Here is a 44,771-nt window from a genome sequence, read left to right on the forward strand (position 1 = left end):
TAGTACTCTGTAGTTTTAGGTATAAGTGATTCTGTAACTGATGTAGCACATCATCATAGCTGTTTTAGTACTCTGTAATTTTTAAGTAGCTCCGGCTGCTTTATTTAGTTCATTTACGAATATTCCGCAAAGTTTGTTTAGTTACTGTAAATAGGGTTTTTAAAGAAGGCAAGTTTGGTTACGTTAAAGATGAGTAAACTAGATAAACTTAGGAGGCCTATAATGAGAAAAATCGGTATCTTTTTAACAACGTTAGTTGCGGTAGCATTAATTTTTACTGGAATTGAAGACATTGTGAAAGGTGCAGAAGCTCAAGCAGCTAAAGCAGTTACGGGTGAAGTAGTTTCTGATGAATTGGATCCAGACGGTGACGGATGGGCAAATATCGGATTTGAAAATATCAAATTAGATGAACCTTACCAAACTAAGTTAGTTCAATTAACACATCTGAAAGATACAGGTAAAATGTCTACGACTGAATATAATGAAAAAGTTGCTGCATTAATTTCAGAAGCAAGATCAATTGATGCATCTCAATCACAAGAATTACCAGCAGCCGGTGAAGCTGAAATAAATCTTGTATTAGTAATCTTTGGCTTGTGTATTTCATTAATAGGTATGGTAACTGTTATGGCTAGTAGAAAACGTAAAAGTGAATAGTTCAGTACTCTGTAATTTTTAAGCAGCTTCGGCTGCTTTTTTCTATTTTCTGTCATTGACATACTTTAATGATAGGCATACAATAATTCTGAAAATTACGAAAACATCAGGTCTTTTGCATCACGAGAGGAGTCTTTTTATGGAACACACAGCGATGGATCATACTTCACCCACACATCCAGGGACTAAGATAGGTCCCAAATATTTTCTTTTTAACTTATTAAATGGGGTTGCGATTGGTATCGTAGCAGGTTTAATCCCGAATGCGATTTTAGGAGAAATCTTAAAAGCGCTTGTCCCATTTAATCCAGTCTTTACACAATTACTACACATTACGACTGCTATTCAATTTGCGGTGCCTTGTTTAATCTGTGCGTTAGTTGCGTATCGTTTTAAATTTACACCTTTAGGTATCGCGGTAGTTTCAGCGGCTTCCTTTATCGGTAGTGGCGCTGTCGTCTTTAAACATAATGCATGGGTTATCACAGGTATTGGTGACTTAATCAACACTATGTTCGCAGCTGCAATCGCTTCGCTTATGATTTTATTTATTGGTGAACGTTTTGGCAGCTTGAACTTGATTATATTACCAACATTTGTGGCAGTAAGTACAGGTTTCATCGCATTGCATACACTACCTTATGTCAAACTCGTCACAACAGCCATCGGTAATATGGTTAATAGCTTTACTGAATTACAACCGATACCGATGTGTATTTTGATTTCATTAGTTTATGCATCAATTGTTATTTCGCCAATTTCAACCGCCGCATTATCCATGGCAATCGGTATTGAAGGATTAGCTGCAGGTTCAGCTTCTATCGGTATAGCGGCAGTAGAAGCAGTATTAACGATTGGAACATTGCGCGTTAATCGTTTAGGTGTACCGATGACAATCTTTTTAGGTGGCGTTAAAATGATGTTGCCGAACTTAGTACGTCATCCGATTATTTTCTTACCGATTACTACGACTGCTGCAGTAACAGGCTTTGTGGCAAGTTTAATCGGTATTGGAGGAACGAAAGAATCAGCTGGTTTCGGTATCATCGGTTTAGTTGGACCAATCAATGCGTTCAGATTTTTAGATTACGGGGACTTCTGGCTTAAAGCGATACTTTGTGCAGTCGCATTCTTTATCGTTCCATTTATTACTGCGTTTATCGCGCACTTTGTTTATAGTAAAATATTTAAAATTTATGATGAAGAAATCTTTAAATTTATCGATTAATACATTAATGAGACAGTAATCATATGTGTGGTTTCTGTCTCTTTTTTATTGTGATACAAAAGATAGCTTATTTAGAAAGGGTTATAAGATAATTCATTCTACCATTTTAGTGGTTTCTTACTATTATATGTTCTTAAAACCATTATTAAATTCGAGCAGATATTGACTTTAAGTATTTTAAATATTAGGATTATCAGAATATTACAAACATAATTAACAACACAGAAAACGGAGGAGAATATATGGGAGGAACTATGACAAGACCAGGTACCAAGGTGTCGGTGGGTACATTTTTTTATAACGTATTAAACGGGGTCGCATTCGCAATTATCGCAGGACTCGTACCGCATGCGGTATTAGGGGAAATTTTAAAAGCATTATCACCGTACTCTAAATCAGCAGGTGTTCTATTACAAGTAGCAACAGCCATTCAATTTACGGTGCCGATGTTGGTTGGTGCATTAGTCGCACATCGCTTTAAATTCACACCGCTTGGCATTGCGGTTGTTGCGGCAGCTTCATTTATCGGAAGTGGGGCAGCGCAATTTAAAAATGGTGCATGGGTAATCACAGGTATTGGTGACTTGATCAATACGATGTTAGCAGCTTCAATCGCCTCACTTTTAATTTTATTCATAGGTGAACGCTTCGGAAGCTTGAATTTAATCATTTTACCTACCTTTGTAGCAGTTATTACTGGGTTTATTACATTACATACTTTGCCATACGTAAAATTAGTCACTACAGGTATTGGACATATCATTAATACCTTTACAGAGATGCAGCCAGTGTTAATGTGTATGCTGATTGCGATTGCTTATAGTATGATCATTATTTCACCGATTTCCACAGTAGCAACATCTATGGCTATCGGTATCAGCGGTCTAGCAGCTGGTGCAGCATCAATCGGTATTACAGCAGCAGAAGCAACATTAGTCTTTGGGACAATCACTGTAAACCGTCTCGGTGTTCCTGCCACAATTTTACTAGGCGGTGTTAAGATGATGCTTCCAAATATGGTTAAATATCCTGTGATGTTAGTACCGATTACAGTTACCGCAGCTATTTCAGGTTTTGTGGCAAGTTTCATCGGTATTGGCGGAACAAAAGAGTCTGCAGGTTTCGGTATTATCGGTATGGTCGGACCGATTAATGCCTTTAGATTTATGCATGTTGATGAAGTTTGGTTGAAATTAGTCTTGATTATCACCGCATTCTTTGTCGTTCCATTTACGGTTGCTTATATAGCGCACTTTATTTTCATCAAAATCTTTAAACTTTATGATAAAGAAATCTTTAGATTCCTAGGATAATCGTATTTCTGACAAATAAAATCAGAAATTTAATAGGATTGTAATATCGTCTAAACCCTGTTGTACCATTGGATATTAAATTAAACACAATTCGAAGTGTAAAATTATAGCAAAAAAAGTCTTTTACTTAGGCAACAAATGTATTATATTAAAACAATACGCATGAAAAGGTTTTCATCTAAATTGTCAGAAAACTTATGAAAATGGCGATAAAAGGCACGATTTCATATTATTAAAATTTCTTATAGAATTTGAGTTGTGATTTTAATACCCAAGTTAATCGATACGGATGGGGCATAAATGTTATAATTAAATTTGTTGGCCGTTTTTAAAACGGTTACAATTTTCAAAAGTATCTTAACAACTGAAGAGATAACAGTGTTAAACATATAAAGACTGCCCGAGCTGAAGCTAAGTTTCAGTTTGTGCAGTCACATTCTTAAACAAAGGAAAGAACGTCTGGATAGATGTTCAGTATTACCTAACACAAAGGGGAGGCAAAACAATGGATTACCAAATTATCAGTGAACAAGCTATCTTAGTTCGCTTTGAACCACAGATTGCACCTGAGACATTCAAGAAAGTCCAACAACTTGTGGTTTATTTGGAACGCCAAGATCATGAAGCGATTAAAGAGATTGTACCGTCTTATCGTGCAGTGATGATTCACTTCGATGATCATAAGATTCATGCGAAAGCATTAATCGAAGACTTGAAGCTTGATACGCTCGATGTAAGTGATATTGAGACGTCAGAAAGCTCCAAAGTGGTACGTATTCCAGTCATCTATGGAGGGAAATACGGACCTGATATTGAAGAAGTCGCTAAGCTTAATGATTTAACAGTTGAAGATGTGATTCAATTACATACAGAACCAACTTATTTAATTTATATGCTAGGATTTATGCCTGGTTTCCCATATCTTGGTGGATTAGATGAGCGTCTGTATACACCAAGAAGGGATGAACCAAGAGTACGTATTGATGCTGGCTCTGTCGGCATTGCGAAAAACCAAACTGGTTTGTATCCGCAAGATTCGCCAGGCGGTTGGCAAATTATCGGACGTACACCTTTAGATGTGTTCGACTTGGACCGTGAACCAATGACACTTTATGAAGCGGGAGATCGTATTGAATTCTATCAAATCTCACAAGATACGTATGATGAGATTATCGCACAGAAAAACGATCCTGATTTTGATATAGAAAGATGGGTGACTGTTCAAGATGAGCATTAGAATTATTAAACCAGGACTATTCTCAACAATTCAAGATATCGGACGTTATGGTTACCAAAAAGAAGGTTTCTCTAGTGCAGGTGCATTAGATAGATATAGTTACCGTTTAGGTACACAATTAATTGGTAATGAAGGTCCAGCAATCGAAGCAACTATTATCGGACCGACATTACAATTCTTAGAAGATAATACTGTAGTTATTACAGGCGCAGAATTTAAAGCAACATTGAATGGTGAGCCGATTTCCCACCAAACGGTTGTACAAGTATATAAAGGTGATGTACTCGCATTAAACGCCGCAATTAAAGGCGCAAGAGGTTATTTACACTTCGGTCATCCGATTGACGTACCTGAAGTTGCAGGAAGTTATGCGACGCATACACGTACTAAAATGGGCGGTTTCCATGGCCGTGCATTAAGAAAAGATGATATGATTCCGGTTCATTATAATAATGATTACCGTCGTCATGTCGGTTATACGAGCGATTTAGATTTAATCCATGAAGGGACAGATGCAATCAGAGTTGTGGAAGGTCCGCAATATGACAGCTTCTCTGATGCTAGCCATGAAGGGTTAGTGTCAGAACCTTTTGAGATTTCTGAACAATCGGATCGTATGGGCTTTCGTTTGAAGGGTGCTTCTATTCCGCCGACTGACAGTGCAGATATTATTTCTGAACCTGTTGCACTCGGCAGTGTACAAGTACCGAATGACGGTAACCCGATTGTATTGATGAATGATAAACAAACAGTCGGCGGTTACACTAAGATTGCGACAGTCTGCCAGTCAGACTTAAGTGTCTTAGCACAAAAACAACCCGGTCAAAAAGTAAACTTTGAGTGGGTAACTGTGGAAGAAGCCATTCAACATTTAGATGATTATAATAAAGGTTTTGAAGCTTCATTAGAAGCAATAGAAAAAGAACCGTTGTTTGACATGAGGGAAATGAGAACAACATCAAAACGTATTAGCGAATTACTAGAGGGGGATGAATAGAAATGAAATTAGAAGAAATCAAAGATTTAATTAACTTAGTTAAAGAGAACAAGGTGAACAAGTTCAAATATAAAGATGAGGCACATGAAATTGAATTAGATTTTTCATCACCGCAACAAACACAACCAGCAACACAAATTCAAAATCAAGCAACATCTAATCCAGCACCAGAAGCGGCTCAAGAACCACAAGCTGATAACCAAGCATCTGGTGAAACAGTGAATGCGCCAATGGTCGGCACATTCTTCTTGCAAGATACAAAAGAATTAACTGAACCGATTGTGAAAGTCGGAGACAAAATTAAAAAAGGCGATGTTATCGGTTATATCGAAGCAATGAAAGTCATGAATGAAGTAACTAGTGAAGTAGAAGGCGAAGTTACAGATATCTTAGTTGATCATGGCACAAATGTAGAATATGACCAAGCACTGATTGAAGTTAAGTAAAGGGGTGAGAAATTATCATGTATCGTTGTTTAATTGCGAATAGAGGAGAAATCGCTGTACGTATTATTCGTGCCTGCCGTGAAGTGGGCGTTGAAACAGTAGCCGTATATGCGAAAGGAGACGAAAAGAGTCTGCATGTCAGTTTAGCAGACCAAGCTATTTGTATTGGCGAAGCGAATCCGCTTGATAGCTATTTAAATATTAATCGTATTATTGCAGCAGCAGAAATTACAGGTGCCAATGCAATCCATCCAGGTTATGGTTTCTTATCAGAAAGCCCTAACTTTGCGCAAAAAGTAGAAGAAAATGATATCTACTTTATTGGACCGACAAAACGTACGATGGAAATGATGGGTGATAAAATCACTGCACGTCAAACAGTTGAATCTGCCGATGTGCCGATTATCCCAGGTTCTATCGGTGCGGTACATTCTGTTGATGAAATAAAAGAAATTGCTAAAGATATCGGTTATCCAGTCGTATTAAAAGCCGCAAGCGGCGGTGGCGGTAAAGGTATCCGTATCGTTAAAGAACCAGAACATTTAGAGAAAGCTTTTAAAGAAGCGCAAAGTGAAGGTAAAAAATACTTCGATGATGATCGTATTTACGTTGAAGCATTTATTCCAGTTGCGAAACACGTAGAAGTACAAGTTATCGGTGACGGTAAAGAAAATTATGTACACTTAGGTGAACGTGATTGTTCAGTACAACGTAAAAACCAAAAATTAATCGAAGAATCACCATGTGCAGCACTATCTGAAGAAAAGCGTCAAAAGATTTGTGAAGACGCGGTTAAAGTTGCGCAAGCATCTAATTACCGTAGTGCGGGTACAATCGAGTTCTTAGTGACTGATGATGCATATTACTTCATCGAAATGAACGCACGTATCCAAGTAGAACATACTGTCACAGAAATGCGTGCTGACAGAGACTTATTACAAGCACAACTTTACTTAATGAAACATGGAGAACTGCCATTCAGCCAAGATGATATTCACTTCACTGGCCACGTGATTGAAGCACGTATCAACGCAGAAAATCCAGAACGTAAATTCCAACCTTCACCAGGTAAAGTCAAAGCATTACATTTACCACAAGGTTTCAATGTACGTGTCGATTCATTATTGTATCCAGGTTATGTCGTGTCACCTTACTATGATTCACTTGTCGCAAAAGTGATTGTCAAAGGTGCAAACCGTACGCATGCGATTGAGAAATTAAAAGCAACACTTGATGAAATGGTCATTGACGGTTTCTCAACAACGGCTGATTTCTTGTATGCGGTATTATCATATCCAGCATACGCTGATGGTGATGCTAAAGATGTCGATATTAAATTCTTAGACCGTCATCAAATTACTAAGGGGGCTGCTTTAACATGAAAATAGATTTGAATTGTGATTTAGGCGAAGCATTCGGTAATTATTCATTCGGTGGAGATCATCAAATTATTCCTTTGATTACCTCCGCAAACATTGCCTGCGGATTCCACGCAGGTGATGAAAATGTAATGTATGAAACTGTGAAACTTGCGAAAGAAAACGGTGTGGGCATCGGTGCACACCCAGGCTTCCATGATATTCAAGGTTTCGGACGCCGTAATATGGATTTATCACCTGATGAGATTTATACCTTGGTTGCATACCAAATTGGTGCTTTATCAGCGTTTTGCCGTATTCACGATGTTAAAATCAATCATGTTAAACCTCATGGTGCCTTATATAACATGGGTGCGCGTGACAAAGATATTGCACACGCAATTGCACAAGCAGTATATGACGTGGACCCATCACTAATTTTAGTGGGCTTATCTAATACATTATTAGTATCAGAAGCCGAAGCAGTCGGTTTGAAAGCCGCAAATGAAGTATTCGCAGACAGACGTTATGAAGAAAACGGTCAACTAGTAAGCCGTAAAGAAGCTGACGCTGTGTTAACGGATACGGATGAAGCGATTGAACAGGTTGTGAAGATGGTTAAAGAAAACAAAGTCATTGCGAAAACAGGAAAAGAAATTGAGCTTAAAGCAGATACAATTTGTGTGCATGGCGATGGCGCGCATGCATTGGAATTCGTATCGAAAATACGAGAAAGACTAACGAAAGAAGGTATTTCGATTACGAAATTAGGGGGTTAATCTATGGGAGAAAACAAACAAAACAAACCGGAGTTCCAGTTCACTAAGGAACATAAGAGACTGTTATTAGGGTCAGTCTTCTTAATGGCGACATCAGCCATCGGTCCAGCGTTCTTAACACAAACAGCGGTTTTCACACAACAATTCGCCGCAAGTTTCGCGTTTGCGATCTTATTATCTATCATTATTGATATCGGAGCGCAAATCAATATTTGGCGTATCTTGGTTGTGACAGGCTTACGTGGACAAGAAATCGCGAACAAAATGGTTAAAGGGTTAGGGACCTTCATTTCCATTTTAGTTGCGATCGGTGGTCTGGCCTTCAATATCGGTAACGTCGCAGGAGCCGGTTTAGGTTTAAATGCGATTTTCGGTATTGATGTAAAATGGGGTGCCGCAATTACAGCCATTTTAGCAATTGGCGTATTCATTAGTAAGAGCGGCCAAAAAGTGATGGACTTCGTAACGATGATCTTAGGGGTAATGATGATTGGTATTACAGCATATGTAATGGTGAAATCAAATCCACCATACTTAGAAGCTGCAGAGAAAATGGTTATGCCTGAACATCCAGGTGCTTTAGTATTACCGATTATCACATTAATTGGTGGTACTGTAGGTGGTTATATCACATTCGCAGGTGCACACAGAATCTTGGATTCAGGAATCAAAGGGAAAGACTATCTTCCGTTTGTTAACCATTCAGCGATTGCTGGTATCTTAACAACAGGTGTCATGCGTGGTTTATTATTCTTAGCTGTATTAGGTGTGGTTGTTACAGGTGTGACATTAAACCCTGAAAACCCGCCAGCATCAGTATTCGAACATGCACTTGGACCAATTGGTAAGAATATCTTCGGTATCGTATTATTCGCAGCTGCCTTATCATCAGTAATCGGCTCAGCGTACACAAGTGCAACATTCTTGAAAACGTTAAGCAAATCATTGATGAAACGCAGTAATATCATTGTGATTGTGTTCATCGTTGTTTCAACGATTACATTCTTATTAATCGGTAAACCAGTTAAATTATTAATCATCGCAGGTGCGTTGAACGGTTTAATCTTACCGATTACATTAGGTGTTATCTTAATCGCAAGTAAGAAAAAGTCAATTGTCGGCGATTACAAACATCCAACATGGATGTTAATGTTCGGTGTACTTGCTGTACTCGTAACAATCGTAACAGGATTCTTATCATTCCAAGGTTTAGCGGATTTATGGAATTCTTAATAACATCAATCAAAGACACACGAGCAAACGTTGCTCGTGTGCTTTTTTGAGTAATAAGGTATGTGAGGTTTCTAGCATACCGATGTATACATAATAAAGATAAATTTAGTATAAAGGATATATATTTATATAAATGAAAACGCTATACTATAACTAATGAGATAAAAAGTAATATTTGATTCATCAAAATACTCGTATTCAATCGTTTGGAAAGGATGATTTACATGACAACAGAAGCGGTAATCGGCATCGATTTAGGAACGAGCGCAATTAAACTGATTGCGGTCGATCGCTTAGGCAATGTACTCGGCACACAAAGTGAACCGCTCAAACTTTATCACGACTATCCAGGTTATTCAGAACAAGCACCAGAAGAATGGGTGGCAGCTGCAGTAAATGGGCTCCATCATTTATTAGCACAACCAGTATTATCAGATGTTTCGATTGAAGGTCTTTCATTTTCAGGTCAAATGCATGGACTTGTTATTGTAGATCAGGCAGGTCAACCATTAAGACGTGCAATTTTATGGAACGATACACGTACGACTCCTCAATGTGAACAAATCAAAGCGAAGTATGGTGATCAAGTTCTTGGTAATCCTGTGGTCGAAGGATTTACACTGACTAAACTCTTATGGGTACAACAACATGAACCGGATTTATTTAAACAAATTGATACGTTTATGTTGCCGAAAGACTATTTACGCTTTGCGTTAACAGGTGTATTGCACACAGAGTATTCAGATGCGGCTGCAACGATGTTATTAAATCCACAAACTAAGGCATGGGATAAAGCGTTAGGTGCTTCGTTTGATATTCCAGACCATATTTATCCAGACTTAGTTGAATCACACGCACAAGTTGGTGTATTGAAAGCTGAGTTACAACAACAATTGTCTCTTAATAAACCTGTACCTGTTTTTGCGGGCGGAGCAGACAATGCATGTGCAGCGTTAGGCTCAGGCGTGATTCATCCTGATGATGCGATTTGTAGTATCGGTACATCAGGTGTGTTATTAATTTGCGAACCTGTCGGAGAATCAGAAGGCTATGGTCATAAAATTCATTTGATGAATCATGCGGTATCGGATGTTAACTATTTAATGGGTGTGACGTTAAGTGCAGGCTATAGTTTGAGTTGGTTTAAACGTGAATTTTATCCTGAAGATGATTTCACCACTTTAATGAAAGATGCTGAAGCGTCTCAAATTGGTGCACACGGTTTAATCTTTACACCTTATCTAGTTGGAGAGCGTACACCGCATGGTGATGCGTCAATTCGAGGCAGCTTTATTGGTATTACAGGTAATCATACACGTGGTGATTTTGGACGTGCAGTGGTAGAGGGTATTACGTATTCTTTATATGATTCATTAGTGTACTTACGTAGTATTGGACGCAATGTGACTAAGATTGTCTCAACAGGTGGCGGTGCTAAGAGTGATTTCTGGCTCCAACTTCAAGCAGATGTCTTCAACACTGAAATCTATAAGTTGAAACATGAAGAAGGACCAAGTATGGGTGCAGCAATGTTAGCAGCATATAGCTTAGGTTGGTATGATTCATTGAAAGATTGTGCAGAAGCCTTTATTCATTATTCAAAAGTGTTCCAACCTGATTTAAAACGTCATCAGACGTATGAAGCATACTTTGAAATTTACCAACAAGCCTATCAAGCTACACGTCATCTCACAAGTGACTTGTTAGCACTTCAAAAATAAATAAAAATCCCTTGAGTACTTTAATAAAGTGTCTCAAGGGATTTCTTTACATAGCGTCTATCAAAATTATTTACCGTTTTTCTCTAAATAGTAACCAATCCAAGCGCCTAATGGAAGACCGATAATTGGTGTTGTGATCGCACTTAACACAATGGCAGAAACAATCATGATAATACCGTTTTTAGAACCAAAGCGCATATGTTTGATTGTTTCTACAACATCTTCTACATATTCCTTGAATGACATAGGATGACCTCCTTTTAGAATTATTATTTAGTTAATTTCAATTTAAATATAACATTTTTGAATGAAAAAGCGTAAGAATGTGAATAATCCAGATTAGAAGAGAGGAGGGAAGAGATGCAGTTTGAATACTTAACAGAAACAACAGAACGGTTAGAAGTCAAACCAATGAATGCAGAAGATTATGAGCAATGGGTAAAAGGTTATGCAGGTCGAGCCATGCCTCAAAGTCCTTTTGATGAAGGTTGTTTAGAGTTATCTCGTTACTCTAAATCGTGGTTTCAGCGTTTGATTGCACAACAACAAGCACTTATTCAATCTGACGATACTTATGTCTTTGGTGTATTTCGCAAAGCTGATGGTGTACATATCGGCAACTTCAATTTAGTAACGTTAGCACGTCAACATTTTCAATGGGCAGAATGCGGTTATGCGATTCATAATCAATTTTGGCGTCAAGGTTATGCGTATGAAGCTTTTACAGCCATATTTAAAATCGCTAAGCGTTTAAAATATCATCGACTAGAAGCCCATGTACATCCAGGTAATCATGCCTCTATCGCCTTATTGAAGAAGTGCGACTTTGAGTATGAATGTACCAGAACACAATTTATTTTTGAGAACGGGGAATGGACAGATCGTCTGGTTTATTATATCAACTTGAATGATACACCACCGCTTCACCCAACCTCTTTCTAACTTTACAAAAATTTAAAAAACAATTCGGCAGTTTTTCGCTATACTAAAAACAAGCAAACAAAATAGAGAGAACACGATAAAGGAGGCATGCATCATCATGAAAGGCAGATTACTCGTCTCATCAGATATTCATGGACATAAAGAAGCACTCGCAACCTTACTTGCTTATGTAGATTATAATCCTAAACGTGATCAGCTGGTTTTGTTAGGGGATTATGTCAATCATGGACCTGATTCTGATGGGACCCTTAAAATGGTACAACAGTTACATCGTGAAGGTGCGATTGTTTTATTAGGCAATCATGATGTACGCTGGATGAAGTCAAAAGAAAAAGAGAAACGCAAATGGAAAGCTGTTTTAAAACAATTCGACAGTATGGCACATATTGGGGATTACTTATTTGTTCATGCAGGAGTTAACCCTAAGAAGTGTTTATCCAAACAAAAATTAAAAGAAGTATCTGGGTTTGAACCGCCCGCAAAATTATCGCGAAAAATTAAAGGAAAATGTGTCGTACATGGTCATGTACCGACAAAACGATTAGGGGTTAAACAACATCGCATTCACGTCGCAGACCATACGATTGATATCGATACAGGCGCAGGACACGGTAAACGTTTATCACTCGTAGATTTAACACATCAACACGTCTGTGCGGTAGAAGTCGGTCGACTCAAGAAAATTTATGAATATAGCTATGCATAAAAAATAAACCTAAAGGTTGTCGGCCTTTAGGTTTTATTTATATTAGTAAATTTATGATGAATGATGTTGTTGATGTTTTTTCATTTCTTTAGGCATTGAATGACCACAACCTTTGTTGATGTCGCAAGCTGCGCATTTGCCTTGTTTTGATTTTTTGAAGAAGCGGACGATTGTAAAGGCCGCATATCCAAATATCAATAAAAAGATGACGAGATTAATGAGTAGTGTCATAAATAATTCCTCCTAGAAAAAGAGTTGGCTAGATTGGTAGAACACAAATGCTAGGAGATAGGCAATCGCAATCGGATAAAGCGTTGCGATAATCGTCCATTTCCAAGACACTGTTTCTTTTCTGATGGCTGCGACAGTGGACAAACATGGAATGTACAATAAGATAAATAACATAAACGCATACGCTGATGCGGGTGTGAAATGACTCGCAATCATATTTGTTAAACCTTGGCTGTCTACGGCGTAAATAATCGCCATTGCGCTGACAACGACTTCTTTAGCTAAGAAGCCAGGGATTAATGTAGCACCGGCTTGCCATGAACTGAATCCTAATGGAATCAATAATGGCGCAATCGCTGCACCGATTAAGTGTAAGAAACTATGGTCAACATCAACGCCAAAGCCAGTTGGACCTGCATAGTTTAATAACCAAATAACGACTGATCCACCGAAGATAAATGTACCTGCTTTTTTCACAAAGCCTTTTGCTTTTTCCCATGTACTACGCCATAGTGTTTTTGCTGATGGTAAACGATAAGGTGGTAATTCAATCACAAAAACTGAGTTTTCCTTTTTCAAAATTGTTTTTGTCATCACAAAGCTGACAATTAATGCGACGACAATACCAATCACGTATAAACTTAACACGATGAGTGCTTGGTGTGTTTGGAAGAAAACACCTACAAATAATGCGTATACAGGTAAACGCGCTGAACATGACATGAATGGTGTAATTAAGATCGTTGTTAAACGCTCTTTCTCTTGTTCAATAGAACGCGTTGCCATGACACCTGGTACATTACAACCAAAACCAATAATCATTGGGATAAATGATTTACCATTAAGACCTAAGCCTTCCATGACTTTATCCATAATCAAGGCAATACGTGCCATATAACCTGAATCTTCTAATACTGAAATAAAGAAGAATAGAATTAAGATTTGCGGTACGAAAACTAAGACAGCACCTACACCTGCGATAATCCCATCTGTAATCAAATCTTTCATGAATGGGAAGAGTCCAATCGCATCCATTCCTTGGTTGACCCAATCTGTAAAGGTACCGCCGATAAATTCATCTAATTTATCTGACAGCGGGGTACCGATCCATGAGAAGGTCGCTTGGAAAATCAGCCACATGATACCTAAAAAGATAGGGATACCTAAAATCTTATTTGTTAAAATTTTGTCGATACGGTCAGTCAAATATTGTTTTTTCTTATCTTGATGCGTAATGACATCTTCAATAAGTGTATCGATAAACTCAGTACGTGAACGGCGCATACTATCCACGATTGAAATATCTAATTGTTCAGCAAGATGATTACGGATTTGACGTAAATCTTCATGATGATGTGCACTGATATAGTGTTCAATGGCTGGATTGCCCAGTAAATATTGAACAGCGATAAAACGATGGCGTTTCTCAGGCAATTCTAAATGATGTTTTAAATAATGTTGTATTTCAGATAAGGCGTGTTCGACTTTATGCTCGTATGGAATTTTCAATGGTTGTGATGTAGATAAAGTTTCTTCTTTCAAGAGTTCTAAGATGCTATCGATACCTTGGCCGCTTCTCGCCACAATCGGCAAAATCGGCAACTTCAAACGACGCATCAATAAATTACGATTGATTTGGATGCCGCGTTTCTCTGCGACATCGCCCATATTTAAACAAAGTAATAAAGGCGCCCCGAATTCCATCAATTGTGTCGTTAATAATAAATTACGTTTTAATTGTACTGCGTCGACAATATTGATGATTTTTGAAAACTCATCGTGCAGTAAATAATCTGTCACGACTGTTTCATCTTTCGAAATCGGTAATAAGTCATAGATACCAGGTAAATCGACCAGATCTCCTTGCTTATCTGATAAAATACCGACTTTCTTTTCAACGGTCACACCGCTCCAGTTGCCGACATATTCATATGAACCTGTCAGGGCATTGAACAGTGTGGTTTTGCCGACATTCGGATTGCCGACAATACAATAGGTATTAGACATGCGCTTGCTCCAATGTGATTTTACATGCATCACAATGTCTGATGCCGATACATTGTCCGTCCATTTCTAATGTGCATGGACCTTTCATCAAGAATTTCTGACGTACTTTAATTTTGCTTCCGACTGTAAAACCAAGTGCGCTTAAGCGATGTGCTAGCATTGTATTATCGAAGTTCATGTTGATGATTTTATAAGTTAAACCTTTTTTGGCGTTTGCTGCGTCTACCATACGGGACACCTCTCTCGTTTATTACTAATTGATAACTATTATCATTGATATTTTACACTAAAAAGAAGATGACTACAATATAAAGTTTAAAAGTTATTTCGAACATTATTTGAACAGTGTTACATTTTTTGTTTGTTTCAAACAAACTGAGTATGTGTATGAACCTTTACAAAATTTTGAAAATGGATTGTCAAGCCTATTGCCTTTTAAGTTTGTTGTATATTATAACCAATCTTGTTAACAAACATTTTGTCATCATAATAATGGTAGAAATGATTTTTTTGTTTTAGGCACAAATTTTAGTGCGATTATTTATTCCTCATCTTAGAACATCTCCAACTCGCAACGAAAAAGCTAGGCTGTTTATGTAAGAATAGACAGTTGCTTAAACTTCATGACCACGCATGTAGACGTGCGTTATTTTCAAATGATGCATTTTTTTATTCCATTAACCTAAAATTAATTTAACACTTGATCATGCACGCTTATGCATATCTTAGTTGTTTTTGTGACTTCAATGTTTAATGCATTTAATGTTAAGCAAGTATGAAGCTATTTTTGCGTTTCTTTAGGTTTATTGTATACTTTGTTGTTTCTGTCGTTAATTGCGATTTAAGAATGTTAATTACATGTAAAACTTATGCAACAATTCAATTAATGTGAATTAATTTATTTTGTTTTCCTTTATAATGGTTATCAAACGGTCGGAATTTGTTGTGTAAGTTAAAATAACTTTAACGTTTCTGACATGTATCATTCAATTTCCGCATTACGGAGGTAACGAAGCAATATGGAAGAAAATAATAGTTTTGATTTTTCAAATGTATGGAGGATAATCAAGCGTTACTTAAAGTGGTTGATTATTTTTCCTATTGCAGGTCTGATTTTAAGCGTGCTGTTAACAGCACTTATAGCGCAACCGAAATATGAAGCAACTTCACAAGTATTGATTGAAAAAAGTGATAAAGGCGATTTGACGATGGCTGAGAAATACCAAGCTGATTCTCAAATTGTGGCTACATATACAGATATTGCGAAAAGCCCACGTGTCTTAGGCAAAGTGGCAGAAGAGATTGGAAAAGATGAAGATGCGAAATCCATCACTGAGAAGGTAGAAGTGAACAACCAACCGAATTCTCAAGTATTGAACTTTACCGCAACGGCTAATAGTGAGAAAGATGCGGTGAAAATCGCAGATACTGCTGCTGAAGTACTTAAAGAAGAGGTCAATGCAATATCACCAGATGGCGGTATTGAAATTCTTTCTAAATCCAAAGATGATGTGAAAGAAATTTCATCAAGCATTGCTAAAAATGCATTTATAGGGTTGGTCGCAGGCTTTATTATCGCAGTTATTTTAATCTTAATCCGAGAGTTCTTAAATCAATCAAAAAGTTCTTCAAAACCAAATACACATCAGACACAACATACACAACAACGTAGACGTACAAAACGAGAAGATTTAACACAAGATGACTTTGAACGCTAAGAGAAGCGCAAGTCTTGCAGCAAGAATCTGAGAGGAACAGCGGGTTGGGACAGGTAAGCTTCCCAACCTTTTCCATTTCATTTAGAAATAACATAAACATTACACCGAGAGTAAACAGAGATCAATTAATTGAGGTGAAATAAAGTGTCAAAAATTTCCGCAAGACAGCAGCGACTGATATTACTATTGTTTATTGATTCAATCATTGTTGCTTTTTCTGTCTTTTTGAGTTATTTAATTCTTGAACCGTATTTCCGCGGTTATTCTTTATCATTGTTAATTTTATCATCACTGGTATTGCTGTTTTCTCATCACATCTTTGCCAGTGTATTCAACTTATACCACCGGGCTTGGGAATATGCGAGTGTCAATGAAATGATTGTCATAGTTAAAGCGGTCACATGTTCGATGGCCATGACCGTTTTAATCGTACCGTTCTTTACACATGAAGGTCCGTTTTTGAGATTATACTTCATCACATGGATGATGCATGTGTTATTAATCGGGGGCTCTCGTTTATCATGGCGTTTATTTAGAAGAACACTGGTACGTAAAGGCGTTAAACGTAAGAATACATTAGTTATCGGTGCTGGTGAAGGCGGTTCAATGTTGATTAACCAAATGTTGAAACGTCCGACTATGGGCATGGAACCTGTTGTAGTCGTGGATGATGATCCAAAGAAACAAAAGTTGACGATTACAGAAGGGGTTAAAGTTCAAGGTACTATTGAAGATATCCCAGATCTAGTTAATAAATATCGTATTAAAAATATCATTATTGCGATACCAACGTTAACACAACAGCGCTTAAGAGAAATCAATAGTATTTGTGAAAACACACAAGCGACTGTATTGAAAATGCCGAACATTGAAGAAGTTATGTCAGGTAAATTAGAAGTCAGCCAATTAAAGAAAGTAGAAGTTGAAGATTTACTTGGACGTGATCCTGTAGAGTTGGACATGGAAATGATTTCAAAAGAATTAACACATCAAACGATTATGGTTACAGGTGCCGGCGGTTCAATCGGTTCTGAAATTTGTCGACAAGTGTGTCGTTTTGCGCCCGCACGTATTATTTTGTTAGGACATGGTGAAAACAGTATTTACTTAATTCACCAAGAACTTCAAAAACAATACGGCGATCAAATTGATATCGTACCTGTTATCGCTGATATTCAAGACCGTTCACGCTTATTTAAAATCGTCAGTCATTACCAACCATATGTGGTTTACCATGCAGCTGCACATAAACATGTGCCGATGATGGAATATAACCCAAGTGAAGCGATTAAAAATAACGTAATAGGAACGAAAAATGTGGCTGAAGCAGCGCGAGAAGCGAGAGTATCTAAGTTCGTTATGATTTCTACAGATAAAGCAGTGAATCCGCCGAATGTGATGGGTGCGTCTAAACGTGCCGCTGAAATGATTGTACAAAGTATGAATGAAGAAAACAGTCATACGAACTTTGTGGCAGTAAGATTCGGTAATGTATTAGGTTCACGTGGTTCTGTTATCCCGTTATTCAAGAAACAAATTGAAGCGGGCGGTCCAATTACAGTGACACACCCTGAAATCACACGTTACTTTATGACAATCCCTGAAGCAGCACGTCTGGTATTACAAGCAGGTGCGATTGCGGATGGCGGTGAAGTCTTCGTATTAGATATGGGAGAACCTGTTAAAATCGTAGATCTTGCGAAAAACCTAATTCGCTTAAGCGGTTATAGAGATGGAGACATTGAAATCAAATTCACAGGTCTCAGACCTGGTGAAAAGTTATATGAAGAGTTGCTTGATGAAGACGAAATCCATCCAGAACAAGTTTATGAAAAAATCTACCGCGGTAAAGTAGAAGAAATGAAAAATGAAGATGTCCTACGTATTTTAGATGAGATTATTCATAGTAAGGACTATAAACAAAAATTAATTGATCTTGCGAATCATCGCTATGACATTAACAATAAACCACAAAAAGATGATGAAGGGAACTCTGACATCCCTCCCTTTCGTCTAATCAAATAACACCTCAACTAAGCATCTGATGAAAATCAGGTGCTTTTGTTAAAAGTTGACTATTACACGATAAAACCCTAATATTATCAGTGATGTAAACGTTACAATTTGTGATGAAATCACAGTTTGAAGATAAAGAGATGAACGTTTTAAATGTGGCTGTTTAAAAGTCAAGTCAAGGTATAATCTTGATAATTTCAGACCACCTGATGAAAAAGGAGATATTGTATGACTAAGATTAAAAAAGCAGTAATTCCCGCAGCAGGCCTAGGAACACGTTTCCTACCAGCAACAAAAGCGATGCCGAAAGAAATGTTGCCGATTTTAGATAAGCCGACGATTCAATATATCGTTGAAGAAGCCTATCGTGCAGGAATTGAAGACATTATTATTGTGACAGGTAAACACAAACGTGCTATTGAAGATCACTTTGATAATCAAGTTGAACTTGAAAATAACTTAAGAGAAAAAGGCAAAACAGATTTATTAGAGAAAGTGCAACGCTCTACACACTTAGCCAACGTATTTTATGTCCGTCAGCGTGAACAAAAAGGTTTAGGCCATGCGATTTGGACAGCAAGACAATTCATCGGTAATGAACCTTTCGCTGTTTTACTTGGTGATGATATTGTGGAGTCTGATACACCAGCGATTAAACAATTAATGGATGTTTATGATGAAACAGGCAAATCTGTCATCGGTGTACAAACAGTGCTAGAAAAGGAAACACACCGTTATGGTATTGTGAAACCTGAGAAGCAAAATGGGCGTTTGTATGAAGTGGAAAAATTCGTCGAAAAACCAGCGCCAGGGACAGCACCATCAAACCTTGCGATTATGGGACGTTATGTCTTAACACCTGAAATATTTGATTATTTATCTACGCAAGATAAAGGCAGCGGCGGCGAAATTCAATTAACAGATGCGATTGAACGCTTGAATCATGACGATGAAGTGTTTGCGTATGATTTTGAAGGACATCGTTTTGATGTTGGAGAGAAAATCGGATTCGTTAAAACGACGATTGCTTATGCATTAAAAGATGATGAAATGAAAGAAGAAATCAAATCATATATCCAATCTTTAGATTTATAAGCCATAATTTAGAACAGAGGATGTTTATTCGCATCTTCTGTTTTTTCATGCACAAAATAGGAAGTTTCCGTTATAGATTAATAACTTAGGGTATATTAATAATGAATAGGTTAATACTAAACTTTATCAAGAAAGAAGTGAAGTTGTATGTATAATAATATTTTAGTACCGTATGATTTCGGTAATGCGTTCAACAATGTACCAGACCAATTAGAAGCTTTAACAAGAGGAAATGATCAAGCCAAAATCACTGTGTATCATGTGATTTCTGAAACTGAATTAGCAAACTATGTACGTTACCAAAACAAACACTTTGAAGAAGTGACAAAAGAAAAAGAAGTCGACATGAAACCATTTATACAAATCCTTGAAGATAAAGGCATGAACTATGAAATTGTCTTTACAACAGGTAGTCCGACAATTGAAATTTTAGATGAGTTAGAGAAAAATCATTATGATATCGTTGTGATGAGTAACAAACGTTCTCGTATTGAAATTAAACACGTACTTGGCCATGTGACTCATAAAGTCGCAAAACGTTCTAATACGCCAGTATTAATCGTTAAGTAAATCTATAACATGGTCGTTGAATAGATATGACAGTTAGAAACCGCTTCGGCGGTTTCTTTTACATTTCTCTGATAAAAAGGGGTAGAGGTAAGAAAAAGAGGAGGTATTTCCATGGAAATCTTAAAGTATCAAGATTGGAAAGAAGAGCATCAAACATTACATTTAATTGCGCAAATACTAGGTAAATATAAATTAGCGTGTGCTTATCAAGCACCTCAATGGGAACATGTAGTCTTAAATATTACACCTGAAGGCTTTACGACAGGGATGTTGTATTTTGGTGAAAAATATTTCTCAATCAGCGTGAACGTATTAGACGATCAAATCGAAGTGCGTGTGAATGAAGATATGACAACCTTCCCACTACAAGATGGCAAAACAGTTCAAGACTACTACAAACAAATCACAGGAACAGTTAAAGAGTTTGATATTGAAGTCGACATTAATCCAAAACCTCAAGAATTGGCAGATAAAACACCATTTGATGAAGATACGAAACATCACCATTATGACCATGATAAAGCAGTGAAAGCTATCCAACTCTTTCAGTATGCGAATCGTGCATTAGAACGCTTTGTGCACCCTTTACGTGCACGTGTAGAAGGTCCTGGTTTATTCTGGGGAACATTCGATGTATCAACATTAGTGGTGTATAACGAAATGCATGAAACATTCAAACCACGCCAAGTGATTGAATATGGTTGTTTCGATGAACGTTTTGTAGAATTTGGTTTCTGGTTCGGTGATGATAACTTTGAAGGACCTACTTTCTTCGTCTTACCTTATCCATTCGTAGATGCTGACTTTACGTATGAAGGTACATTACCAGAAGGCGCTTATTTCAGTAAACAATTAACAGAATTTGTTTATGAGTTACAACGCGGTGATTTAGATGAATTAGATACGATAGATGAAACATTTAAACGCGGCTTTGAAATCTTTACTGAGCACCAAGGTTGGGAAGACACGTCACATTATACGATTCCATTGAATATGCCGAAGAATAACGTATCAGACCATGAGTAATAGCACATCTATGATAATTCCGTTATAATAAACGCACATATAAATTCTCAACTAAGAAGGAGCGAAGACATCCATGATTGAAATGGACGGCATTGTAGCCAAAATGAAAAATCAAAAGATCAATTACGATAGAGTCTTAAAGAAAATGATACAGCAATGGGAGCGCTCAGAGGAACGTCCTAAAATCTTATTGCACAGTTGTTGTGCGCCTTGTAGTACGTATGTGTTAGAGTTTTTGACACAGTATGCGGATGTGGCGATTTATTTTGCGAACCCGAATATTCATCCAAAGAAAGAATATGAACGCCGTGCGTATGTACAAGAAGCATTTATTAAAGATTTCAATGAACGTAATGGGACAAATGTCCGCTATATCGAAGCCCCTTACAAGCCGCATGAATTTATGAAGATGGCGAAAGAACGTGGTGTGACAGATGAACCAGAAGGCGGCTTACGTTGTACGGCATGTTTTGAAATGCGTTTGGATATGGTGGCAGAAGCGGCTGTCAAATATGGTTATGATTATTTCGGCAGCGCATTAACATTATCGCCAAAGAAAAATGCGCAGTTGATTAATGAAATAGGATCAGAAGTTCAAAAATTATATGATGTTAATTATTTACCGAGTGATTTCAAAAAGAATAAAGGCTATGAACGTTCTTTAGAAATGTGTCGAGACTATAATATTTATCGTCAATGTTATTGTGGCTGTGTTTTTGCGGCACAAGCACAAGGGATTGACTTTAAAAAAGTGAATAAAGCAGCCCAAGCTTTCTTTGATGAGCTTGAACACAATGAAACTACACAATCATAAATCAATTAAGCTCCCGATGAGGCAGACACTGATACAGTGAATCCTTTATCGGGAGCTTTTTATTTATTTGAGTTTGTGATTAATTTCATTGACTAAGCGTTTATTCTTAATATAGTTGATGATCCAAATCATACCGTAGATGAAGAGGAAGATGAGTGTAAATACCAAGATATTTAATAAATCGAGCGGGAACCATCCAGCTAACATCGCAAGCGGTAAGAATCCGACATAACAGAGTACTAAGTGGACGAGTGTTGTTTTAAGCAAGCTCCAATCTGTTTTATAATAAATCATTTCAGCGAGTGTGAAGAGTACACCAATCAGTCCCCATATGATGACACATACGAACATGGTCATCACTTCAGAAAGATGTGTATGATAGTACATTCCCATTGTTGAAACAGGTGATAAGGGTTCGTATTGACCTTGCGCAAAAATAAACGAGAAGATAAGAGACATTGTAATACCTATCGTTATGCCAACCATAAAACCGATACATAATTGTTTAATCATATGTTTCATTGGAATAACCTCGCTTTCAATTGTTTTAAATAACGTCGTGAGGAATAAGTTGCTTCACCATGTTTCATTTCGATATGAATCATACCGTTTTTACTTAAGCTTAAGTGCTTAATATTATGCATGTTAATGATTTCTGATTGTGAGATTCTGATGAAATCCTTTGGCAAGGATTGTTCTAGCTGATAAAAGCGCTGTTGAATGTGCAGACGATGCGAGGTTGTATAGGCGAAGAGTTTGCGCTGCTCTGAACGGATGTAGAGGAAATCTTCTATGGGGAAGCAGTATGTTTTATCATTTTCTTTGCCTGTTAAAGTTTGAATGGTTGATGTTTGTTGTGCAGCTTGGATAATCGCATCGACTGTTTTGGAATGTTCGTGTGCGTAGATATCAACATATTCTTCAGGATAAGTCGGATCAAAATAGGAATTGATTTTCATGAGCACTCGCTCCTCTCTTTAATTCTATTAAAGCAGAGCTTGATGATTATGAGAATAGTTTTGATACATGTGGTATCAAGGAGACGACAAGTGGTTAAAAAGCAAAAAAAGAGAGAAGGTCTGGGGAAACCTTCTCTCCATTACAGTGATTTTAGAAATGAAGGGGAATCATTTCTAGTACTTGTAATAACAATATCAATTTTTAAGGAGTTTACTCATTGTTCAATACACTCAGGGGAAAGTGTATTGAGACTAACCATTTAGTATATTTCTATCAGAGTTCATCAATATGATTGGTTATCATTCTTATTACTTACTTTGCCTACAATTTTTAAGGAGTGGATTGAGCATGTATGACATGCAGACGTTGAATCCTCTGTCATCCAATCTATCTGTTTCATGAATGCTCAACTTTTGAATATACCTACGACTCATTTTTAGAGATAAGCTCGTGCATTCGATTCATATTATCGGGGCACATCATTCCTTACAGCCGCTTACGAAAGTTGGGAGTATACTAAGTAAATGGTTGGGGAGCCACTTACTTTAAAATGCAGCTGTTTTGAAATTTTGTTGTTAACTTGATGTATCAGGGGAAACACATCAAAGTTTAATATGATTCGAATATGTCAGCATCGAAATTAGGATGGGGTAATCCTGTCTTCGTTTTCGCTTATATGAGCAACTCACCTCCTGAAATATACTAAAATTGATACATGTTTCTTTAGGATGCGGGGAACATCTTTAAAGAAATATGCAGCAACATGACAGAAATCCTACCACGGTGTTCCTGCCAATGACATTTCTAGGTTGTTGTTCTGAGATGCACTCGTTCACTGTAAAGCGTCGCATTATCGTAAAATAATGCCGCCAAATTAAAATATTAAATAGATAGCGTTGTTTAAAGCGCTCATCTATCTGTTGTTCGTGTCTCAGGGGTCTCTTGAACAACATTATCGCTTGAAACAACTTTGTTATCTATTTCACATACTACAATAACATGAGTTGTGATTAAAATCACTATAAATGGTGCATAACTTTTTAGAGTTGTGACGTTATTGTGAAACTGTACAGTTTACTGTTGTACTATGTAAGCGCTGTACCACCACAGAATGATTGTATACAATACGGAATATTGTGTTTCTTCCTATTAAAATAAGAAATGAGCGTCGTTTGTGTATATAGGACAAGGGTATAATAAATATAAAGCGTTGATTATTGTTTGAAAGGAAGGATGCTTGTATGGCAATCAAAGTAAAACGCATTTATGATGACAAAGCAGAAGACGATGGTGTACGTGTATTAGTGGATCGAGTTTGGCCACGTGGTATTTCAAAAGAAAATGCGAATTTGGATGAATGGTTAAAAAATATCGGACCGACAAAAAAATTAAGAGAGTGGTTCAACCATGATGCAGATAAGTTCGAAGACTTTAAAAAGAAATATATCAAAGAACTTGAAAACAATGATGAACAAAATGAAGAACTCAAAACATTAGAAGGCATGGTTAAAGATGCACGTAAAGATGTGATTATTCTATTTGGTGCTAAAGATGAAAAACATAATCAAGCTGTTGTTTTACAATCTTATTTGAAAGATCAAGGATACAAGTAACATTAAATTAACCAGTAATCATTGAATAAATATTGAAGCAATCCAGTAATGCATATAACGCTTTATTGGATTGTTTTTTATTTGCAATTAAAAATTTACTGTTCTAATACAGTGATTTTTGAATGTAACACTTAATCTAACAGAGTCACAACCTTGACACATGTTTATTAAAACGTTTTCATATTTTAGTGATTTATTTCACAAGTCAAGGTATAATAGTATGTGAAAAGGTGAACAAACAATAAACCTAAAATACACATTATCCATGGAGGGATATCAATGATTGAACCAAAATCAAGAAAACAATCAGCATGGGCAGGATTTGAGACTGGCAAATGGACTTCAGAAGTGGATGTTAGAAACTTTATTCAATTGAACTACACAATGTACAATGGCGATTCATCATTCTTAGAATCACCAACACGTGCAACAAGTGATTTATGGAAACAAGTTATGGAATTATCTAAAGAAGAACGCGATCGTGGCGGCATGTGGGATATGGACACTAAAGTTGCATCAACAATCGTTTCACATGATGCAGGCTACTTAAACAAAGACACTGAACAAATTGTAGGTGTTCAAACTGAAAAACCATTCAAACGTTCAATGCAACCATTCGGTGGTATTCGTATGGCGAAAGCAGCTTGTGAAGCATACGGTTATGAATTAGATAAAGAAACTGAAAAAATCTTTACTGACATTCGTAAAACACATAACCAAGGTGTATTCGATGCTTACTCTAAAGAAATGTTAGCTTGCCGTAAAGCAGGTATCATCACAGGTTTACCAGATGCATACGGACGTGGACGTATTATCGGTGACTATCGTCGTGTAGCATTATATGGTGTGGACTACTTAATTGAAGAAAAAGTAAAAGACTTCAATAACATGTCTACTGAAATGGACGAAGCAACAATCCGTTTACGTGAAGAATTATCTGAACAACACCGTGCATTACATGAATTAAAAGCAATGGCTGAAATGTATGGTTATGACATCAGCAAACCAGCTACAAACTTCAAAGAAGCAGTTCAATGGTTATACTTTGCATACTTAGCAGCGATCAAAGAACAAAACGGTGCTGCAATGAGTTTAGGACGTACTTCTACATTCTTAGACATCTATGCAGAACGTGACTTACAAAATGGTGACATCACTGAACGTGAAGTACAAGAAATTGTGGATCACTTCATTATGAAATTACGTCTTGTAAAATTCGCAAGAACACCTGACTACAACGAATTATTCTCAGGAGACCCAACTTGGGTAACTGAATCAATCGGTGGTGTAGGTATTGACGGACGTCACATGGTTACTAAAAACTCATTCCGTTTCTTACACACATTAGATAACTTAGGACCAGCTCCAGAACCAAACTTAACAGTTTTATGGTCACAACGTTTACCAGAAAACTTCAAAACTTTCTGTGCTGAAATGAGTATCAAATCAAGTGCGATCCAATACGAAAACGATGACTTAATGCGTGAAAGCTATGGCGATGACTATGGTATCGCATGTTGTGTATCTGCAATGCGTATCGGTAAACAAATGCAATTCTTCGGTGCACGTGCTAACTTAGCGAAAACTTTACTTTACGCTATCAACGGCGGTAAAGATGAAAAATCAGGCAAACAAGTAGGTCCAGAATTCGTACCAGTAACTTCAGAAATCTTAGACTACGATGAAGTGTATGCGAAATTCGATCAAATGATGGAATGGTTAGCAGGCGTTTATATCAACTCTCTAAACATCATCCATTACATGCATGATAAATACAGCTACGAACGTATTGAAATGGCGTTACATGATACAGATGTTATGCGCACAATGGCAACAGGTATCGCAGGTTTATCAGTAGCTGCAGACTCATTATCAGCAATCAAATACGGTGAAGTTCGCGCTATCCGTAACGAAGATGGCTTAGCAGTAGATTTCGAAACAACTGGCGACTTCCCTAAATATGGTAACAATGATAAACGTGTAGACGATATCGCTGTAGAATTAGTAAAATCATTCATGAAAAAATTACGTAAACACAAAACTTACCGTGATTCAGAACACACAATGAGTGTCTTAACAATCACTTCAAACGTTGTTTATGGTAAGAAAACTGGTAATACACCAGATGGACGTAAAGAAGGCGAACCATTCGCACCAGGTGCTAACCCAATGCACGGACGTGACGAACACGGTGCATTAGCATCATTATCATCAGTTGCGAAAATCCCTTACGAATATTGTAAAGATGGTATCTCTAATACATTCAGTATCGTACCTAAATCATTAGGTAAAACAGATATGGAACAAAACCATAACTTAGTTTCTGTATTAGATGGTTACGCAATGCAACATGGTCACCACTTAAATATCAACGTATTTAACAGAGACACATTATTAGACGCAATGGAACATCCTGAAGAGTATCCACAATTAACAATCCGTGTATCTGGATACGCAGTTAACTTCATTAAATTAACAAGAGAACAACAACTAGATGTTATCTCAAGAACATTCCACGAAAGAATGTAATTAAGGTAAAAGCCGCATTTATTGCGGCTTGATGCCTATTATGAATAAAAAGTATGCCGTATAAAAAATAAGAGTAATATGGATCATGAAACAAAAAGAAAGGACGATTATTATGGAAGGAAGAATTCACTCAGTAGAAAGTTTAGGGACAGTTGACGGCCCAGGCCTTCGCTATATTATATTTACGCAAGGATGTTTGTTAAGATGCCTGTACTGTCATAACCCTGACACTTGGGGTTTGACTGACGCATCCCGTAAAGCGACAGTTGACGAATTAGTGGATGAGATTCTTCCATATCGTCCTTACTTTACTGTCTCTGGCGGAGGTGTCACAATCAGCGGTGGCGAACCTTTGCTTCAAATGCCATTTGTAGAAGCATTATTTAAAGAGCTTAAAAAAGCAGATATTCACACATGCATTGATACTTCGGCAGGCTGTGTGAATGAAACAAAAGCATTTCTTTCCCATTTAGATAATTTGCTTGAGTATACTGACTTGATTTTGCTCGATTTAAAACATATTGATAATGAAAAACATATCGCATTAACAGGTAAACCTAATGAACATATTATTAAATTTGCGAAGATGTTGTCAGAACGAAAACAACCTGTTTGGATTCGCCATGTCCTTGTACCAGGTTATACTGATGATGAAGAAGATTTAATTAAACTCGGTGAATTTATTAACTCACTTGAGAATGTAGAACGCTTTGAAATCTTACCTTATCATCAACTTGGTGTGCATAAGTACGAAGCATTAGAACTTGAATATCCACTAGAAGGTGTAATCGAACCGACAACAGAAGAAGTTGTACGCGCATACGACTTAGTAAACTTTAAAGGTATCACTCCAGTTAGTGTATAAATATTAGACCTAAAAAAACAGACGCTTAGAATGAATTTTTCTATGTGTCTGTTTTTCAATATGCTTAGATTGACATGAGATGAAATTCTTTTTTAAGATAAAGTTGTTGTTCAAATCTAATGAATCAGTTTTTGAATTAAACGACTTAAAGTTAGGGAAGAGATAAATAAGTCGAGAGGATAAAACTTCACAACATTTCAAGGAGGGCATACTATGTTTGAAAAAATTTTAACATCATTAGGTGTAGGTGCATTAACAGTAGAAACACGTTTAGAAAAAGATGTGTTTGATGCTAATGAATTGATTAAAGGTAAAGTCGTATTAAAAGGCGGAGATGCGGATCAACAAATCTCTAAAATTAAATTATCTTTAATCGAACACAAAGAAAATGAAACAGAACACAGTGACTTTGATGAAATGGAAAATGTTTTACAAGTCTATGAAATTCATAGTGAACAAGTGGTTGAAGCGGCACAAACAGTGGAAAAACCATTTGAATTTCCACTAGAGAATTATGAATTCCAAAAAGATACAGATGCGTTGACGCTCAGAACTTATGTTTATATTGATAATGGTGCTGACGCAGAAGAAGACGCTGAAATTTCAATTCAATAAACTATAATTATTTGAAGTATATAAAGAAACACCACATCATTTCTATCGCAAAGGTTGAGGTTTGTGATAAAAGTGATGTGGTGTTTTTATGTTTGCTTTTGTATTTCAAATCATCTTGAAATACGAATGACCACTTTGCCAGTTGCGTGGCCTTGTTGAATGTATTCTAAAGCTTTATCTGTTTCTTCAAAATCAAAAGTTAAGTCTAACACAGGTTTGATTTTACCTGATTCAATCAATTGTCTGATTTTGTTGAGTTGTGAACGGCTGTCACGTGTAAAGATAAAGTGATATGAAGCATGATGTTGGCGTGCTGCACGGTGAACTTTACGTGCCGCAAATTTTAATAAGAAACGTTTCCATAAAGAGAGTTTCAAATCTTTCGCGGTTTGCGCATCAGGAATGCCGCTGATAGAAACCACTTTACCTAAAGGTTTTAAAATCTTAAATGCTGAAAATAAGTTTTCGCCGCCTAACGTATCAAAAACACCATCATAGTTGGTTAAACTATCAGTAAAGTTTTGACGACGGTAATCGATGATGTTATCAGCACCGAGATCTTTGACAAGCTCACGATTTTTACTGCTGGTTGTTGTCGCAACGTAAGCGCCTAATACTTTCGCAAATTGAATCGCAAAAGAACCAACGCCCCCAGAGCCTGCTTGGATTAAAACTTTTTGATCTTTGGTTAAATGCATGACGTCATTTAAAGCTTGGTAAGAAGTTAAACCTGCCATAGGAATAGAAGCAGCTTCTTCATAACTTAAGTGTTTTGGCATTGCCGCAATTTGGTTTTGCGTAGCCGTAATATATTCTGCGAAAGCACCTGCTTTTAAGCCATAGACATTGTCACCGACTTGGAATGCAGAAATATGCTTGCCGACTTCCACGATTTCCCCCGCAAAATCATGTCCCATAATATAAGGTGTTTTATAATTAAAGAAGAGGCGCATTTTACCGCCTTGCGCAATTTTAAAATCGACCGGATTGACACTTGCCGCATGTATTTTAATGAGCACTTGATTGTCTTTGATTTTAGGTCGTTTGATTTCTTTTAATTCTGCTTTGGCATGTTTGCCATATTTTTTATTGATGATTGCTCGCATTTTCACTTTTGCCATACCCTAAACACTTCCAATTTCTAATTTACTTTATTATACACCTACTTTCCCTAGAAATACGCAGTTTAATCTATGTTTCACAAGCTTGTGAAATTGTGTTATTTATATTCTTGGCGCAAATAATTGTTTTTGATTTTGACTCATTCTCTATTCATTTCATTCTCGTTTTGATGTATTCTCATGGTAAAATATAAGTAAGCAAGTGTCACAAAGCACAGATGAAAGAGAATACTTGAAGGAGTGACAGTATTATGAGAATGGTGGATTTAATCGATAAGAAAAGGGACGGCAAGGCATTAACGACTGAAGAAATTAATTGGATGGTCGAACACTATACGAATGGTGACATCCCAGATTATCAAATGTCGAGTCTTGCGATGGCAATTTATTTCCAAGATATGAATGATGAAGAGCGTGCTGCTTTAACCATGGCAATGGTACATTCAGGAGATATGATTGATTTATCCAAAATCGAAGGGATTAAAGTTGATAAACACTCTACAGGCGGCGTAGGAGATACGACGACATTAGTACTTGCGCCACTCGTTGCGGCAGTGGGTGTACCAGTTGCTAAGATGAGCGGACGTGGATTAGGACACACAGGCGGTACTATCGATAAATTAGAAGCGGTTGATGGCTTCCATGTAGAAATCTCAGAAGATGAGTTCATTCGTCTTGTAAATGAAGATAAATTAGCAGTAATTGGACAATCAGGTAACTTAACACCGGCCGATAAGAAGATTTATGCATTGCGTGATGTGACAGGTACAGTAAATTCTATCCCATTAATCGCATCTTCTATAATGAGTAAGAAGATTGCGGCGGGTGCCGATGCGATTGTTTTAGATGTTAAGACAGGTAACGGCGCATTTATGAAGACGTTAGATGATGCGAAAGCATTGGCACATGCGATGGTTAAAATCGGTAATGATGTCGGCAGCCAAACTATGGCGATTATTTCTGATATGAGTCAACCACTCGGCAATGCGATTGGTAATGCGCTTGAATTAAAAGAAGCAATCGATACATTACGTGGTGAAGGACCAGAAGATCTAACTGAACTTGTAATGACGCTTGGTTCTCAAATGGTCGTGCTCGGCGGTAAAGCTGAAACATTAGATGAAGCACGTACGTTACTTCAAGAAGCCATTGACAGCGGTGCGGCTTTAGATAAATTCCGCACATTCTTAGGCAATCAAGGGGGTAATACAGAAGTAGTAGACCATCCTGAATTATTACCTCAAGCCAAATACCAAATTGACATTCCAGCTAAATCAAGCGGTGTTGTCACTGAGATTGTGGCGAACGAAATGGGCATTGCGTCTATGATGCTAGGTGCAGGACGTCAAACAAAAGAAGATGAAATAGATTTAGCTGTCGGCTTAGTTCTGCATAAAAAAGTCGGTGACAAAGTTGAAGAGGGCGAAAGCCTGATGACAGTTTACAGTAATACGGAATCCATTGATGATGTCAAAGCTAAAATCTATGATAATATTACGATTGCGCAAACAGGTGAAGCACCGACATTGATTCATACGGTGATTACTGAATAAATTTGAAATAAAGAAAGATAGGAGCGAATGAGTATGACAACTCCATTTAAACGTGTACATTTAATTGTGATGGACTCTGTAGGTATCGGAGAAGGGCCGGATGCGGCCGCATTCAACGATGAAGGCAGCCACACTTTAAAACATACATTAGAAGGATTTAAACAAAAATTACCGAATTTAGAACGTTTAGGATTAGGTAATATTGATCAATTACCAGTTGTTAATGAAGTCGAACATCCTGAAGCCTTTTATACAAAACTCAGCGAAGCTTCTGTTGGTAAAGATACAATGACAGGTCATTGGGAAATTATGGGCTTAAACATCATGCAGCCATTTAAAGTTTATCCTGAAGGTTTCCCAGATGAACTAGTTAAAGAAATTGAAGATATGACAGGACGTAAAATAGTCGCGAACCGACCAGCTTCTGGTACGCAGATTATTGATGAGTGGGGCGAACATCAAATGAAGACAGGCGATTTGATTGTCTATACTTCAGCTGACCCTGTACTTCAAATTGCGGCACACGAAGATATCATTCCTTTAGAAGAACTTTATGATATCTGCGAGAAGGTCCGTGAATTAACGAAAGATCCTAAATATTTAATTGGACGTATTATTGCACGTCCTTATGTGGGCGAACCAGGTAATTTCACACGTACGTCAAATCGCCATGATTATGCATTGAAACCATTTGGTCGTACTGTCATGAATGAATTAAAGGATAATGGATACGATGTTATCGCAATTGGTAAAATCAATGATATATATGATGGTGAAGGTGTGACGAAAGCGGTACGTACAAAAAATAATATGGATGGTATGGATCAACTTGTTGAAGTTGTTAAACATGACTTTACTGGACTCAGTTTCTTAAACTTAGTTGATTTCGATGCGTTATATGGCCATCGTCGTGATAAAGATGGTTACGCGCAAGCAATCAAAGAATTTGATGAACGTTTACCAGAACTCTTTGAAAATCTGCAAGAAGATGATTTAGTCATTATTACTGCAGATCATGGTAATGATCCGATTGCGCCTGGTACAGACCATACGCGTGAATATATTCCAGTATTGTTCTATAGTCCTAAATTAAAAGATCAAGCACATGAACTTAGCGGTGATACAACGTTCAGTTCTATCGGTGCGACAATCGCAGATAACTTTAATGTACCAATGCCTGAATTCGGACGCAGCTATTTATCTGAATTAGGTGTTGAAACAGAATAACTGGATTTCCTAAATAAGTTAGTGTAAATACAAAATAACGTTCTATCCAAGTAATCAGGATAGAACGTTATTTTTATGATGTATGTTGAATTATGATTACGAATTTGAAGTGCGTTTGTCACCAATATGGATTTTCTGATCACCATCTTTAATCCATCCTGCATTACGACACACTTTATAAAGCAAGTAGCTGACGATGGCAGGTAAAGCAATTTGGAAAACACCGATTAAAATCCAAGTGTGAAGTGAAGCACCCATGGTATTTATCGTCATAATCTGTCCAATAAAACCGCTCGTTCCCATACCTGCACCTGCCGCATTATTAGTCATTGGGAAGAGTGTCGTCATGATTGGAGCGACAATTGCGCTTGCGAGTGTCGGTGGAATAAGTATTGCGGGGTTCATTAAGATATTCGGTACTTGCAACATACTTGTACCGATACCGACTGAAATGATACCGCCGACGCCATTATCTTTATAGCTCGTTACCGCAAAACCGACCATTTGTGCACAACAACCGATTGTTGCGGCACCTGCGGCTAAACCAGATAAATCTAGCATTAAAGCTAAAGCAGCACTTGAAATCGGTGCTGTTAAAGCTAGACCGAAAATCACTGCGACTAAGATACCCATCACAAGCGGACGTTGATCAGTCGCAAGCATAATCATTTTACCAAGTGACACCATAAAGTCATTTAAGAATGGTCCAATAAATTTAGCCACTGCACCACCGACAATTAAAGTAAGTAATGGTGAGATAATAATGTCAATTTTCGTTTTAGCTGCATAAAAACGACTTAATTCAGTGGCGATTAAAGTGGCAACGAAGGCACCTACTGCACCGCCGCCAAACTTATCATAGCCGAGAGAACCGACGATGATACAAGAAAAGACAACTAAAGGTTGTGCACCTAAACCATAGGCAATGGCGCCACCGATTGCGGCACCTGTTAAGCCCATTGCTACCGTGCCGATTTCAGATAAAAAATGTAAATTTAAAACAGGAAACAAAGTTTGTTTACCGATAGTTTGTAAGATTAAACCGATAATAAGTGAACCGAATAGGCCTAAGGTCATATAACTTAGACCTTGAATAAACCAACGATGTAGAAGTTTTTTCATTTAGGATTTCACCCTCCAATTATTTGTCATTAGTATAGCATAAAAGCAACTGCAAAAAAGATTGTTATTTTGAATAACACGCTATTGTAAAAAGAAATAAACAAAAGTCATGTTCCTAAGAAGAGGGTTAATAAAAGCAAGTTATAATTATAAGATAAGTGGTATATATTATGTATGAGACATTTTAGAACGGGGGAAGAAATAATGGATAAGTTATGGCAACAAAATTTACCGATTTCAGGTATTAAAGATATTGTACCTGTCGCAGGCGGTGACGTGAATGATGCATATCGTATTGATACTGAAAATGATGAAACTTTCTTCTTATTAGTACAACCGAATACTTCTTATGACTTCTATGCGGCAGAAGCAGAAGGGTTGAAAGATTTTGAGTATGCGGAAGTTACTGCACCGCGTGTGATTGCGAATGGTGAAATTGATGGAGATGCTTATTTAGTATTAAGTTGGCTAGAAGAGGGACCACGAGGCAGCCAAGCAGAACTGGGTAAATTGGTCGCAAAATTGCATGATTTCCATAATCCAGACAAACGTTTTGGTTACGACCATCCTTATGAAGGCAGAGATATTTCTTTCAATAATGAATGGACAGATTCTTGGAAAGAAATCTTTGTGAACCGCAGATTGGATCATTTAAGAGAAGTGGTCGTTGAAAAAGGATTGTGGAACGTCGATCAATTGAATAAATTTGATAATGTACGTCAAGTGATTGTGAATGCATTAGACAATCACAAAAGTAAACCATCGCTATTACATGGTGATTTATGGGGCGGCAACTATATGTTCTTAGAAAATGGTGAACCTGCACTCTTTGATCCAGCTCCAATGTATGGCGATCGTGAATTCGATTTAGGAGCGACAACGACATTCGGTGGTTTCTCTGAAGAATTCTATGAAGCTTATGATAAAGCTTATCCTTTAGATGAAGGTGCGTATCAACGTATTGAATTCTATAAATTCTATTTATTATTAGTACACTTAGTGAAATTCGGTCCAATGTATGAAGGCAGTGTAGATGCTTCAATGGATAAAATTTTAAGTGATGCCAACTTCTAATTGGAATCATAGCGACTTACTGGTAAAGTAGGTCGCTTTTTACATAGCTTTTGTTCTGGTGGAATTTTACTCCTTTGTCCATTTCAAGCGTAAAAAATGTTAATTTATAAGTAAGTTTAAAAATGGGGTGAGAATAATGTCAACTAAGATTAAAGACCTAGAGTTAGAAGCATCTGAGTTAACAAGAACAACACATCAATTAGGAATTCCAGTGATGATTCTTTTCGAGGGTGTACCTGCAGCAGGGAAAACACGTTTATCTAATGAATTATTATTAACTTTGGATGCGAAATACTCGAGCTTTATTGCGACCGCATCACCGACACCAGAAAATTTACGTTACCAATTCTTACAAAAGTATTGGAACACATTACCAGGCAAAGGAGATATTAATATTTATTTCCGTAGCTGGTATGCGCACTATATTGATTACAAAGTAAATGGTATTAAGCATTTACAGTACAAAGATTATCATGTATTGCGGGATCAAATTGATGGTTTTGAAACGATGCTTGAAAACGACCAATACGAAATCATTAAATTTTATATTGAAATTGATGAACAAAAACGCCAAGAACATATTAGACAAACGAAAGAAAATCCTCTTACAAGATGGAAAGCACAAGAATATGAAAATGTTATTCCGGATGATATTTATCTTGAAGAAATGCGTGAAATTCTTCAAGATCCAACTCAAAAAGATTGGAAGATTATTGATTATACAGATGGAGAAGCGGCTACTATTTTAATGTATGAACACATTATCAAACGCTTTAAAAAAGCGATTAAAGCTTATCACGAACGTGTTCAAACACGTGATGGTTTATTTACTGAAGGGTATACAACAGATGTTTTCGATAATCCATTAGAAAAAGTCAGTAAATCAGAGTACAAAACACAAATAGAAAAACTTCAAGCACGTATGTTAGAAATTCAATTTGCGTTATATGAACGAAAAATTCCATTAATTTTAGTGTTTGAAGGTATGGATGCGGCAGGTAAAGGCGGTAATATTAAACGCATTCGTGAGAAACTTGATCCGACGGGTTATGAAGTCAATGCGATTAGTGCACCTACAGATGTTGAACTTGCACACCAATACTTATGGCGTTTTGCGCGAGATATGCCGCGAACAGGACATATTGAACTTTTTGACCGCAGTTGGTATGGCCGTGTACTGGTAGAACGTGTAGAAGGTTTTGCGACAACGGATGAATGGCAACGTGCTTATCATGAAATTAATGACTTTGAAAAAATGTGGACAGATGAAGGAGCAATTCTGTTAAAATTCTTCTTAAGCTTAGATAAAGATGTTCAGTTAGAACGTTTTAAAGCTAGAGAAGAAAATCCGGATAAACAATGGAAGATTACGGATGAGGATTGGCGCAACCGTGAAAAGTGGGATTTATATTTAGAAGCCAGTGCGGATATGATTCAAAAAACCGATACTCATAATGCACCATGGTATGTTGTGCCAGCTGATCATAAGAAAACAGCGCGTATTGCGGTATTAAAACGTATTATTAAAACATGTGAAACTGCTTTGTGGGGCGTACACCACGATTAAAGACTGATATACTAGTGTGAAGTATAAAGTTAATTACGGGATATATTGTCAATGGATAGAAAAGTAACAATGGCAAGAAGGGGGAGAAGAAAATAATGGCGAGAAATTATTCTAGAACCTATTATTTTCATCATGTGGAACATCGCAAAATTCAACAAAGTTCTAAGAAAACACTGTGGTTATCTTTAATTATTACGTTATTCTTTACATTTGTTGAATTTATAGGAGGTATCGTGTCGAACTCACTGGCACTTTTATCAGACTCCTTCCACATGCTCAGTGACGTTTTAGCACTGGGGTTATCAATGGTCGCAATTTATTTATCAAGCAGGCAGCCGACTGACCGTTTTACTTATGGGTTTTTAAGGTTCGAAGTTATCGCTGCTTTCTTGAACGGACTGGCACTTGTAGTGATTTCACTGTGGATTTTTTATGAAGCTATTATGCGTATGATTTTCCCGAGAGAAATTGAAAGTGGACTAATGTTAGTGATTGCGGTAATTGGTTTAATCGTTAATATTGTATTAACGTGGTTACTGTATCATTCTTTAAAATCTGAAGAAAATATCAATATTCAAAGTGCATTATGGCATTTCTTTGGTGACTTATTAAATTCAGTGGGTGTCATCTTAGCAGTTATTTTAATTAAACTGACAGGCATTCAAATGATTGACCCGATTTTAAGTATTGTGATTTCAGCAGTTTTATTAAATGGCGGTTATAAAATCTTGAAAAATGCGTGGATGATTTTAATGGAATCTGTGCCAGAAGGTTTAGATGTCGATCAAATCATGGATGATATGAAAAAAGCAGAACATGTTTTAGATGTGCATGAATTCCATTTATGGAGTGTAACTTCTGATCAGTATTCATTATCTGCACATGTGGTATTAGATAGTAAAGATAGCCAGGATGCATATCGCATCATCAACCAGTTAGAGCAATTATTAAAAACAAAGTATGGCTTGCATCATACAACGTTACAGATTGAACATCTAGATTTGAATCACTTAGATGAAAATTATTTTGAGCAATTTGAAGATGAAAAAGCATAAATATGTGTGATTCAATTCTCTTTTGGGTAATATAATAAGTACGGTTATAAAATTCAACCGTTTGTTTAGTTGATATAAGACAAAACATAACTAAAGGAGGCTATATTATGGCTGAAGAGAAAAAAGGTTCAATCCAAGGACGCGTAGTAGACGAAACTAAAGAGCAAGCGAAAAAGCAAAAAGAAAAATTAGAAAAGAAAAACGAAGATAAATAATAAAAAACGGGCAGCCATTAAGGTTGCCCGTTTTTATATGATTAAAATTGTTTTGCGAATTGTTCTGCTTGTTGAATCGCATTTAGTTTAATTTCTTCTGCATTTTCTGGTTCTGCATTGTGACCTTCAATTGCGATTAAACTAATATCAGGTACACCCATGAATGCTAGGATAGTACGGATATAACGGTCGCCTAATTCAAAGTCAGCTGCTGGACCTTCGCTGTAGTAGCCGCCACGTGATTGGATATGCAATGCTGCTTTATCTGTTAATAAGCCTTGTGGACCTTCAGCAGTGTATTTGAATGTTTTACCAGCAACTGCGACTGCGTCGAAATAACGTTTAACTGCAGGAGGGAATGATAAGTTCCACATTGGTGTAACGAAAACATATTTATCTGCCGCTACGAATTGATCTACAAGTTCAGTTAAACGGTTAACTTTTTGTTGTTCTGAATCTGTTAATGTTTCGCCAGATTGTAATTTACCCCAACCTGAAAATACTTCAGCATCGATTTCAGGTACTTCATCTTTAAATAAGTCGATGTGAACGACTTCATCTTCAGGGTGTTCTGCTTTGTAAGTATCAATAAAAGCTTTTCCAACTGCCATTGAGTTAGAAACCATTTCATCTAATGGGTGTGCAGTGATATATAAAACTTGTGACATTAATAATCATCCTTTTTCATGTAATGTAAGATATATTTATTATACTAGGTACAATTACTATATGTAAAGGGTAAAGTTTTCACTTTTGGTGCATCTTAAAGAAATGAAATAAGTAGATTTAGTGAACAAGTAAGTTTAAAGTGGAGTGTGTTCTAGGGTTAGGTTTATAATATTTTTGAAATTCATACCTAGAGGTGAAGTGATGAAGAATTTAATCATCGGTACATTATTATTTTTGTTAGTAGTGGGTTCAGGTTTGTATACGATTAAAGCTGAAATGCAGAATGATGCGAAGGCAGCAGCAACACAAAAATATAAAGTCAAAGGTATAACAACAGAAAAACAATTAAAAGCATTCTTTAATGATCCGAAGAAAACAGAAGCACAAAAGTTAGGCGCATATGAGACAGCTGTCGAAAATAAAGTCATTCCTCGCAGTCCGCATTTTCAAAGTGCTGATGCAGCATATAAAGAATCTATGAAGTTGAAACACCATAAGCAACAATAAAATAAAATCATCATTTATAAAGTAAGTGACAGGCTTTATAAATGATGATTTTATGTTAAATGTAGAAAATTTTTGATTTCATCTAGTGAAGGAAGTTGTTCAGTATAATATTCAAGGTTTTGAAGTAAAGGTTGATTATCTGACCATTGTTGAATTTGACTTAAGAAAGTACCATTAAAAATTTGACCATAGAAATGTAGGAAGTTAGATAAATAATTGCCTTCTTGCCATACTTTGTAAGTTCCGATAAGTGCTAATATAAAAACGATTCCTTTAAATAAATTCCACATCGTCTTTCTCCTTGAAAATAGTTTGTTATCTAATTAATTGTATAACATTTTTATTGTGATTGCTAGTGAGCGCATTGCTCTATATGAATATTGAAAACCATGTTATAATGAATGAAATTCACAGCATGAGTCGAACTGAATTAGGAGGTTTACAATGGGTAAATGGAAATCACGGTTATTTACATTAGTGGGTGTCTTACTTATTTTAGCGGGCATCTTTATGGTGTTTAAACCACAAATCAACCACTTTATAGCTGGTAAAGAAAATGAAGCGAAAATAGAACAATACGATAAACAACAAGCCTCAAAAAAACAAGAGAAAAAAGAAGTGCCGCAAGTTCCTAAAGATAAATCACAATTGGTAGGGTATATTGATATACCAAGTGTGAATATTAAAGAAGCGGTTTATCCTGGTGAAGCAACACCTGAACAATTAAACAGAGGTGTCAGCTTAGCCGAAGAGGATGAATCATTAGATCAACAAAACATAGCGATTGCCGGTCATACAAATACATCAGGCAACTATCAATTTACAAATTTACACAAAGTAAAAAAAGGTGCAAAAGTCACTTTTAAAGTCGGCAAAGAAACACGTAAATATAAAATTACGAAGATTAGAGATGTAAAACCTACTGAAATTAGTGTGTTAGCTGAACAGAAAAAGAAAAAAGATCAATTAACATTAATTACATGTGATGATTATAATCCACAAACTGGCGAGTGGGAAACACGTAGTATTTATACTGCTGAAAGAGTTGCATAATAAGAAAGACCTGAGACAACGATAACAGTCTCAGGTCTATTTTTTATGTTTCTACTATTATGCTTCTAATTTCTGTGTGATTTGTTCGGCAGTATCTTCAGGTAAATTACTGTGATCAATTTCAAAACCTAAGTCTTGAATCATGCGATAATCCATTTCATTCGGCTGACCACCTGTAATTAAGTAATCACCTACAAAAATTGAGTTAGCTGCTAGTAATGCTAAAGGTTGGAGTGACTGCAAATTGATTTCACGTCCGCCTGCAATTCTAATTTCTTTAGTTGGATTAACCAAACGGAATAAAGCAATGATTCGTAAACATTTCATAGGTGTAAGTTCGTCCATCTCTCCGAACTTTGTGCCTTGAATAGGATGTAAGAAATTAATAGGAATACTGTCTGCATCAATTTCTTTTAAGGCAAAGGCCATATCAATTCTATCTTGATCTGTTTCACCCATGCCGCAGATAACGCCAGAGCAAGGTGATATATGATGTGCTTTCATAATTTCTACAGTATTCACACGTTGTTCATAGGAGTGGGTTGTGACCACAGTATCATGATAATTTTCACTTGTATTTAAGTTATGGTTGTAACGATCAACACCTGCATCTTTTAAACGTTGTGCTTGATCATCATTTGCGATGCCTAAACATGCACAAACTTTTAATTCAGGATGCGTTTGTTTGATTTGTTTCACTGATGAAGTGATATGGTCAACTTCTTTATCACTAGGACCACGACCGCTCATCACAATACAGTATGTACCTATTTGATGTTCAGCAGCAGCATTTGCGCCAGCCACAATGTCATTTTCTGGAATCAAAGCATAACGGTCTTTTCTTTTCATATCCCTTGATTGACCACAGTACCCACAATCTTCAGGACAGATACCACTCTTCGCATTTAAAATCATATTCAGTTTTACTTTCTTTCCGTAATAATGTTTTCGAATAGCATAAGCCTCATCTAATAATGTCATCGTATCAATAGATTCATCTGTATATAAATTATAGGCTTCTTCTTTAGTGAGTGATTTACCGTTTAAAATATCTTGTGCAATTTGCATAATCGAGATCTCCTTTATAGTGAAATTCAATATGTAAACTTATTAATGTTTTAAGTTTACATTTGTGCGGGAGGATATGCAAGTGAAGATTTTTATGTGAAAGGGATGTTTTACAATATTTAAATTGTCAAAGTTAGGACATTTAAATCAAAAAATACAAAAGAAATCATCTAAATGTGTCTAAATTGTGACAAATATTAAGAGGTTATTAAATTTGTAAACGCTTTATTATTGAGATTATTTTGGAAACTGTAGAGTAAATTAACTCTAATAAGAGTGATAATTTATAAAAACGAAATAAATTGAGTTCAATTGCATCGTGTGGATTCGACCAACTTACAGATGATTTTCGTTAACATAATTATACATTTAATCAAAAAATTTCATGCAGTTAAGTTTTTGTTGTTGAAATGCGTTGTTCCATAAAATTTACGAAAAATAAATCAATAGTAATACAAAGTTGTTTGGAACTGTGATACTATCTATTTATACTAGTTTTTTGAAAACTTAGGTAAGTGGTAAACAATATACGTAACAATTGGACAAGGGAAATTTTTTTAATTTTTGGAAAGGGGTTATATCTTAATATGAGAAATAATTCACATTCGCGAGGCTTTGACGCAAGGCGTCAAAATAAATATTCGATCCGTCGTTTCACTGTAGGAACAGCTTCTATTATCGTTGGAGCAACTTTATTGTTCGGAATTGGTAACGAAGCAAGAGCTGCAGAAGGAACAACTGATTCTACTGGTAACCAAACGTCAGGTAGTTCGACTAGTGATCCAGCATCACAACCAACAGAAGATGCTGCACCAACTCAAGAGACTGCACCGACACAAGAAACACAAACAAACACAACAAATCAATCAACTGACCAATCGGTTGACCAACCTGTTGAATCAACAACACCACAAACTGATACAAAAACTACAGATGCACCTACAACTGGTGAAACTGTAACACCAGAACAAAATACAACAACTACTAATGATACAAATACAACAACTGCGTCAGATGCTCCACAACAAGAAACTTCTTCCCAAACTGCATCTTCAACAGATACATCATCGACAACAAAAGATACATCATCACAATCAGCACCAGAGTCGGCTGATACAACAACTTCTACAACACAAGAAAAATCAACTTCTGATACATCATCACAATCATCAACTTCAGATAAAGTAGATGCACCTACAACTTCTGCACAAGAACCAAGCAGTACAACACAAGAAAAATCAGCAGATACATCAAGCACTTCAAATACGACTTCTGCTCAAACAGCTGAAGAACCTGTAACTACTCAAGGTTCTACTGACCAAACGGTTGATAAGTCAACAGTTGAACCAAGTGCTGAACAAAATACTGTCTCATCTACTGAACCGACTCAACAAGTCATTGCAGCTGCTGATTCAAATACAACTACAGATGCAGGTACAGGTACTACTCAAGATACATCTTTACAATCAAGTGATTTAGCTGCACAAGCTGGTGTTACAAGTGCTGATTCACCTGAACTAGCAACATACAAATTATTGCAACAATCTTCTGATAATAAAGATGCAAACACAATTCAAACGACAGCTGAAACAACACCAATGTCACGTTCATTCAGTTTAATGTCAGCATCACCAACAACATTCACAACATTAGCAGCAGCAACAGGCACGAATGTAAATGATTTAGTTACTATTTCAAATCCTACAATCTCAACAGAACAGATTGACCCTAACCAAAGTGGTAATTTCCGATTGAATGCAGATTATACTGTTAATGGAACAGTGCAAGGTGGAGACTATTTCACTGTACAAATGCCAACATATGCAAATATGGATGGGGAACTAGATTATACAAATACTAACAATCAATTCACAACTGAGTTATTATCACCATCAGGATATGTAGTTGCAAACGGTGTTTACGACACAACTACTAAAACTTTAACTTATACCTTTACTGACTGGGTTAATGATAAAGAAGATGTATCAGGGAGCTTTAGTTTAGCGCAGTTTGCGGATCGTAATACAGCGAAAGATTATGGAACATACCCATTAACTTATAACTTAGCTGGTGAAACATTTAATACACAAATCACATATGCATATGATTCACACGAACATGGGGTTTATCCGGCATACGTTGATTCAATGATTACAAATGTTGATGCGACAAATACAACTAACGATTTTACTGAAGTGGTTTATGTCAACCCAACTGATTTAAACTTAAGCAGTGCAGCTCTAGTTATGGCTCCAAAAGACGGTAACAGTAATGCGCTAATTGGCTTTGACTATACAACTTTCCATATTTATGAAGTTCCAGACCCAAGTCAATTACCTGATAGCTATGATTTTGAAGCTGCAGGTTACCAAGACTTAGCACAAAGTTTCCAAAATAACGGAAGTATTTATACAAATGCAAATGGTGATATGATTATTAATTTCGGTGCGATTGATAATCCGTATGTAGTAGTTATGGATTCACAATTCGATCCGACTTATAGTTCAAATTTAACAACTAGAGCGACTCTCTATGCAACAGATCAATCTGGTTACACAGCAAGCTATTTCTTTGATAACAGCTTTGTAATTGAAAATAGTTCAGGTACTGGAGACGGAACACTTGAAACTTATAGACTAGGTGACTATGTATGGGAAGATACTAACCAAAATGGTATTCAAGATAGTGGAGAAACACCAATTTCAAACGTGTTAGTTACTCTTAAAGATGCTAACGGTAACATTATCAATACAGCAGTAACAGACCGATATGGGAACTACTTATTCTCAGATTTAAATAACGGAGATTATACAGTAGAATTTAGTACACCAGAAGGCTATGTTCCGACTACACAAAATGCTGGAACAGATAGCACTGTAGACTCAAATGGTTTAGTTGTACCTGTAACAATTAATGGTGCGGATAACTTAACAATCGACTCTGGTTTCTATAAACCTGTAGCTGCGACATACAACTTAGGTGACTATGTATGGGAAGACAGCAACAAAGACGGCATCCAAAACTCTAATGAAGTAGGAATCGAAGGCGTAACTGTAACGTTAACAAAACCAGACGGCACGACTGAAACAACAGTAACAGGCGCTGACGGTAAATATGAATTCACTGGCCTAGAAAACGGTGAGTACACAGTTAACTTCTCAACGCCAGCAGGTTATGAAGCAACACTTGTAAATCAAGGCGATTTAACAGCGCTTGATTCAAACGGTACAACAACTACAGTTGTCATCAATAATGCTGATGATTACACAATCGACAGCGGTTTCTTCAAACCAGTTGTTGAACCAGAACCAGTTCCAGCGACATACAACTTAGGTGACTATGTATGGGAAGATTCAAACAAAGACGGCATCCAAAACTCGAATGAAGTGGGTATCGAAGGCGTAACAGTAACATTGACAAAACCAGACGGATCAACAGTAACGACAGTTACAGATGCGAACGGTAAATATGAGTTTACTGGCCTAGAAAACGGCGACTACACAGTTGATTTCACAGCACCGGAAGGTTATGAAGCAACATTAGTCAACGTAGGTGACCATGCATTGGATTCAGACGGCGCGTCAACAACAGTAACAATCAATAACGCGGATAATTACACAATCGACAGCGGATTCTACAAACAGGTTGTTGCGCCAGAACCAGTACCGGCAACATACAACTTAGGCGACTATGTATGGGAAGACAGCAATAAAGACGGCATCCAAAACTCGAATGAAGTGGGTATCGAAGGCGTAACAGTAACATTGACAAAACCAGACGGATCAACAGTAACAACAGTTACAGATGCGAACGGTAAATATGAATTCACTGGCCTAGAAAACGGCGACTACACAGTTGATT

Annotated in this window: 41 protein-coding genes; 30 read left to right on the forward strand and 11 right to left on the reverse strand. The window is 36.8% G+C overall.

What is annotated here, in order from left to right:
- The first annotated feature begins 222 nt into the window (after window positions 1-222).
- The 10 genes from HMPREF2937_RS09340 to xylB all read left to right on the forward strand — a co-directional run bounded on the left by HMPREF2937_RS09340 (window position 223) and on the right by xylB (window position 10,972).
- On the forward strand, window positions 223-660 hold the full coding sequence (locus HMPREF2937_RS09340) for an LPXTG cell wall anchor domain-containing protein (protein WP_070684328.1): 438 nt from the start codon (window positions 223-225) through the stop codon (window positions 658-660).
- Between the two features lie 139 nt (window positions 661-799).
- Complete coding sequence (locus tag HMPREF2937_RS09345; protein ID WP_083326932.1) at window positions 800-1,888, forward strand: PTS sugar transporter subunit IIC; 1,089 nt, start codon at window positions 800-802, stop codon at window positions 1,886-1,888.
- 242 nt (window positions 1,889-2,130) lie between these two features.
- Complete coding sequence (locus HMPREF2937_RS09350; protein WP_002479879.1) at window positions 2,131-3,201, forward strand: PTS sugar transporter subunit IIC; 1,071 nt, start codon at window positions 2,131-2,133, stop codon at window positions 3,199-3,201.
- A gap of 505 nt (window positions 3,202-3,706) precedes the next feature.
- On the forward strand, window positions 3,707-4,438 hold the full coding sequence (gene pxpB, locus HMPREF2937_RS09355) for a 5-oxoprolinase subunit PxpB (RefSeq protein ID WP_002479878.1): 732 nt from the start codon (window positions 3,707-3,709) through the stop codon (window positions 4,436-4,438).
- Window positions 4,428-5,435, forward strand: coding sequence for a 5-oxoprolinase subunit C family protein (locus tag HMPREF2937_RS09360; protein ID WP_070864454.1), 1,008 nt, complete (start codon window positions 4,428-4,430; stop codon window positions 5,433-5,435). The genes pxpB and HMPREF2937_RS09360 overlap by 11 nt, the downstream gene beginning before the upstream one ends.
- Before the next feature lie 2 nt (window positions 5,436-5,437).
- Window positions 5,438-5,881: an acetyl-CoA carboxylase biotin carboxyl carrier protein gene (locus HMPREF2937_RS09365; protein ID WP_002479876.1), complete on the forward strand. Its 444-nt coding sequence runs from the start codon at window positions 5,438-5,440 to the stop codon at window positions 5,879-5,881.
- A 17-nt stretch (window positions 5,882-5,898) separates the two neighbouring features.
- Window positions 5,899-7,263 carry an acetyl-CoA carboxylase biotin carboxylase subunit gene (locus tag HMPREF2937_RS09370; RefSeq protein WP_002479875.1) on the forward strand — a complete coding sequence of 455 codons (1,365 nt, stop codon included), beginning with the start codon at window positions 5,899-5,901 and terminating at the stop codon, window positions 7,261-7,263.
- Complete coding sequence (gene pxpA / locus HMPREF2937_RS09375; protein ID WP_057510028.1) at window positions 7,260-8,018, forward strand: 5-oxoprolinase subunit PxpA; 759 nt, start codon at window positions 7,260-7,262, stop codon at window positions 8,016-8,018. The genes HMPREF2937_RS09370 and pxpA overlap by 4 nt, the downstream gene beginning before the upstream one ends.
- A gap of 3 nt (window positions 8,019-8,021) precedes the next feature.
- The gene (locus HMPREF2937_RS09380; RefSeq protein WP_002479873.1) at window positions 8,022-9,251 is read left to right on the forward strand and encodes an NRAMP family divalent metal transporter; all 1,230 of its coding nucleotides are present in this window, start codon (window positions 8,022-8,024) and stop codon (window positions 9,249-9,251) included.
- A 224-nt stretch (window positions 9,252-9,475) separates the two neighbouring features.
- Window positions 9,476-10,972, forward strand: a complete 1,497-nt coding sequence (gene xylB, locus HMPREF2937_RS09385) for a xylulokinase (RefSeq protein ID WP_070864455.1) — start codon at window positions 9,476-9,478, stop codon at window positions 10,970-10,972.
- Between the two features lie 66 nt (window positions 10,973-11,038).
- Here the strand turns inward: xylB and HMPREF2937_RS09390 are convergent, their stop codons facing one another.
- A complete protein-coding gene (locus HMPREF2937_RS09390) occupies window positions 11,039-11,218 on the reverse strand; it encodes a VraH family peptide resistance protein (protein ID WP_002479871.1) in 180 nt (59 codons plus the stop codon).
- Between the two features lie 114 nt (window positions 11,219-11,332).
- Between HMPREF2937_RS09390 and HMPREF2937_RS09395 the strand changes: the two genes are divergently transcribed.
- The gene (locus tag HMPREF2937_RS09395) at window positions 11,333-11,914 is read left to right on the forward strand and encodes a GNAT family N-acetyltransferase (RefSeq protein WP_070864456.1); all 582 of its coding nucleotides are present in this window, start codon (window positions 11,333-11,335) and stop codon (window positions 11,912-11,914) included.
- Between the two features lie 97 nt (window positions 11,915-12,011).
- Window positions 12,012-12,620 carry a metallophosphoesterase gene (locus HMPREF2937_RS09400; protein WP_002479869.1) on the forward strand — a complete coding sequence of 203 codons (609 nt, stop codon included), beginning with the start codon at window positions 12,012-12,014 and terminating at the stop codon, window positions 12,618-12,620.
- A 51-nt stretch (window positions 12,621-12,671) separates the two neighbouring features.
- Here the strand turns inward: HMPREF2937_RS09400 and HMPREF2937_RS09405 are convergent, their stop codons facing one another.
- The 3 genes from HMPREF2937_RS09405 to HMPREF2937_RS09415 are packed head-to-tail and all read right to left on the reverse strand — an operon-like array spanning window position 12,672 to window position 15,087.
- Window positions 12,672-12,851: a FeoB-associated Cys-rich membrane protein gene (locus HMPREF2937_RS09405; protein WP_002479867.1), complete on the reverse strand. Its 180-nt coding sequence runs from the start codon at window positions 12,849-12,851 to the stop codon at window positions 12,672-12,674.
- 12 nt (window positions 12,852-12,863) lie between these two features.
- On the reverse strand, window positions 12,864-14,858 hold the full coding sequence (gene feoB, locus HMPREF2937_RS09410) for a ferrous iron transport protein B (RefSeq protein WP_023015504.1): 1,995 nt from the start codon (window positions 14,856-14,858) through the stop codon (window positions 12,864-12,866).
- Complete coding sequence (locus tag HMPREF2937_RS09415; protein ID WP_070864457.1) at window positions 14,851-15,087, reverse strand: FeoA family protein; 237 nt, start codon at window positions 15,085-15,087, stop codon at window positions 14,851-14,853. The genes feoB and HMPREF2937_RS09415 overlap by 8 nt, the downstream gene beginning before the upstream one ends.
- Before the next feature lie 790 nt (window positions 15,088-15,877).
- On the opposite strand from HMPREF2937_RS09415, the gene HMPREF2937_RS09420 reads away from it, so the two are divergent.
- The 6 genes from HMPREF2937_RS09420 (at window position 15,878) to HMPREF2937_RS09445 (ending at window position 22,097) form a co-directional block, all read left to right on the forward strand.
- Entirely contained in the window at window positions 15,878-16,576 is a 699-nt protein-coding gene (locus HMPREF2937_RS09420; RefSeq protein WP_002479864.1) for a YveK family protein, read from the forward strand.
- 144 nt (window positions 16,577-16,720) lie between these two features.
- Entirely contained in the window at window positions 16,721-18,601 is a 1,881-nt protein-coding gene (locus HMPREF2937_RS09425) for a polysaccharide biosynthesis protein (RefSeq protein ID WP_057510023.1), read from the forward strand.
- 219 nt (window positions 18,602-18,820) lie between these two features.
- Window positions 18,821-19,687: a UTP--glucose-1-phosphate uridylyltransferase GalU gene (gene galU, locus HMPREF2937_RS09430; RefSeq protein ID WP_070864458.1), complete on the forward strand. Its 867-nt coding sequence runs from the start codon at window positions 18,821-18,823 to the stop codon at window positions 19,685-19,687.
- A 147-nt stretch (window positions 19,688-19,834) separates the two neighbouring features.
- Window positions 19,835-20,257, forward strand: a complete 423-nt coding sequence (locus HMPREF2937_RS09435; protein ID WP_002479861.1) for a universal stress protein — start codon at window positions 19,835-19,837, stop codon at window positions 20,255-20,257.
- Window positions 20,258-20,368: 111 nt separating this feature from the next.
- Window positions 20,369-21,283, forward strand: coding sequence for a DUF5996 family protein (locus HMPREF2937_RS09440; RefSeq protein WP_082732267.1), 915 nt, complete (start codon window positions 20,369-20,371; stop codon window positions 21,281-21,283).
- A 73-nt stretch (window positions 21,284-21,356) separates the two neighbouring features.
- Window positions 21,357-22,097 carry an epoxyqueuosine reductase QueH gene (locus HMPREF2937_RS09445; RefSeq protein ID WP_070864459.1) on the forward strand — a complete coding sequence of 247 codons (741 nt, stop codon included), beginning with the start codon at window positions 21,357-21,359 and terminating at the stop codon, window positions 22,095-22,097.
- 63 nt (window positions 22,098-22,160) lie between these two features.
- On the opposite strand, the gene HMPREF2937_RS09450 is transcribed toward HMPREF2937_RS09445, so the two are convergent.
- Together HMPREF2937_RS09450 and HMPREF2937_RS09455 are read right to left on the reverse strand one after the other, a co-directional pair.
- Window positions 22,161-22,619, reverse strand: coding sequence for a DUF3021 domain-containing protein (locus HMPREF2937_RS09450; protein WP_070864460.1), 459 nt, complete (start codon window positions 22,617-22,619; stop codon window positions 22,161-22,163).
- Window positions 22,616-23,056 (reverse strand): LytTR family DNA-binding domain-containing protein, encoded by a 441-nt coding sequence (locus HMPREF2937_RS09455; protein ID WP_070864461.1) that lies wholly within the window; start codon window positions 23,054-23,056, stop codon window positions 22,616-22,618. The genes HMPREF2937_RS09450 and HMPREF2937_RS09455 overlap by 4 nt, the downstream gene beginning before the upstream one ends.
- A 1,242-nt stretch (window positions 23,057-24,298) precedes the next feature.
- Between HMPREF2937_RS09455 and HMPREF2937_RS09460 the strand changes: the two genes are divergently transcribed.
- The 4 genes from HMPREF2937_RS09460 (at window position 24,299) to HMPREF2937_RS09475 (ending at window position 28,679) form a co-directional block, all read left to right on the forward strand.
- On the forward strand, window positions 24,299-24,670 hold the full coding sequence (locus HMPREF2937_RS09460; RefSeq protein WP_070864462.1) for a DUF488 domain-containing protein: 372 nt from the start codon (window positions 24,299-24,301) through the stop codon (window positions 24,668-24,670).
- Window positions 24,671-24,949: 279 nt separating this feature from the next.
- Window positions 24,950-27,199 carry a formate C-acetyltransferase gene (gene pflB, locus HMPREF2937_RS09465; RefSeq protein ID WP_002479855.1) on the forward strand — a complete coding sequence of 750 codons (2,250 nt, stop codon included), beginning with the start codon at window positions 24,950-24,952 and terminating at the stop codon, window positions 27,197-27,199.
- 109 nt (window positions 27,200-27,308) lie between these two features.
- Complete coding sequence (gene pflA, locus HMPREF2937_RS09470) at window positions 27,309-28,064, forward strand: pyruvate formate-lyase-activating protein (protein ID WP_057510118.1); 756 nt, start codon at window positions 27,309-27,311, stop codon at window positions 28,062-28,064.
- Window positions 28,065-28,277: 213 nt separating this feature from the next.
- On the forward strand, window positions 28,278-28,679 hold the full coding sequence (locus tag HMPREF2937_RS09475; protein ID WP_002479853.1) for a sporulation protein: 402 nt from the start codon (window positions 28,278-28,280) through the stop codon (window positions 28,677-28,679).
- A 110-nt stretch (window positions 28,680-28,789) separates the two neighbouring features.
- On the opposite strand, the gene HMPREF2937_RS09480 is transcribed toward HMPREF2937_RS09475, so the two are convergent.
- Entirely contained in the window at window positions 28,790-29,785 is a 996-nt protein-coding gene (locus HMPREF2937_RS09480) for an NADP-dependent oxidoreductase (RefSeq protein WP_070864468.1), read from the reverse strand.
- 266 nt (window positions 29,786-30,051) lie between these two features.
- On the opposite strand from HMPREF2937_RS09480, the gene HMPREF2937_RS09485 reads away from it, so the two are divergent.
- Together HMPREF2937_RS09485 and deoB are read left to right on the forward strand one after the other, a co-directional pair.
- Window positions 30,052-31,353 carry a pyrimidine-nucleoside phosphorylase gene (locus HMPREF2937_RS09485; protein ID WP_070864463.1) on the forward strand — a complete coding sequence of 434 codons (1,302 nt, stop codon included), beginning with the start codon at window positions 30,052-30,054 and terminating at the stop codon, window positions 31,351-31,353.
- A gap of 33 nt (window positions 31,354-31,386) precedes the next feature.
- A complete protein-coding gene (deoB, locus tag HMPREF2937_RS09490; protein ID WP_002479850.1) occupies window positions 31,387-32,580 on the forward strand; it encodes a phosphopentomutase in 1,194 nt (397 codons plus the stop codon).
- 96 nt (window positions 32,581-32,676) lie between these two features.
- Here the strand turns inward: deoB and HMPREF2937_RS09495 are convergent, their stop codons facing one another.
- Window positions 32,677-33,702 carry a PTS sugar transporter subunit IIC gene (locus HMPREF2937_RS09495; RefSeq protein WP_002479849.1) on the reverse strand — a complete coding sequence of 342 codons (1,026 nt, stop codon included), beginning with the start codon at window positions 33,700-33,702 and terminating at the stop codon, window positions 32,677-32,679.
- Window positions 33,703-33,906: 204 nt separating this feature from the next.
- Here HMPREF2937_RS09495 and HMPREF2937_RS09500 point away from each other — a divergent pair, with 204 nt between their 5' ends.
- From HMPREF2937_RS09500 to HMPREF2937_RS09510, 3 genes are all read left to right on the forward strand, one after another.
- Window positions 33,907-34,776, forward strand: a complete 870-nt coding sequence (locus HMPREF2937_RS09500; protein WP_002479848.1) for a fructosamine kinase family protein — start codon at window positions 33,907-33,909, stop codon at window positions 34,774-34,776.
- Window positions 34,777-34,912: 136 nt separating this feature from the next.
- Complete coding sequence (locus HMPREF2937_RS09505; RefSeq protein ID WP_070864464.1) at window positions 34,913-36,343, forward strand: phosphate--AMP phosphotransferase; 1,431 nt, start codon at window positions 34,913-34,915, stop codon at window positions 36,341-36,343.
- Window positions 36,344-36,438: 95 nt separating this feature from the next.
- Window positions 36,439-37,398 carry a cation diffusion facilitator family transporter gene (locus HMPREF2937_RS09510; protein WP_002479846.1) on the forward strand — a complete coding sequence of 320 codons (960 nt, stop codon included), beginning with the start codon at window positions 36,439-36,441 and terminating at the stop codon, window positions 37,396-37,398.
- A 256-nt stretch (window positions 37,399-37,654) separates the two neighbouring features.
- Here HMPREF2937_RS09510 and HMPREF2937_RS09515 read toward each other — a convergent pair whose 3' ends face one another.
- The gene (locus tag HMPREF2937_RS09515; protein WP_002479844.1) at window positions 37,655-38,281 is read right to left on the reverse strand and encodes an FMN-dependent NADH-azoreductase; all 627 of its coding nucleotides are present in this window, start codon (window positions 38,279-38,281) and stop codon (window positions 37,655-37,657) included.
- Window positions 38,282-38,483: 202 nt separating this feature from the next.
- Here HMPREF2937_RS09515 and HMPREF2937_RS09520 point away from each other — a divergent pair, with 202 nt between their 5' ends.
- Window positions 38,484-38,789 carry a hypothetical protein gene (locus tag HMPREF2937_RS09520; RefSeq protein WP_002479843.1) on the forward strand — a complete coding sequence of 102 codons (306 nt, stop codon included), beginning with the start codon at window positions 38,484-38,486 and terminating at the stop codon, window positions 38,787-38,789.
- Between the two features lie 50 nt (window positions 38,790-38,839).
- Here the strand turns inward: HMPREF2937_RS09520 and HMPREF2937_RS09525 are convergent, their stop codons facing one another.
- Window positions 38,840-39,079: a hypothetical protein gene (locus HMPREF2937_RS09525; protein ID WP_002479842.1), complete on the reverse strand. Its 240-nt coding sequence runs from the start codon at window positions 39,077-39,079 to the stop codon at window positions 38,840-38,842.
- A 154-nt stretch (window positions 39,080-39,233) separates the two neighbouring features.
- Here HMPREF2937_RS09525 and srtA point away from each other — a divergent pair, with 154 nt between their 5' ends.
- Complete coding sequence (srtA, locus tag HMPREF2937_RS09530; protein ID WP_070864465.1) at window positions 39,234-39,842, forward strand: class A sortase SrtA; 609 nt, start codon at window positions 39,234-39,236, stop codon at window positions 39,840-39,842.
- A gap of 57 nt (window positions 39,843-39,899) precedes the next feature.
- Here the strand turns inward: srtA and bioB are convergent, their stop codons facing one another.
- Entirely contained in the window at window positions 39,900-40,910 is a 1,011-nt protein-coding gene (bioB, locus tag HMPREF2937_RS09535) for a biotin synthase BioB (RefSeq protein ID WP_002479840.1), read from the reverse strand.
- Window positions 40,911-41,497: 587 nt separating this feature from the next.
- Here bioB and HMPREF2937_RS09540 point away from each other — a divergent pair.
- A partial coding sequence (locus HMPREF2937_RS09540) for an SdrD B-like domain-containing protein (protein WP_142351433.1) occupies window positions 41,498-44,771 on the forward strand: 3,274 nt, incomplete at its 3' end.

Source organism: Staphylococcus sp. HMSC061G12, from assembly GCF_001838465.1.
Lineage (GTDB): Bacteria > Bacillota > Bacilli > Staphylococcales > Staphylococcaceae > Staphylococcus > Staphylococcus simulans.

Bases quoted from the DNA above. Each gene is read 5' to 3' on its own strand.
- HMPREF2937_RS09460 (WP_070864462.1), top strand. From the start codon at position 24,299: ATGGCAATCAAAGTAAAACGCATTTATGATGACAAAGCAGAAGACGAT.
- HMPREF2937_RS09370 (WP_002479875.1), top strand. From the start codon at position 5,899: ATGTATCGTTGTTTAATTGCGAATAGAGGAGAAATCGCTGTACGTATT.
- HMPREF2937_RS09520 (WP_002479843.1), top strand. From the start codon at position 38,484: ATGAAGAATTTAATCATCGGTACATTATTATTTTTGTTAGTAGTGGGT.
- HMPREF2937_RS09480 (WP_070864468.1), bottom strand. From the start codon at position 29,785: ATGCGAGCAATCATCAATAAAAAATATGGCAAACATGCCAAAGCAGAA.
- HMPREF2937_RS09380 (WP_002479873.1), top strand. From the start codon at position 8,022: ATGGGAGAAAACAAACAAAACAAACCGGAGTTCCAGTTCACTAAGGAA.
- HMPREF2937_RS09485 (WP_070864463.1), top strand. From the start codon at position 30,052: ATGAGAATGGTGGATTTAATCGATAAGAAAAGGGACGGCAAGGCATTA.
- HMPREF2937_RS09360 (WP_070864454.1), top strand. From the start codon at position 4,428: ATGAGCATTAGAATTATTAAACCAGGACTATTCTCAACAATTCAAGAT.
- HMPREF2937_RS09345 (WP_083326932.1), top strand. From the start codon at position 800: ATGGAACACACAGCGATGGATCATACTTCACCCACACATCCAGGGACT.
- bioB (WP_002479840.1), bottom strand. From the start codon at position 40,910: ATGCAAATTGCACAAGATATTTTAAACGGTAAATCACTCACTAAAGAA.
- xylB (WP_070864455.1), top strand. From the start codon at position 9,476: ATGACAACAGAAGCGGTAATCGGCATCGATTTAGGAACGAGCGCAATT.
- galU (WP_070864458.1), top strand. From the start codon at position 18,821: ATGACTAAGATTAAAAAAGCAGTAATTCCCGCAGCAGGCCTAGGAACA.
- HMPREF2937_RS09390 (WP_002479871.1), bottom strand. From the start codon at position 11,218: ATGTCATTCAAGGAATATGTAGAAGATGTTGTAGAAACAATCAAACAT.
- HMPREF2937_RS09510 (WP_002479846.1), top strand. From the start codon at position 36,439: ATGGCGAGAAATTATTCTAGAACCTATTATTTTCATCATGTGGAACAT.
- HMPREF2937_RS09365 (WP_002479876.1), top strand. From the start codon at position 5,438: ATGAAATTAGAAGAAATCAAAGATTTAATTAACTTAGTTAAAGAGAAC.
- HMPREF2937_RS09495 (WP_002479849.1), bottom strand. From the start codon at position 33,702: ATGAAAAAACTTCTACATCGTTGGTTTATTCAAGGTCTAAGTTATATG.
- HMPREF2937_RS09415 (WP_070864457.1), bottom strand. From the start codon at position 15,087: ATGGTAGACGCAGCAAACGCCAAAAAAGGTTTAACTTATAAAATCATC.
- pxpB (WP_002479878.1), top strand. From the start codon at position 3,707: ATGGATTACCAAATTATCAGTGAACAAGCTATCTTAGTTCGCTTTGAA.
- HMPREF2937_RS09340 (WP_070684328.1), top strand. From the start codon at position 223: ATGAGAAAAATCGGTATCTTTTTAACAACGTTAGTTGCGGTAGCATTA.
- HMPREF2937_RS09445 (WP_070864459.1), top strand. From the start codon at position 21,357: ATGATTGAAATGGACGGCATTGTAGCCAAAATGAAAAATCAAAAGATC.
- HMPREF2937_RS09420 (WP_002479864.1), top strand. From the start codon at position 15,878: ATGGAAGAAAATAATAGTTTTGATTTTTCAAATGTATGGAGGATAATC.
- HMPREF2937_RS09505 (WP_070864464.1), top strand. From the start codon at position 34,913: ATGTCAACTAAGATTAAAGACCTAGAGTTAGAAGCATCTGAGTTAACA.
- HMPREF2937_RS09500 (WP_002479848.1), top strand. From the start codon at position 33,907: ATGGATAAGTTATGGCAACAAAATTTACCGATTTCAGGTATTAAAGAT.
- deoB (WP_002479850.1), top strand. From the start codon at position 31,387: ATGACAACTCCATTTAAACGTGTACATTTAATTGTGATGGACTCTGTA.
- HMPREF2937_RS09395 (WP_070864456.1), top strand. From the start codon at position 11,333: ATGCAGTTTGAATACTTAACAGAAACAACAGAACGGTTAGAAGTCAAA.
- HMPREF2937_RS09450 (WP_070864460.1), bottom strand. From the start codon at position 22,619: ATGAAACATATGATTAAACAATTATGTATCGGTTTTATGGTTGGCATA.
- HMPREF2937_RS09440 (WP_082732267.1), top strand. From the start codon at position 20,369: ATGGAAATCTTAAAGTATCAAGATTGGAAAGAAGAGCATCAAACATTA.
- HMPREF2937_RS09405 (WP_002479867.1), bottom strand. From the start codon at position 12,851: ATGACACTACTCATTAATCTCGTCATCTTTTTATTGATATTTGGATAT.
- pxpA (WP_057510028.1), top strand. From the start codon at position 7,260: ATGAAAATAGATTTGAATTGTGATTTAGGCGAAGCATTCGGTAATTAT.
- HMPREF2937_RS09455 (WP_070864461.1), bottom strand. From the start codon at position 23,056: ATGAAAATCAATTCCTATTTTGATCCGACTTATCCTGAAGAATATGTT.
- HMPREF2937_RS09400 (WP_002479869.1), top strand. From the start codon at position 12,012: ATGAAAGGCAGATTACTCGTCTCATCAGATATTCATGGACATAAAGAA.
- feoB (WP_023015504.1), bottom strand. From the start codon at position 14,858: ATGTCTAATACCTATTGTATTGTCGGCAATCCGAATGTCGGCAAAACC.
- pflB (WP_002479855.1), top strand. From the start codon at position 24,950: ATGATTGAACCAAAATCAAGAAAACAATCAGCATGGGCAGGATTTGAG.
- HMPREF2937_RS09515 (WP_002479844.1), bottom strand. From the start codon at position 38,281: ATGTCACAAGTTTTATATATCACTGCACACCCATTAGATGAAATGGTT.
- HMPREF2937_RS09475 (WP_002479853.1), top strand. From the start codon at position 28,278: ATGTTTGAAAAAATTTTAACATCATTAGGTGTAGGTGCATTAACAGTA.
- HMPREF2937_RS09350 (WP_002479879.1), top strand. From the start codon at position 2,131: ATGGGAGGAACTATGACAAGACCAGGTACCAAGGTGTCGGTGGGTACA.
- srtA (WP_070864465.1), top strand. From the start codon at position 39,234: ATGGGTAAATGGAAATCACGGTTATTTACATTAGTGGGTGTCTTACTT.
- HMPREF2937_RS09525 (WP_002479842.1), bottom strand. From the start codon at position 39,079: ATGTGGAATTTATTTAAAGGAATCGTTTTTATATTAGCACTTATCGGA.
- HMPREF2937_RS09435 (WP_002479861.1), top strand. From the start codon at position 19,835: ATGTATAATAATATTTTAGTACCGTATGATTTCGGTAATGCGTTCAAC.